The organism is Hymenobacter setariae (assembly GCF_007713685.1).
Classification (GTDB): Bacteria; Bacteroidota; Bacteroidia; order Cytophagales; family Hymenobacteraceae; genus Hymenobacter; species Hymenobacter setariae.
Genome location: NZ_VMRJ01000003.1, coordinates 1 through 57057, shown reverse-complemented (window position 1 = coordinate 57057; position 57057 = coordinate 1). Strand labels below are relative to the sequence as shown.

Below are 57057 nucleotides of genomic sequence, written 5' to 3'. Positions count from 1 at the left end.
GCTCATCTCGGAGCGCGGGTGCATGAAGAACGGGATGCTGTAGCGCGAGGTGTTCATCTTCTCGCGGGGCGGGTTTACCACGCGGTGAATGGTGCTTTTGAGCACGCCGTTGGTGAGGCGCTGGAGCATGTCGCCCACGTTCACCACAATCTGGTCGGGCAGGGCCGTGATGGCAATCCACTGGCCGTCGCGGCGCTTCACTTGCAGGCCGTCGGCGCTGGCGCCCATCAGCAGCGTGATGAGGTTAATGTCGCCGTGCTCGGCGGCGCGCACCGCATCGGTGGGCACCGCGTCGGGGTCCTCGATAGGGAAGTAGTGGATGGGGCGCAGGATGCTGTTGCCGTTTACCACCTTGTCATCGAAGTAATTTTCGGGCAATTCGAGGTACAGCGCGATGGCGCGCAGCACGTCTTTGCCGGCGCTTTCGAGGGTGCGGTAGGCCTTCATGGTGCTTTGCGCGAAGCGGGGCACCTCGTTGGGCCAGATGTTGGCGGGGTACTGGTCTTTTACCGGGTCTTCACCCTCGACCTCTTGGCCGACGTGGAAAAACTCTTTCAGGTCACCAGTATTGCGGCCCTTGGCGTGCTCCTTACCCTTGCTGATGTAGCCGCGCTGGCCAGCTAGCTCGGGCACTTCGTAGGCTTGCTTGGCCTGGTCGGGCAGTTGGAAGAACTCCTGCACGTCGGCGTACAGGGCCTTAGTCTGCTCATCGTTGAGGCCATGGTTTTTGAGGGCAATGAAGCCGATGCTTTGGTAGGCGTCGCCTAGTTCTTTCACGAACTTGGCTTTGCGCTGGGGGTCGCCGGAGCGGAAGTCGGCGAGGTCGAGCGACGGAATATGGTCAGGCAGATTATCAGCCATGATAAGAAAGTAATTGGGTTAAGAATTACTTGCTGATTGGTTCTACAACCAATAACCACTGGTAGCGAATCGACTGACCGGCTGCGCTTGTCAACCAGCCGCCCGCGCCAACCCGCCAGCAGCAAACCAATGGTTACCTACTACAAAGTTACGGCAAAACCTTGAGGCGGGTTAATGCCGTATTGTGCAGATTAATCCTCTCTCTTTCACCGACGCTCTTTCGCCATGAAATCTGCTTTTTCACTCCTGGGCGGCCCGTTGGCCCTGGCCACCGCGCTGGCCCTAGGTAGCTGCAGCGCTTCGCAAACCACCGAAACCGCGACCACCAGCCCCGCCGAACGCCCCACCGCCCTAGGTGCCCAAACGACCGCCAACACGGCGGCCGGCGAAGCCCAGTCTAAAAATGGTATCTCGCTCACGCCCTTCGACGATTCGCCCAAGTTTCCAACTGCCCAGCTGCGCCTGAACCGGCCCATTGCGGGCTCGTCGGTACCCAGCCCGGTCGAGTTCAACTACGACCTCACCAACTTCCAGCTGACCAAAATGACGGGCAGCGACCACGCCCAGCACATGGCCAACTCGATGAAGGGTCAGCACATTCACCTCATCATCGACAACAAGCCCTACATCGCGCAGTACGAAACCAAGTTTGCGCAGCCCATGGAGCCCGGCCAGCACGTGATACTCTCGTTCTTGTCACGCTCGTACCACGAGAGCCTCAAGCACCTAGGAGCCTATGACTTGCGCACCATCACGGTGGGCAATGCTGTGGATACCACCAGCGCTAAAGTGGACCTGAAAGCCCCGCACCTCTTCTACAGCCGCCCCAAAGACACGTATGCGGGTGCTGATGCGAAGAAAATCATGCTGGACTTTTACCTCGTGAACACCACCCTGGCCCCCGACGGCAACAAGGTGCGCGCTACCATCAACGGCACCGAGTTTATGCTCGATAAGTGGTTGCCCTATATGATGGAAGGCCTGCCCGCCGGCCAAGCCACCATCAAGCTGGAGCTGGTGGATAATGGCGGCAAGCTCATCCCCGGGCCATTTAACTCAGTGACGCGGACGATTACGGTACAGCCGTAAGCGTCCAAGCTAAGCATCTACTCAAGCAAGTAAGTCTAAAAAACGGGCTGCAAAAACCGCCTGTCATGCTGAGCTTGCGAAGCATCTTCTCACGCCGGGTTATTCCACCGTGAGAAGATGCTTCGCAAGCTCAGCATGACAGGCGGTTTTTGCAAGCATTTTAGTATGAGCGCACTACTCGTTAATAATTGACTTCACCAGCTCCTGCACTTCCGGCTTGTCGAAGTCTTCTTCGCCTTGAATGTGCGGCATGAGGCGGGCCATGATGGCCTCCTGGCGCTGGCCAGCAGCCCAGGCTTCGGCGTAGGGCGTGTCGGGCGAGAACGTGACGCGGGAGTAAAGCGGTAGCCACTTATCAGGGTATTGGGCGGCGATTTTGGCCTCAATGCGCTTTTGCAGCAAGAAGCGCGGGTCGGCCACACGGTCGCGCATTTCCACGAAATTGTAGAGGGCCAACTCGGCCATGGCGTCGGTGTTGGGCTTGCGCAGGCGCTCAAACTCATCCATAATGTGGCCCCAGTCGCCTTCGCCTAGGTCGTCGAGCAGGCGGTCAAGCACGGTGCAGTCCTCGAAGCCCGCGTTCATGCCCTGGCCGTAGAAGGGCACGATGGCGTGGGCCGCGTCGCCGAGCAGCAGCACCGAATCTTGGTAGCTCCAGGGCCAGCACCGGATGGTGACGAGCGAGCCGGTGGGGTGGTCGAAAAACTCGGTATCGAGCTCGGGCATCAGTGGCACTACATCGGGGAAGACCTCGCCGAAAAAGCGCTCTACCTCCTCGGGCGTGCGCAGGCTGTCAAACGACAACGGCCCTTCGTAGGGAAAGAACAGCGTGGCATTGAACGACCCGTCGAGGTTGGGCAGCGCAATCATTAGGTAATTGCCCCTAGGCCAGATGTGGAGCGCGTTTTTCTCCATCTGCCAAGTGCCATTTGGCCCGGCCGCAATGGTCAATTCCTTGTAGCCATACTCTAGGTACTGCTGCGAGTAGTCGGCCCGGTCGAGGCGCTGCATGGCGCCGCGCACTGCCGACCACGCGCCATCCACGCCAAACAGGCGCTGGTAGGGCACGTCGTACTCGCGGGCGCTGGCCACGTCGCGCAGGTGCAGGCGGCGGGCGGGCAGGTCGAGTTGCGTCAGCTTTTGGCCAAACGTGATTTCGACGCCTGGCTTGGCCTCGGCCAGGTCGAGCAGGGTACGATTAAGACTGTCGCGGCTTACCGAGAAAATGGCCTGGCCTTCCTGCCCGTAGGGCTGGTAGGTGAGCTGCCCGCGCTGGTCGTGCATTACGCGGCGGTACATGGGGATGCCCACCTTGCGGATATCATCAGTAACGCCCACCCCCGCTAGCCCGCGCCAACCCCGGTCACTAAGCGCCAAATTGATGGAGCGCGCCTCGCGCAGGCCCGTTTTGCGTGGGTCGGGCAGGCGCTCGTAGAGGTGCACCGGGTGGCCGCGCCGCGTGAGGTAGAGGGCCAGCAGCGTGCCTACCAGGCCCGCGCCCATGATAACCAGCGGCTCAGTGGCGGCGGGGGAAGCTGCATCGTGCATCGGCTCCATCATAGCGTAAAACAGAAATACGTCAGCTCGCTAGCGCAGGCTGGCTATCGGGTAAATAAAGGCTTGGGAGCTAGTGCTATTGTCGCGCGACAGCAAGTTGTGTTTGAACGTAGCCTGAGCATTCACCACTTGGTAGCGGTCGGGGCTACCTAGGTCGGCCACCAGCAGGCGAGCGAGCTGGCGCATCCGCTGCTTCAGGGTGTCGGGGTGCTGCTCCACGGGGTTCACTACCTCTAGGCTAAGCACGGCTGGCCCCGCTCCGGCCGCCCCGGCGGTGGCCCCCGACACTTTCACTTGCTCGGCTTGCAGTAGTTCTATCTGCCGCTGCACAGCCGCGCCGTTTTGGTACTTCAGGGCCACGTCGGAGGCTACGTCAAATTGCTTGCCGCAGCTAGCAGCCAAGCCACTCAGCAGCGCCAGCGCACAGAATTTCAATGCTTTCATACTACTTAAAACCAAGCACTTGCCATCACCATGAGCTGTTCCAATGCCAGTTTGTCGTCGTGGTCAAAGTCGTTGAGCTTGTCGCTATCTACGTCGAGTACGGCCACTACGGCACCATTTTTCAGCACGGGCACCACGATTTCCGACTTTGAATCGGAGCTGCACGCGATGTGGCCCGGAAACTCCTCTACGTCGGGCACCAATACCGTGCGGGCCTCGGCCCAGCTGGTGCCGCACACCCCGCGCCCCTTGCGAATGCGCGTGCAGGCTATTGGCCCTTGAAAAGGACCTAGGACCAGCTCGTCGCCCTTAACCAGGTAAAAACCGACCCAGAAAAACCCGAATGCCTGCCGCAGTGCAGCAGCCGTGTTGGCAAGGTTGGCGGTGAGGTCGGGCTCGACGTTGGTGAGCGCCTCGATTTGGGGCAGCAGCTCGGCGTAGCGGGCGGCTTTGGTATCGGCGGTGATAAAAAGGTTTTCGGCCATACTATGTAATGCGCAGTTGGTAGTGCTTGGGGCTTGGTTGGTAGCTGCCTCTTAAGCACTATCAACTAGGCATCGAGCACTAATGATTTTCAAACCAAAACAGCTTATCCTCTCCTACGTTTTCAGCCGTGCGCCAGCTGCGCAAGCCTACGCGCGGGGCAGCTATCCCGCGCTCGAGGCGCCTAGGGCTGCGGAAAACGCGCATCTCGTCCCACAAGTCGCTGGCCAGCAGCGCTCCAACAACGGTAGGACCGCCCTCTACCAGTACCGACTCGAGGCCGCGGGCGTGCAGGTCGGCGAGCACAGCGGGCAGCACGTCGGGCGCGGCGGCGATGTCGGGCGGCAGCGTGATGAAGTCAAGATTAGGGCGCGCGTCGCGGTGGCGGTGCGTATACACCAGCGTGGGCTGCGAGCCGTCGAAGAGATGGTGGCTAGGCGGTAAGCTTAGGTTTTTGTCGAGCGTAATGCGCACTGGCTGCGGCCCCGGCCACTCGCGGGCGTTGAGGCGGGGATTGTCGTGCAGGGCGGTGCGAGTGCCCACCAAGATGGCGGCCTCTTCGGTGCGCCACTTGTGGGTGAGTAGGCCCGCCTGCGGCCCGCTTATCTGCACTGGCTGGAAGTGCGGCCCGGCCAAAAACCCGTCGGCCGACTCCGCCCACTTGAGCACCACGTAGGGCCGCTTTTTCTCCTGCATGGTGAAGAAGCGCTTGTTGAGCGCACGGCCTTCGGTGGCAAGTAGGCCAGTACTGACCTTTATGCCCGCGGCGCGCAGCTTGTTCAAGCCCCGGCCGCTCACGAGCGGGTTGGGGTCGTCGTTGCACACAACGACCTCGGGCACCCCCTTCGCTATGAGCAAGTCGGCGCAGGGCGGCGTTTTACCGTGGTGCGAACAAGGCTCTAGGGTCACAAACACGCGGCTCTGGCGCAGTAGGTCTTGGTCTTCGACGCTGGCTAGGGCATTGACTTCGGCGTGAGGGCCGCCGTATTGCTGATGGTAGCCCTCGCCAATAATAGTGCCCGCGGGGCCGACTACCACGCAGCCCACCATGGGGTTAGGGCGCGTAGTGCCTTGGCCTAGGGCGGCTAGGTCGAGGGCGCGGCGCATGAATAGCTCGTCGGTCATGGCAAAAAAGGAGGATAGCAGGCAGCTAGCCGGTAGAACTGGCGCTAAAAATACGCCCGCCCTGGCCGCTTGTACCTTTGACCCGATGACCACCGCCGCCTTCACCGCCCAGCTTGCCACCTCCCTGCAAGGCCCCTACCCCGCCCCCGAGGCCGTTGCCATCGCGGCACTCGTCACCGAGACACTGTTGGGCCTCAACCCCTTGCAGCGCCGCATGCAGGCCACTGTGCCCGTGCCCGCCGAGGTAGCAGCTCGCCTGCCCGAACTGCAGGCCCGCCTGCTGGCGCACGAGCCGGTGCAGTACGTGCTAGGCACGGCGCACTTCGCAGGCATGGACTTAGAAGTATCACCGGCCACCCTCATCCCTCGCCCCGAAACCGAGGAATTGGCCCAGCTCATTGCGCAGGAGCAGGCGGGGCGCGCCGGCCTCACAGTGCTCGACGTGGGCACTGGCTCGGGCTGCCTGGCGCTGGCTGTGGCCCAGGCGCTGCGCCCGGCCCGCACGGTAGCCGTCGATATTTCGGGCGAGGCGCTGGCTGTGGCCCGCCGCAACGCCGCCCGCTACGCACCGGAGGCAGAGTTTCAGCAGCTTGATATTCTGGCCACTACGCCCGACATCGTACCCGGCACGCTCGATGTGCTAGTGAGCAACCCGCCCTACGTGCGCGCCAGCGAGCGCGCCCAGATGCGTGACAACGTGCTGGCCTGGGAGCCCGCCACTGCTCTGTTCGTGCCCGATGCCGACCCGCTTCTTTTTTACAAGCGCTTGGCCGAGCTAGCGCGGGTGCTGCTGCGGCCTGCCGGCACGGTGTATCTCGAAATCAACGAGGCCCTAGGTGCCGAAACGGCGGCGCTGTTCGCGGAAACCGATTTTGCAGCCGTGCGCGTATTAAACGACTTCTTTGGACGAGTGCGATTTGTGCGGGCTACCAGGCTGTAGCTTTTGCATCGGTGCTCCAGAATCGATAGTCGCCGCAGGCCGCGGCACGCTGCAAGCGCGCCACTACCTTATGCTGCGCGGTGCTTGTCGCTGCCTTTTCTACCTCGCAGCAACAAGTCTGCGTGCCAGCTTCTAGGCCTAGGCCGCGGCGCTCAATTATGATGGCACCCTACGAGTCAGCGCGTAAAGCTCGTTTAATGCACGCGTCTTTTGGCCGCACACTACCGCCAACAGGCGGCAGGTCTTCAGCCCCGCCGATACTACCGACACAGGCGATGACTAATGGCAAGATGGCTACGGCTTGCTCGGGGCTGCTAATACTAGCAGCACGGTAGCTGCGGCGGGCTCTATTGGTGAGTACTTCACTCAGGCGGTCACCTCAATACCTACTACATCGCCAAGTGGGAGGGCACCACATGGAGCATCCTAGGCGCCGGGCCAACCAACGGAGTCGGGCCTCGCGGCTTTTTAGAAACGGAGGCAGTTTTAATATCTGGCCACGACGCAGTTGCCAGCAAGTACGTTTAGACGCATTTACTGCAAGTGAGCTAATAAACCTGCGCATAAGCCCTAACTATCGCAAAGCCGAAAATGCTTTCTTGCCAGCTGGAAGTAGTAAATATCATAAGCTAAGTCACTAGGCACCTGCTTATCCAGCATTGCTGATAGTCACTATGTTTGCATTATTCATAGACCAGTTTGACATGCGTGCTAAGTAGCTGATTTTCTTCGTAGCTTGGGGGTAATCTACAGCTTAGCTCCCCGGCATGAACTTCTTTCAGAAATTATTCGCCCGCCCGGCAGCCAAGCCGGTTACTCCTCCCGCGCCCCCAGCGCCCGCGCACAACTGGCTGGAAATAGAAGGGCAATTCGTGGACTTAAATACCCTCACTGCCTCGCAGCTAGCCGAGCTAGAAGCGCGCCTGTTAGCGCGCCGCCAGCAGCGCGAGGCGGCCCTCAACACCTATGTGCACACCCTAGCCGCCGAGCGCGAGCGCTTATTAGAAAACCGCGACGCTCACCTGTGGGTACTCACTCTCCAACTGATGTTTGGGGAAGTGCTGGGGCGGCGGGTAGCCATTCAAGATATCGGCCCGGGCATGCAGTTGCAGCACCTAGTGCTAAGTTTCGGCGAGCCCGACCAAGTGGCCGCGACTACTGATGGCCTAGCCCTACTTTACGGCTGCCCGCCCGCCGTGAGCTACTTCGAGCTCGATGGTGCTACTATCGTCAAGGCCATGATTGGGATGCGGCCAACCCTACCCTTCGGCGCAGCCGCAGAATAGCCTATATCCTTGTACCTATTCCCAGGCAAACCACTAGACCGACCTAGAATCAGCTATTCATGAAAAAAGCCCAAACTACTTAGTAGCCGGGCTTTTCAATGAGTGAGTATGCAAGTACTACCTACTGAGCCGCAGCCTTATAGTGCACAGCGGGCAGTGCCCGCAGGCGCTCGGCAGCCTGCTCGGCTGTGATATCACGCTGAGCGTTAGCCATCAGCTCGTAGCCCACCATGAATTTCTTGACCGTGGCCGAGCGCAGCAGCGGCGGCAAGAAGTGCATATGCAGGTGCCACTCGGGGTACTCGCCACCATCGGTAGGCCGCTGGTGGAAGCCGGCCGAGTATGGGAAGCTGGTTTCGAATAGGTTGTCGTACTTGATGGTGAGCTGCTGCAAGATGTCGGCCAGCCCGTCGCGCTCTTGGTCGTTGAGCTGCGTGAGGTCTTGCACAGCGCGGCGCGGTAGCACCAGCGTCTCGAAGGGCCACACCGCCCAGAAGGGTACTAGGGCTACCCAGGTGTCATTTTCGACCACGAAGCGGGTTTTGCTTTTCTCCTCGATGGCAAGGTAGTCGCTCAGCAGCGTGCGGCCGTGCTTCTCGAAGTAGGCTTTCTGGGTGCGGCTTTCCTTGGCAGGCAGGTCGGGCACAGTGCGCTCGCTCCAGATTTGGCCGTGCGGGTGCGGGTTCGAGGCACCCATGGCCTGGCCTTTGTTCTCGAATATCTGCACGTAATTGATATTCGGGTCGGCGCCTAGGGTGCGAAACTCCTCGGTCCAGGTATCAACCACCTTGCGGATTTCCGCGATGGGCAGCTCGGGCAACGTCAAGTCGTGGCGCGGCGAAAAGCAGATGACGCGGCAGTGGCCGGTTTCGGCATCGGCGCGCAGTAGGCCGCCTTCCTCGTAGGTGCCAGTTTCGCCCTCGGGCAGCAGCGCCGCAAAGTCGTTGTCGAATACGTACTGGTGGTCGTATTTAGGATTCACGATGCCGCTGGTGCGCGTGTTGCCAGGGCACAAGTAGCAAGTGGGGTCGTAGGCGGGTGGCGCGGCGGTAGCCGCTTTTTCCTGCGCGCCCTGCCAGGGGCGCTTGGCACGGTGCGGCGATACGAGAACCCACTCATCGAGCAGCGGGTTGTGGCGGCGGTGGGGTTGCTCTGTGAAATCGAACATGGCGGGGAAAGTTAGCAAAGCCAGAAAGGCCCCAAACTTACTTACGTTCGTGCAACAAGTAGTGCCGTCAATAGCTAGCTATGGTTTCACAAGCTGCGCTCTGGCCTTGCTAATATTATGCTCTAAATCGTATACGCGCTGCTGCCAATAAGCAATAGCATCCATACTATTAACTCCTCCATTCCTACCTACTAGCTGTCGTGGGAAGCGAGTATTGTGAGCCCAATTCTTATTTTTATCATACTCAAATTCTACTTTGGTTGTTGGCTGGCGGCGATTTAGCCAATAGCGCAATTCTTTAACGTAATCGGTTAGCCTCTCCTGTAGGTACGCAACCAATTCCCCCGTCGTAGCTGGAATGTAGCCCGGCCCGCTACATCCGCACGAATGGTAGGTAACACCAACCACATACAGGCTTCGCAAGTGCTGCCACGCTTTAACATCATCTTTTGAAGGCGATTTAAAGTCAAGCCCCATATTCGCAGCGACTTGCGCACAATCAGGGCATTTAGCTGCTACAGATTTGCTTTCATCGCGAGCTACATCGTGCAAGAGCCTTCGCTTAAAAGTCTTGCGGCAGTCAAAGCATGCATAGTGAGCCTTATAGGTAGTCATTGCATAGCGACACATAGCAGTAGGTATAATTAAGCACCGGAGCGAAATACACTATGAACAATTAGTAGATGCAGGCATACTATGCTTCCTCTACCACCGCAAATACCAATGCCAGCGGCTCGAAGCACTCCATAAGTTGGTCGATAAAGCCGGGGTTATTAATGAGTACACTCAGCACGTTATCGGTCCGCTCCTGCAAGCCACCTTCGGGAAAGAGCTTATCCTTGAGCGCAGTGAGCTGCGAGTAGGCGGTCTCGTGCTTGGCTTCGGAGGCTTTAGCGAGGCGCTTTTCGAGGCCAGCGAGGCTGCCAGCGGCTTTTTGGGCTTCAGCGGCTACGGCTTTTACCAGTGTGGGGTCGAGGCGCTGGGCTAGGTCTTGCACTTGCTGGTAGGCAGCGGCAAGGGCTTCTTGCTGAGCGGCTAGAGTTACTTCTTCCTGCCCGAGCTGGGCGCCAACTTGCTTTTTCAGCTCACCTAGGGGTTTAAAAATATCGAGCGTATTCAAACCAAGCTTACGCAGCTTACCGAGGTTAGCGCGGCTCATATACATAGCCGAATTGCGGGGCAGCACGATAGGATAGGGCACGCCAAGCTGCTCAAATATACCTTTGAGCTGAAACCAGTACGCCACCTCGGCTCCGCCGCCGATGTAAGCGAGGTTGGGCATCAGGATTTCTTGGTACACTGGGCGCAGCACCACGTTGGGGCTGAAGCGCTCGGGCTCGCTTTCGGCCAAAGCCAGCAACTCGGCCTGCGAGTGGCAGCGGCTGGTGCCGCGCACTGTCACCTGGGTACAATCGGCGCCAGTTGCGTCGGGCTCCAACCGCTCGCGCTTGCCTTCGTCGGTGAGGAAGAATAGGTTGAGCGGGCGCGAATACACCTGCGGCTTGTAGCCGGCGGCCGTGAGTTGGCCATTGGTGGCCTGCACTGCCTGGTTGGATAGTTGGTTCTGAATTTCCTGTTTTAGCAGTGGCTTCAGCGCTTGCTTCAGCGCGGGGCGGTCGGCATCGAGGCACACGAGGCCGTAGCTACCGAAGAGACTAGTAGCCAGCTTGCGCGTGGCTTCGCTGAGCGTGGCGCTGCTGGTGTAGGCGTCTTTAAACGCGGCTGGCACCTCGGGCGGCAATTGGTTTAGGATTTCTTCGGCCAGCCCATCGAGCGGCAGGCGGCCTACTGGGCCACCTAGGGCGCCTTCGCCCGGCCCAGCCCAACTCAGCGTTTTGCCAAAAAGCTGGAAGTGGTTGATTTCGGCAAAGTCGTGGTCTTCGGTAGCCAGCCAGTACACCGGCACGAAGTCGTACTTTGGGTACTCGGCCTTGAGCTGCTGGCTGAGCTTGATAGCCGTAACTATCTTATAAACAAAGTACAGCGGCCCCGTAAACAGATTGAGCTGGTGCCCCGTCGTGATGGTGAAGGTTGTATCCTTGGCTAGCAAATCGAGGTTAGCGGCCACAGCGGGCAGCACCTCGCCGCCTAGGTCGGTGTACTGCGCCCGCAGGTCGGTCACCAGTCGCTGCCGAGCTTCGGGCGAGTAAGCAGCTTGCTTTTCTTCTAGCTGCGCCCGAAAGGCCACCAGCTCGGGCCGACGATTATAGAAAGGAGCCAAGGCCGGCGAGGCGGCGATGTAGTCAGTGAGGAGACCCGAAAAAGCGCCGGTGGCGGCGTAGGGCAGAGTAATACAATCGGCAGCAGCCATGAGCGCGGAGAAAAAAAGGGCGCGAAATTCTGCCAAGAACCCGGCACGGCCCGAAAAGTTAGGTATGCGGACTTTGTAGCCCGCGAGCGAGTGCAGCGAATATCACTATTAGAACGGCTCAGGCTCAGGATGCTTGCCACGCTCGGTCACAGACTACAAAGCCTGCGCAACTACACCGCCCAGAACCGCATTTCCAACGAGATACGCGTTTCGTCTTCGTTCAAATTCACGGCCCCACCGTGCAATAAATAGGGCGAAAAAAGGAGTACTTCGCCCATCCCCGGATTGGGCCGAATAATATCCAGCGGCTCAGCGCTACCCAGCACGCCGGGCACCGTGAAGCGCACGCCGTTGCTGACGGCCCCGCCAGCCGTGCGTAGGGTGCGGTTTTCGGGCCAGTGGTGCGAACCAGGCACCAGCGTCAGCGACGACTGCGCCGTGCTACCAGCCACGGGCACGTAGATATTCAGGCAGTTGTGGTAATCGGGTATCCACACGTCGCGGTGCAGTGGATTGTTATCCGCTTTGCCAGGCCGAATAATACGCAGGTGAAAAAACCGCTCATTATCCCAGGGATTGAGCGCTTGCACAGGCCGGCCGCACAGCTCGCCTACACGCTTCTCTAATACCGTGGCGGGCAGCGGCAAAAAGGCAGCTTGCTGGTACTCTTTTGTGCGGTTTACCACGGCCAGGTGCAGGTCGCGATTGTCGCCCACCACGCGGTGGTAGTGTGCTACGTCGAAGTCAGCGGGTACCGGGCAGCCCGCGTCGGTCAGGGCTTGGCGCACCAGTTGGGCGAGGCCTTCTTGCAAGGTGGCTTGCTCAGCAGCAGGCAAGAAACTGGCCACGGTGTAACCCTCGGCGGCCCAGGTAGTGCCAGCCGAAAGGTCGTCGTCGGAGGCTAGCAGGACGCGGCCATCCGTTAGGCCAGCTTCGCCCTGCACGTCGTAGGTAAATTCCTGTTGGTTGATGCGTACCTGCATAAGACCTTGGTTTACTTACTTATAAAAAATTTGTCATGCTGACGCAGGAAGCTTCTTATCAGGTTAGAACCCGGTGCAATAAGATGCTTACTTCGTCAGCATGACAAACGTAGGAACAGAAGCGAAAAGCAGTTATGCTATCGCTAGCGCACTACCTCGCCGTACAGGTCGAAGTCCGATGCGCCAGTGATGTGCACGTTGGCGAAGCTGCCCTGTGGGATGTGTAGGTCGTTGGTAGCCAGCACCAGTACTTCGTTGTCAACTTCGGGTGAGTCGAACTCGGTGCGGCCCACGTAGTAGCCGCCTTCGAGGCGGTCGAAGAGCACTTTATACGTCTGGCCCACGCGCGACTCGTTGTAATCCAGCGAAATCTGCTGCTGAATTTCCATGATGCGGTCGGCGCGCTCCTGTTTCACTTCGGCGGGCACATCGTCCACGAGGGTGTGCGAGTGCGTGTTCTCTTCGTGCGAGTAGGTGAAGATACCTAGGCGCTCAAACTTCGACTCCTGCACAAATTCGCACAGCTCCTCGAAATCGGCCTCCGTCTCGCCGGGGTGGCCCGCGATGAGCGTGGTGCGCAGCGCAATACCCGGCACCCGGTCACGGATTTCGCGTACCAGCTCCTTGGTGCGGCGGCTGGTAATGCCGCGGCGCATGGTTTTCAGCATGTTATCCGAAATGTGCTGCAAGGGCATGTCAAGGTAGCGGCAGATATTATCGCGCTCGCGCATCACATCCAGTGCCGCCAGCGGAAACTGCGAGGGGTAGGCGTATTGCAGGCGTATCCAGTCCACGCCGCTCACGTCGGAGAGGCGCTCTAGCAGCTCGGGCAGCTTGCGCTCGCCATAGGCTTGCAGGCCGTAGTAGGTCAGGTCCTGGGCAATCAGAATTAGCTCTTTGGTACCCATGCCTACTAGGCGCTTGGCCTCGGTTACAAGGTCTTCCATGGGGCGGTCTACGTGCTTGCCGCGCATCAGCGGGATAGCGCAGAACGAGCACGGGCGGTTGCAGCCCTCGGCGATTTTGAAGTAGGCGTAGTGCTTGGGCGTGGTCAGTAGGCGCTCGCCCACTAGTTCTTTCTTGTAGTCGGCCTCCAGCACTTTCAGCATCTGGGGCAGCTCTAGGGTGCCGAAATAGGCGTCTACCTGTGGAATTTCTTCCTCCAGCTCGTCTTTGTAACGCTGCGAGAGGCAGCCCGTTACGTAGAGCTTTTCGAGCTTGCCAGCTTCTTTCTCGTCGGCGTAGCGCAGGATGGTGTCGATGCTTTCCTGCTTGGCGTTGTCGATAAAGCCACAGGTATTGATAATGACAATGTTGGCATCCGACTTCTTGGCCTCGTGCGTTACTTGGAAGTCGTTGGCCCGCAGCTGGCCCATGAGCACTTCCGAGTCCACGAGGTTCTTGGAGCAACCTAGGGTGATAACGTTGACCTTGTTTTGTTTAAGCGTTCTAACTTTCATAAAGCACGGAAGTCTGCCCGACTTAGCGCGGGCAACATGGAAATAACTAGCGAAAAGAGCCTGCAAATTTACGACTCCCAAACAGTTAAAGCCTCGAACCAACCACTCTAGGTAGTTAGTTCGAGGCTCTTAGAAAGTAACTATGGACACCTAGGTGCCCTAGAGCGCCTCAAACTGGCGTAGGAAGCGCACGTCGTTCTCGGTGAAGAGGCGCAAATCCTTAATCTGGTACTTGAGCATGGTGATGCGCTCGATGCCCATACCCCAGGCGTAACCGGTGTATTTCTCCGAGTCGATACCGCAGTTTTCGAGCACGTTGGGGTCTACCATGCCGCTGCCGCCGATTTCGACCCAACCGCTGCCTTTGCAGATATTGCAGCCCGCGCCCTTGCAGATGAGGCAGGTAATATCAATTTCGGCGCTGGGCTCGGTGAAGGGGAAGTAACTGGGGCGGAACCGGATGTTAATATCCTCGCCAAACATCTCGCGTACGAAATAATAAATTGTTTGCTTGAGGTCGGCAAAGCTCACGTTCTCATCAATATACAAGCCCTCAATCTGGTGAAAGAGCATGTGCGCCCGCGCCGAAATGGCTTCGTTGCGGTACACGCGGCCGGGCATTACGCGGCGGATGGGCAGGGGCTCGTTTTCCATCACGCGCACCTGCACGGTGCTAGTGTGGGTGCGCAGCAGGTGCGGCTGGGCCACCTCGGCGCCGGGCGCGGGCTCCACGAAAAACGTGTCCTGCATGTCGCGGGCCGGGTGGTTTTCGGGGAAATTGAGGGCCGTAAAGTTGTGCCAATCGTCTTCAATCTCCGGGCCTTCGGCCACTGCAAAGCCGATGCGGGCGAAGATGCGCAGCATCTGCTCGCGCACCAGCATCAGCGGGTGGCGGGTACCTAGGGCGTTGGGCACCGTAGGCAGCGTGTAGTCGAACCCTGCGTCGGCGGGCTGGTTAGCGGTGGCTTCTTCCAGGGCTGCCTGGGCCTCGTCAAAGCGAGCCTGGGCCTGGTGCTTAAGGCCGTTGAGCTGCTGACCCACGGCACGTTTCTGCTCGTTGGGTACGGTTTTGAGCTGGTCGAAGAGGTCGGCCAGGCGGCCCTTGCGGCCTAGGTAGAGAAGGCGAAACTGGTCGAGGGCAGCGGCGCTGCTCACGTCGGCGGCGGCCACCTCGGCGGCCAAGCTCGAAATAGATTCCTGCATGATACCGGCAAAGGTACGGCGACCGGCGCCGGGCTAGGAAGGCTCTATCGGTAATACCAAATTATCCGTATAGCACGTTGGCTGAAAACTGGCATTGCCTTTGCAAAAGGGTAATCAGTTCCCTCCTCCCCACACTTATTTTTCTTTTCACTATGGTACGCCAACTGCTCCTCCCTTTGCTCGGCCTGGCTCTGCTCACCGCCGAAACCGCTGCGGCTCAATCGCAGTCTGTTAAGTCGGCCTCACCGGCATCGGCCGCCAAAACGGCCCGCACTACGCCCCGCGCCGGCCGCACCCTCACGGCCCGCGAGCGCAAGCAGGCCGAGGCCGCTGCTAAAGCTGCCGCCCAAAACCAAGCCGTAGCCATGGCTGCGCCCGCCAAGGACAACTGGAGCGGCTGGAGCAACGACCCGCTGAACCTGCCCGATGATGGCACCCTGTACCACCCCCACACCAACGTTTCGTCGGCACCGGGCATGCCCCTCAACCAAGTAAGCCACGGTGTATCTACCGATTACCACGGCCGCCCACTGCGCCGCCCTACCACTACTTCCTCGGGCACTACGCTGCCCACCGCGCGCTAGTGCACGCTTAGCTAGTAGCAGTTTATAACGGCCACGGACTTCGCCTTCCGTGGCCGCTTTGCGTACACAGGGGGCTAGTCGGCTGGTCGAGCTGGCTTAGAAATCTGTCATAACTCCTCTTGTTTATGCTTCGCTCCTTCTGTTTTGCACTGCTGGGCCTAGGCCTGCTCGCCGCGCCAGCAATGGCCCAAACCACGCCCACCAAGGCCAAAGCCTCAACTTCTAGCTCGGTTAAAACTAAAGCGGCGACTACCGTGCGGCGCACCAACCGGCTGAACGACGCCACCGAAAGTAGCAAAGGCCAGTCGGGCTATGCCGCCCCCGGCGAACCCATCACGCCTCCCGACGCCAACGGCAAGAACACGCCGCCCTACGACGGCCCTGCCGCACCCACCTCCAAGGGAACCACACTGCCCGCTCCAAAATAACCCCTAGGTACGCAAATAGCGGCCGGGCAACTCCTCTACTATGTGCTAGAGGAGTTGCCCGGCCGCTATTTGCGTATCTAGGGCAATTAGAAAGCAACTTCTACGTCTTCCTCTACTTCAACGGACTCGGTAACTGCTGCGCGGTAATAAAGCGTACTGCAATTTTCGGGGCGTAGCACTAGCTCGGCCGCCTGGCGGATGTCGGTCGGCGTCACGGCTTGTAGCAGCGCAGGCTCTTCGTTTACGAGGTTAGCATTGCCAAGCAGCTTGCCTATAGCCAAGGATAGGGCCCGGTTCAACAGCTCTATTTCGCCGAAGACCAGGCCAGTTTCGGCTTGGTTTTTTACTTTATCCAGCTCGGTAGCAGGCACGTCGGCTTGCAGCAGCTCCGCCACCACTGCCTCCACGGCGCGGTCGGCGTCTTCAAGCGCCACGCCGGCATTGAGCTTGCCGCTGATAACGAGCAGCCCAGGGTCGAGAGCGCCCGTGAGCGAGGCCGAAATATTATTGAACAAGGCCTGCTCCTTCACCAGCTTTTGGTGCAGGCGGCTCGACTTGCCGCGCCCTAGGAGGTCGCTCAACAGGTCCACGGCGTGGTAGCGCGAGTCGAGGCGGGCGGGCATATGGTAGGCCTTATACAGGGCCGACAGTGGCACGGCGGCCGTAGTTTCGGCGTGGCGGGCTTCCGTCTGGGTAGGCTCCTGGGGCAGTTGGCGCTCGTAGCGCGGGCCACCCTCGATGGGGCCAAACCACTTCTCGGCCAATTGCTTTACTTCATCAAACGCCACGGCGCCGGCTACTACTAGCACGGCATTTTGCGGAGCGTAGTGCTTGCGGAAGAAAGCACGCACGTCGGCCATTTCGGCTTCTTCGATGTGGCTGATTTCCTTGCCAATAGTGTTCCACTGGTAGGGGTGCGTGCTATAAGCCAGTGGCTTCAGCTTCAGCCATACATCGCCATAGGGCTGGTTGAGGTAGCTCTGCTTAAACTCTTCTACCACCACTTTGCGCTGCACATCGAGGCCATTCTGCGAAAAGGCTAGGTCGAGCATGCGGTCGCTTTCCAGCCAAAAGCCCGTTTCGATGTTGGCGGCCGGCAGTGAGAGGTAATAATTGGTGATGTCCTGCGAGGTAAAGGCGTTGTTTTCGCCGCCCACCTTCTGCAGCGGCTCGTCGTAGCTAGGCACATTTACCGAGCCACTAAACATCAGATGTTCAAACAAGTGAGCAAAGCCTGTGCGACTGGGGTTCTCATCGCGCGAGCCCACATCGTAGAGCACATTGAGCACGGCTAAGGGCGTGGTGAAGTCCTCGTGCACCAAACAGCGCAAGCCGTTGGCTAGAGTAAACTCTTGGTACTGTATCATGAAAAGCGGAGGGGAGTATAATAGCGTAGTAGTAGGCAAACCTAACAAATAGACCGGCAAAATGATGCGCCGGCCAGCGGCCTATAGCGCCAGGCGCACACCAGCCAGCCAAGTGCGCGGCACGGGTACCGCCCCGTAGTCTTGGCCCGCCAGGTTGCCCGAGCTGCCGCCGCTGCTCACGTTGGGGTCGTAACCGCGGTAGCTGCTGAGCACAAATAAGTTTTGTACGCCAACCCACACGCTGAGGTCTTGGCTAGCGAGCTGGCGCAGCCGGTAGGTAGCGGTGAGCGAGGAGAGGCGCACGTGGCTACCGTTTTCCAATTGGCGATTGGAAATCCAAATAAACTCTGTGTTGTAGGAGCTGACGCTGCCGGGCGCAGGCACGGAAGTGCTGAGGTTGGTAGGCGTCCAGTAATTGCGCACGCTGGTGGCACTGTTGGCCAGGCCCGTTGGCGCATCGAGCACAGTTAGCTGATGGTTAAGCACTTTATAGTCAAACTGGCCATCTAGCTGCGCATCCAGCGCGAGCCGACCTAGGCGCACTTGCTGGCTGAGGCTAGCCAGCTGAGCCGGAATACCACTACCTAGGTACCGCTTGTCCTGGTAACCGACCTGGCCATCGCCAGTGAGGTCGCGGTAGCGCACCGAGCCGCTGGCGGTGAGGCCATCTTGCTGGAAGCCATAGAAAGTGCCAAGGGGGTGATTATTGAACTCCTCACTACGCTGCATGGCATAGTCATTGCCCTGCAAGCGGTTGCGGTTGGCGCTGGCGGCCAGGCGTGTAGTGCCCTGCACGCGGCCGGCCTGCCAACTGGTAGCCACCGTTAGCTCCAGGCCCTGGTTGCGCACCATGCCCTCGTCATAATAAACGGTCGAGACGTACCCGCTGGCATTAGGTAGCGCTATAGAAGAGGAAAGCAGCACGTGGTACGAGCGGCGCTCATAGGCCACGAGTTGCGCCATGAAGCGCCCACTTGGCTCACCTAAGCGCAGACCTACCTCTAACTGGTCGGTACGCAAGGGTGCCTGCCTCCTGTACTCCTCATTCGGAAAAGTGCCCCCAGAGGTGAGTAATGCAGGGCCAAACATGTTCAAACCAAAGCCAAACAAACTAGTGCGCGCTACGCCCGCCCACAGCGTAAGGGGCTGGCTAGCACCTGCAACCTGTAAGTGAGGATGCCAACTTAGCTGAGCGCTAGGGTAATACTCGGCTTTATTATCATACCCAAAGCGCGCGTAGCTAAGCCCAACTTCGGCCTCTAGGGTGCTGTCGAGGGCGTAGTGCACGCGCGCCCAGGGCCGGTGCAGGCGCGGCCGAGCACTTATGGATGAAATAGCATAGCTGCCCGTCTTTGGAGTATCGTTGGCTTTGTCATAAAGCCGCAGCATAAGCTCGCTGTCCGAGGAATAGTTGTTTTTCTGATACTGATAGTCGATTTCGGCTCCCAGCCGGTGGTGCTGCCCTAGGCGGCGCTCGTAGTGCACCGCCAGCCGAGCCGCCAGCTGGTTGTTTTGGTAGGCTTGGTTACCCGACTGGTCACTCTGCTCGGGTGGGCCAAAAGAGTTGATGTATTGGCGTGGCGAAAAACTAGGGGCATCAAGTTGCGTAAGCTGCAGGCTCACTGACGCTTGCACCGTCAGGCCCAGCGCGGGCTGGTAGTCGGCCGCTAGCTGGCTCAGCAGCCGGCGCGTGCGCGGAGCACTATAGCTGTATTCGCTAATGGCCAGTGGATTACTAAAATAGCTCGGATACTGATTGTTGTCATTGGCGTAGCCGCTGTAGGCGCCCTGCGTGGTGCGCACCGCGACAGTAGGCAGGGCAAACAGCGCTGCCCGCGTGGCACCTTCGGTTCCCGTTACCAAGGGCAAGTGCTGGTCGGTTTGGCCTAGCGCCACCGTGGCCCGCAGCCCTAGGCGGGCGCTCGGATGCTGGTCGAGGGCCACGCGCAGGCCGTAGCGGCTGAGGTTGGAGTTGCGCAGCACGCCCGCCTGCTGCCGATAGTCGGCGCTGATGAGGTAGCCGGTGCGGGGCGTGCGCCCCTCCAGGCTCAACTGGTGCTGCTGCAAGCCCGCTACCCGGTAGGCAGCAGCTTGCCAGTCGGTGCCTTCTCCTAGCTGCGTGTTTGGAAAGGGTACGCCGCTTGCAGGCCCACCCCGGTTGAGATACGCCTCGTTGGCAATGGCCGCGTACTCGCTGGCACCTAGCAGGTCGTAGCGCTGGCGCACTTGCTGCACCCCTGCGTAGGCTGCGTAGCGCACCCGCAGCGGCTGCGCCGCTGTGCCACTCGCCCGTCGGGTTCGGATGCTGATAACCCCGTTGGCCCCCAGCGGCCCGTAGCGCGCCACGGCGGCCGGACCAGCCAGCACCTCAATGTGCTCGATGGCCTCGGGCGGCAACAGTTGCAGGGGGTTTGCCCCTGTCTCGGCTTGCTGCTGGGCCACTGTGGGCAATGAAGCTTCGCTCCTGACGCTGGGTAAAAACCGGTCGGGCGTCAGCTCGTCATTGAGCGCGGGCAGGCCATCGACGATGTACAGCGGCTGGCCCGACAAGCGCCCCTCGCTAGCCCCCCGAATGCGCACCAATTGGCCGCTGCCGGGGCTGCCATCATAGGGCGTCACTTGCACGCCCGCCACGGTGCGCAACTGGTCTTGCGCCGTGAGAAAAGGCCGCGTGGGTTGGGCCTGGCCCTGCACGCGCCAGGTACCTGGGGGCGCTAGCGAATCGGGCAGGCTACCCCTCAAAAATGAGTGTAGCGTATCGGGCGGCGCTGGGCTGGCAGCAGGGGGTATAACTTGGCTAACGGCCGGAAAACTCGCTTTTAATAGTAGGATGGAAAGGTAATAATTCACCATTCAATGAAATCAAAATGAAGCTTCTCAAAGCTACCTAAAAGCCTTCTTCCGTGCCAATCAGGGGCCTTTTTTGCGGTGCGCCCCTTAGTGAAAATGCTACCGCTACCTTTGTTAGCTCCAAGCCTTCTCTGCCCCTGCCATGACTTTCGACCGCCGCGATTATTCCAACGACGTGCTCAAGCAGCTCTACCGCGAGCTACTGCGGCCCCGCCTCATCGAGGAGAAGATGCTGATACTGCTGCGCCAAGGGCGGGTTAGCAAGTGGTTTTCGGGCATCGGGCAAGAGGCAGTGTCGGTGGGTAGCACGCTGGCACTCAATAGCGAGGAGTACATTTTGCCACTGCACCGCAACCTAGGCGTATTCACGAGCCGCGGGGTGCCCCTAGGTCAGCTGTTTGCGCAGTGGCAGGGCAAAAAGACGGGCTTCACCAAGGGCCGCGACCGCAGCTTTCACTTCGGCAGCCACGCCCACCACATTGTGGGCATGATTTCGCACCTAGGGCCACAGTTGGCCGTGGCCGACGGCATCGCGCTGGCCGACTTGCTCGATGAAAAGCCCCGCGTGACCCTTACTTACTCGGGCGATGGCGGGGCCAGCGAGGGCGACTTTCACGAGGCGCTAAACGTGGCGGCCGTGTGGCAACTGCCCGTCATTTTCCTGGTCGAAAATAACGGTTACGGCCTGAGCACGCCTAGCAGCGAGCAGTTTCGGGTTAAGTCATTCATTGACAAAGGCCCCGCCTACGGCATAGAAGCCGTGCAAGTCGATGGCAACAACGTGCTGGAGGTGTATCACCTCATCAAGACCCTGGCCGAAGACCTACGCCAGCGCCCGCGCCCAGTGCTGGTCGAGGCCCTCACCTTCCGGATGCGCGGCCACGAAGAAGCCAGCGGCACCAAGTACGTGCCCGCCGAGCTACTGCAAGAGTGGGCTCAAAAAGACCCCGTCGAAGCCTACGAAAAGTGGGTTCTGGCCGAGGGTATCGTGAGCGAAACGGCCCGCATACAACTCCGCGAGAGCATCAAGCAAGAAATAGAGGATGCCCTGCAAGAAGCCGACGCCGCCCCGCTGCCCCTCCCCGACCCTGCCGAAGAGCTGGCCGATATGTATGCGCCGTTGGCAACCGACAATGAGCACCTAGCAGATAACAACGCCCAAACGCCTAACGCTGAGCACGACGCATCAAGCTCTGAAGACCAAGCCCCTACGCTACGTTTTATTGATGCTATTTCGGCCGGGCTGCGGCAGAGCATGGAGCGCTACCCCGAGCTAGTGCTCATGGGCCAGGACATTGCCGAGTATGGCGGGGTTTTCAAGATTACCGAAGGCTTTGTGCAGGAGTTTGGCAAAGGCCGCGTGCGCAACACGCCGCTTTGCGAGTCGGCCATTGTGGGGGCGGGCCTAGGGCTCAGCATTCGGGGTAAGAAGGCAATGGTCGAGATGCAGTTTGCCGACTTCGTGACTTGCGGCTTCAACCAGATAGTCAACAATCTAGCTAAGAGCTATTACCGCTGGGGCCAAAATGCTGATGTGGTGGTGCGCCTGCCCACCGGCGCGGGCACCGCGGCAGGGCCTTTCCACTCGCAGAGCACCGAGGCGTGGTTTACGCACGTGCCGGGCCTAAAAGTGGTGTATCCCAGCAACCCGCACGATGCCAAAGGCCTGCTGTGCGCCGCCTTCGAAGACCCAAACCCCGTGCTGTACTTCGAGCACAAGCTACTGTACCGCGGCTTGAGTGGGCCGGTGCCGGCTGCGTATTACACCACGCCCATCGGGCAGGCCGCATTGGTCACGGAGGGGCACGAGCTCAGCGTCATCACCTATGGCCTAGGGGTGCATTGGGCCAAGGCTGCCTGCGACGAGCTCGGCATCATGGCTGACATCTTGGATTTGCGCACGCTGCTGCCCTGGGATACCGAAGCCGTGGCCCGCACCACCCGCAAAACTGGCCGCGTGCTCATCCTACACGAAGACACCCTCACGGGAGGCCTAGGTGGCGAAATAGCGGCCTGGCTGGCCGAGCATTGCTTCAGCAGCCTCGACGCGCCAGTGCGCCGCGTGGCCTCGCTCGATACGGCCGTGCCGTTTGCCCCTATACTGGAAGCCAGCTTCTTGCCGCAGCAGCGGCTGCGCGAGCAGTTACGGGCGCTGCGGGCGTATTAATGTTTAGTTGTTAGTGTTTAGCGGTTAGTTATTAGTGGACAGCTTACCATTAAGCACTACTCACTAGCCACTAACCTCTACCTTTCGTACCTTCCAGCTCACGCAATTTTCTCGTTTCGGTGAAATCTTTTCTACACTCGTTCTTGCCGCTTTTGCTGGCCTTGCTGGCCAGCTGCTCGGTGTACGATAAAGTCTTCCACCCGCGCCGCCTCCCTTCGCCCAGTATGACGGCCGAGGCCAAGGCCAAATACCGGGCGGCCGAAAAAGCGCGCCACAAAGGCCAGGTGCTCAAGATGGAGGAAATCACGACTGGCGCCACCGACCCCAATGCAGCGGGCGCCTCCAAAGACAAGGCCGACAACAAGCTGACGTACAACGAGCTGCCCGAGGGCACGAAGCTCAAGTACGACAAGCAACTGCTGGTCAAAAAGCCCAAACTCAAGCGCCGCCAGTACCACCACTACGATACCAGGCCCCTGAAGCCGCGCGAAGCCAGCCGCGAAAATCGCCGCCTGCGCAAGCATTCCAAGGGCGAGAGCCGCCCACGCGGTGCCAAGAACGACGCCACGCCCCTAGGCCAGCCCACCGACAGCAGCCCCGCCAACGAGCCTACTCCCGCTCCGCCTACTAAAGCGCCGCAGGTGAAGGAAATCAAGGTGAAAGAGCCTAAAGTGAAAGAGGAAAAAGCGCCCAAGGTCAAGGAAGAGAAGGCGCCGAAAGAGAAGAAGGCCAAGAAAGCGCCGGTTCCAAAGCCCGACCCCACGCAGGAACGCCCCGACTACTAAGCCCACTCTTTTTTCCTCCCTGCGATGCTTATTCACCTAGCTTTTGCGCTACTGCTGGCTACGCCGGCCCAAACGACACCTAGCAGCCTCAGCCAGCAGCGCGCTGCCAATCGGCGGGCCCTGCGCGAGGCCCGCGCTACCGATGCTGCCTACAAAGACAGCCACCTGGCCGTGTCGCGCCGCCAGCTCAAGCGGGGCGCGTCGGTGGCACCCGTGCCAGGGGCGGCCGACGAGCCTCGCTTCGACCGCGATGGCACGCCGCACGTAACCGAACCCAAATACCCCGGCTTGCGGTTACGCAAGTCTAAAAAGTAATTTTCTTCGTTTCTAGCTTTAGTTATGGCTACCTCTTGGCTTCCCCTCACGCAACCCGACCAACTAGCTGATATTGTGCGCGAATCGCACGAGCATCCCGTTCTTATCTTCAAGCACAGCACCACCTGCTCCATCAGCGCCACGGCCAAAGCCAAGCTCGAGCGCCAGTGGCCCGACGCTGCCCTGCCCGAGAGCACGACGCTCTACTACCTCGATTTGCTGCGCTTCCGGCCCATCTCGACCCAGATTGCGCAGGAGTTTGGCGTGCAACACGAGTCGCCCCAGCTGCTGCTTATCCAAGATGGCAAGTGCACTTACGATGCCTCGCACATGGGCATCCGCCTCGCCGACGTAGCCGACGCCGTGAGTTAATTATCGGTTATCAATAAGTAATGCGCAATTAGCAGCTGCTCTAGGCAGTTAAGCAGCTGCTAATTGCGCATTGCTTATTGATAGCTAAAGCGAACCTCTTGCCGAATTTCGGGGTTCAGGCTCAGCGCCACGGGGCAGGTGTGGGCCACGCGCTCTAGCAGGGCACGGTCGCTCTCGCTGAGGCTGGCTGGCAGTTGCAGGTCTACATCGAACTGCACAATGCGCCGCGGAGCATCTTGGCTCATTATTTTTTTCACCTGCATGGTGCTGCCTTTCAGGTCAAGCTGATGGCGCTCGGCCACAATGGCCATCGTAGTCAGAATGCAGGTACCTAGGGCCGTGCCGACTAGGTCGGTCGGCGAGAAAGCTTCGCCCCGGCCATGGTTGTCCACGGGCGCGTCGGTTTGAATGCTAGTGCCCGAGGCCACATGCGTGGCTTCGGTGCGAAGTTGCCCTTCGTAGCGGGCAGTGGCGGTAGGAGCGGTCATCATACCGCGAAGCTACTTACCTGCCGCCAACCGCCCGAAAAGTCGCTTTTCTTCTTTTGTTACTTTCAGCTGCTGTACACGCCAACTGTGCTATTTTTGACTTACTTATGAAGAAACTTCTGACTATTGGAGGGCTGGTGGGCCTGGGGGGCTTAGCGGCGGCCCCGGCCTGGGGGCAGGCGGTAGCGCAGCCAGTGCCTACGCCTCAGCCGGTACTGACGGTGGTGCCCTCGGCGGCCCCGTCCGACGAGCAGTCGTACCAGCACGAAACCGTGTTTGGCGTCAACTTTAATACCCAAGGTGGGCTCATTGGGGGGGTCAACGTGCGTTCGGCCCGCACAATGAACAGCAACACCCTCTGGTTTTGGAGCTTGGAGGGTGTCTTTTTTAAGAACCCCAAGGAAGAAAGCGTCATCAGCGACTTTGGGGGCACGTTTACGGCTTACAAAACCAACTACGCTTTTGCCCTGCGGCCATCCATTGGCATTCAGCGCATCTTATTCCACAAAGCTGCTGAGTCGGGCGTGCAAGTAAATGGACTGCTGAGTGCCGGGCCATCGCTAGGGCTGCTGATGCCCTACTACATCAGCTACGACTACACCTATGCCCAAACGGGCCGGCCTAGCGCCAACGATGTCATTGTAAACGAACAGTATGACCCCGGCAAGCACACGGCCCCGCAGGCCATCGTGGACCGGGCGCCATTCTTCGCGGGCATTAGCAAAACGCAGGTGGTGCCGGGCGTGCATTTGCGCGGCGGCCTCAGCTTCGAGTATGGCCGCTACCGCGATGCGGTAGCTGGCGCCGAGGTCGGCTTTTTGCTCGAAGCCTATACCAGGCGCTTGGTTACCCTAGACTCGTCGACGCCCGCCGCACCCGTGTCGCCCGACGTGCTGAACAAGCAGTTCTTCCCGTCGGTTTACCTCACGCTTTACCTGGGCCACCGTAGCTAGCCCCACCTAGGGTAGCCCCTACGCGGAACCAGCACAAAGCCCGGGCACTTTGCCTGGGCTTTGTTGTTAACTTTACACTATGGATACGATGCTGCTTTCCCTGCCTATTATTCAGCCTCAGCCCGAACCCGTGGCTCCGGCTCGCCCACGCAAGCCCGATTGGCTGCGCGTGAAGCTGCCTATTGGCCCCGACTACGCCGCTGTGCGCAAGCTAGTAGATGAGCATAAGCTGCATACCATCTGCGAATCAGGCAATTGTCCCAATATGGGTGAGTGCTGGGGCGCGGGCACGGCCACGTTCATGATACTTGGCAATGTCTGCACCCGCTCGTGCTCGTTTTGCGCCGTGGCTACCGGCCGCCCTTCCGAGCTAGACCTCGATGAGCCCCGCCGCGTGGCCGAGGCCATTAGCCTCATGAAAGTAAAGCACGCCGTTATCACCAGCGTGAACCGCGATGAGCTGAAAGACCGCGGCGCCAGTGTGTGGCGCGACACGGTGGTGTTCACCAAAGAGCTGAGCCCCGAAACGACCATCGAAACGCTGATACCCGACGTGAAAGCCAACTGGGCCGCGCTGGACGTGATGATTTCGGGCGGCCAGGAAGTGATTTCGCACAACATGGAGACTGTGGGCAGCCTCTACCGCCTCGTGCGCCCCCAGGGCAAGTACGACCGCTCGCTGGAGCAGATTCGCCGCACCAAGCTGCAAGGGCACCGCACCAAGTCGGGCATCATGCTGGGCCTTGGCGAAACCGCTGACGAAGTGCACCAGGCTATGGATGACCTCGTGGCTAATGGCCTCGATATCCTGACCCTAGGGCAGTACCTACAACCCACCAAGCGCCACCTCGAAGTAGCCGAGTTCATCCACCCTGATACTTTCGCCCGCTATAAGGAAGAGGGCTTGGCCCGCGGCCTGAAGTACGTGGAAAGCGGCCCGCTAGTACGCTCGTCGTACCACGCCGAGCGCCATGTTAATGTACCTATCTAATCTACTTATTAGCAAGGCATAAATAGTTGCAGCAGTTCAGGCTAGGTTAGTACCTTCGCTTTAATGCTGCATCATTTTTACCCTACCGGCCGAATTAGTCGCTGGCCATACTTCTGGCGTGTACCAGCGCTGTATTTACTAGCATTTATCTGCTACGGCCTACCACGGTTCGCTGAGTATCAACTGAACGATACAGCAGCGCATTGGAGAAATATAGCGTTCGCTGGCATTGTCTTCTGCTTTTACATGGTAGTCGTGCAAGGTGTCAAGCGCCTGCACGACCTAGACTTGCGAGGCTGGTGGCTCTTGTTCATACTTGTACCCCTAGTTAGCATTGGCCTAGGTAGCGCCCTAGCTTTTGTATCGGGCACAGCCGGGCCCAACCGCTTCGGTCCTTCGCCTTCGCAGCCAGCCACCCCGCCCTTCGCATTAGCCTAAAAACAAAAAGCCTCGCCAAATTTGGCGAGGCTTTTTTGTAACTTACCTAATGGTCAGCCAGTCGCTTAGCGATAAGCTTGACGCTGGCGGGTGTCAGTAGGCGGATAGTTGCCGAGTACGCTGTTCACGATGCGGTAGGTTTCTTCTTCCGTAATCGTGTTTTTGTCGAGCTGCGCTTGGCCAGTACCGCGCCATGCTAGCTCCTTGCGCTTAGCATCCACGATATCGATGATAACCGTGCCAGCTTTGTAGTTGTACGAACCACCGTAGGGGTAGCCATAGCCATACCCACCGTAACCGTAGCCATAGGGATAACCATAGCCAAAGGGGCTACCGCCCACCCGTTGCTGCTGGTTTTCGATGCGTACGCTGTAAGCTACAAATACATCGGGGCTAGCATTGCCAGCCACTTCAGTCAGGCCTTTGGCGCCTAGGTCCTTCGTCACGGCATCGCGAATGCGCTGGTCGGTGAAGGACTCGTAGCCACGGGCGGGGCCACCTTCTGTGTCATTGGCTTGCTTAGGGTACCAAGCCCAAGTTTTATAAGCACGGAAGTTGACGGCGTGGTCAAAATCGCTGGTTGAAGCCACGTTGGCCGTGGTGCAGGCGCCTACCCCGAAGGTTAGTGCCAGGCCCGTGACCGCCAGTGCGGCCGGGCGGGCCAGAAAACGAGTGATGCGGTTCATAAGGCTAAAAATTAATAAGATAATCCTGCTTGCGGAGGTACTGACTTAACGCTGCCCACCTGAGCAATGTTCCAAAAAAAGTAGGCAAGCCGACTACTTTTATTAGCTAGGCTAACAACCCAAAACACGCCATACCGAGGGCTTGTGCAAGCTCAGTCTGGCGTGTTTTTGATGATGGCGGACTGCGTAGGTTTAACGCAGAGCGGAGACATTGTATTGCGCTTAAAAATCGTCTGTCATGCTGAGCTTGCGAAGCATCTTATCACGTTAGATTACTGCCTCTGATGTGATAAGATGCTTCGCAAGCTCAGCATGACAGGCTTTTTAAACCTAGTACGACGGGCCTTTGTCAGTCGAAACCAGTTGTTCGGGCTCGTCTGCGTACTCCTCCAATGGCGTGCAGCTGCAAATGAGGTTGCGGTCGCCGTAGGCCGAATCGATGCGGCTCACAGTGGGCCAGAACTTGGCATTGCGCACGTAAGGCAGCGGGTAAACAGCCTGCTCGCGCGAGTAGGGACGCGTCCACTCCTGGGTGAGCACGATGGCAGCGGTGTGCGGGGCGTGCTTAAGCACGTTTTCCTTAGCGTCGGCGCGGCCTTCTTCTACCTCCGTGATTTCCTTACGGATGGCAATCATGGCATCGCAGAAGCGGTCGAGTTCCTCTTTGCTCTCGCTCTCCGTGGGCTCAATCATGAGTGTGCCAGCTACCGGGAAGCTCACCGTAGGCGCATGAAAGCCGTAGTCCATCAAACGCTTAGCAATGTCTTCTACCTCAATGCCAGCCTTTTTGAAGTGGCGGCAGTCGAGAATCATCTCGTGGGCACAACGACCTTGGGCGCCAGTGTAAAGCACGGGGTAGTGCGCCTCGAGACGAGCCTTAATGTAGTTGGCATTCAGAATAGCCAACTCGGTAGCGCGGGTGATGCCTGCGCCGCCCATCATCGAAATGTAGGCGTAAGAGATGGGCAGAATGCTCGCCGAGCCATATGGCGCGGCCGACACGGCACCGCTGTCGCGGCCTTCTACCGGCACCACTACGTGGCCTGGCAGGTAAGGAATCAAATCTTCTACCACGCCGATGGGGCCCACGCCAGGGCCGCCGCCGCCGTGCGGAATGCAGAAGGTTTTGTGCAGGTTGAGGTGGCACACATCGGCCCCGATGCTAGCGGGCGAGGTGAGGCCTACCTGGGCGTTCATGTTGGCGCCGTCCATATACACCCGGCCACCGGCCTGGTGAATGAGCTCGCAGATTTCGATAATCGTTTCCTCGTACACGCCATGCGTGCTGGGGTAGGTCACCATGAGGCACGAGAGGCGGTCGGCGTGCTGCGCGATTTTGGCGCGTAGGTCGTCCATATCCACGTTGCCTTCGTCGGTGCTTTTCACCACTACTACCTGCATGCCAGCCATCACAGCCGAGGCAGGGTTGGTGCCGTGAGCCGAAGCTGGGATGAGGGCCACCGTGCGGTGGTTGTCGCCGCGGCTGAGGTGGTAGCCACGAATGGCTAGCAGGCCGGCATACTCGCCGTTAGCACCCGAGTTGGGTTGGAGGCTGACGGCCGCGAAACCGGTCACCTCGCAGAGCCAAGCTTGCAAGTCGCGGATGATTTGCTGGTAGCCTACCGTTTGGTCGGCCGGGGCGAAGGGGTGCAGCTGGCCGATTTCGGGCCAGGTCACGGGTATCATCTCAGCCGTGGCATTGAGCTTCATGGTGCACGACCCTAAGGGAATCATGCTGTGCGCAAGGCTCAAGTCCTTATTTTCGAGCTGCTTCATGTAGCGCAGCAGCTCATGCTCGGCGTGGTGCGTGTTGAAGACGGGGTGCGTGAGGTACTCACTAGTGCGCTGCAGGCTTTCGGGCCAGGTCAGCGTCAGCTCGGCCTCGGCGGTGGGGGCAGCTGGGGTAGCCACTTCCTTACCTAGGACCTTGGCGAAGATGTCTACGATATCGCGCACATCATCAAACTCCACGTTCTGGTGCAGGCTGATGCCCACCAGCGTGTCCTCATAGTAGCGGAAGTTGATGCCAGCCGCTTCGGCTTCCGTTTTCAGCGCCTGCTGCATCTCGTGGCTTTCGAGGCGCAAGCTCAACGTGTCAAAGTAATTGCTGTTCAACTGCTCTACGCCCAGAGCCTTCAATTCGGCCTCTAGAATCTGAGCAAACAGGTGCGTGTTCACAGCGAACTGGCGGATGCCTTTCGGGCCGTGGTACACGGCAAACATACCAGCCAGCACACTCAATAGCACCTGCGCGGTGCAGATGTTGGAGGTAGCCTTTTCGCGGCGAATGTGCTGCTCGCGGGTTTGCAGCGCCATGCGGTAAGCTTTATTGCCAGCTGCGTCCACGCTTTGGCCGATGATGCGGCCGGGAATAACACGCTTAAACTGGTCTTTGCACGAGAAGAAGCCTGCGTGTGGACCACCAAAGCCCATCGGCACGCCGAAGCGCTGCGACGAGCCTACGCAGATATCGGCACCCAGCTCGCCAGGCGACGTGAGGAGCGTGAGCGCCAGCAGGTCGGCTGCCATTACCACAAACAGGTTGTTGGCGTGGGCGTTATCAATAAATTCTTTGTAGTCGAACACCGTGCCGTTGGCGCCGGGGTACTGCACAATGGCTCCAAACAGCGCCTCATCGGCTAGGTCGGCCGTGCGGTGGTCACCTACCACCAACTCGATACCTAGGGGCGTGGCGCGGGTGCGCAGCACGTCGATAGTTTGGGGCAGCACCTGCTCCGAGACAAAGAACTTAGTGGCGTTTTTCTTCTTGGTTTGCGAGTGCAGCAGGTGCAGCGCCTCGGCGGCGGCGGTAGCCTCGTCGAGCAAGCTGGCGTTGGCGATGGGCAGGCCGGTGAGGTCAATCACCATTGTCTGGTAATTAATGAGCGCCTCGAGACGGCCCTGCGCAATCTCAGCCTGGTAGGGCGTATAGGCGGTGTACCACCCGGGGTTTTCCAGAATGTTGCGCTGGATAACGGGCGGCAACGTCGTGTCGTGATACCCTAGGCCGATATAGCTTTTATAAACCTTATTCTGGCCGGCAATCTGCTTGAAGCGCTTTAAGAACTGGCGCTCAGTGAGTGCCGGCGGCAGGGCCAGCGCCTGGGGCAGGCGGATGGCGGCGGGCACCGTTTCGGCGATGAGCTGAGCCAGGTCGGCGGCGCCCACGGCTTGCAGCATAGCTTGCTGGCTGGCGTGGTCGGGCGCGTTGTGGCGGGTTTCAAACACGTCGGCGGGCTTAAATCGGAACGACATAGGTAGGGATATGAGGCGAGACTAAAAAGCAGCTTTTTACTAAGACAAAGTTACACCCTGAACAGGCCGACTCAGCCGCCGGCATTGGCGTCAAGCTTGCCTTAGTACAGGCACAAGTGTAGCCCTAGGTACCGTGTACTGCTAGCGCAAACACGGCACCTAGGGCTACTGTGCGTACCCGTAACTAGTACATTCCCTTTGCTACTTAGCGAGTAACTGCGTCGAAAACCGCTTCCAGTACAAATAAGGACTAACCTTCAGTATCAGCAGAAACAAGGGTAAGCGTTTATCAACACCATTTCCTATTTTCAGAATATTAGAAAACTTTATATAGCTGCTGTATTTATCCAACAGTTGCTTTACTGCTTCATAGGGCATATTAGCCGAGGTGATAGTCAGCGTCAAATTTCTAATCCAAGTATAGAGAAACAAGACCATATTAACTCGCATTTCCTGGCTAGCCTGTGTATCCTGCGCAAAAGCGTCTTCTATTGCTTGGCAGCAGTCCGGAATACCTAGGTATTTATTCAAATCGCCTAATCTGGTTGTGATTGACCCAGCTCGTTCGTAATAATTATAAAGAGGTTTGGGATAGAAATACAGTTGACGGGCCTTTTTCCATAATAACGGCTTAATAAGCATATCCTCATAATAAATATTATCAACAAACTTAATATTATCAAACAATGACTTGCGATAGAGATTATTCCAGATATAAGATGTTTCCTTAAAACGCAGCATGGCATCAATCGCCGTGGCCCCATCTACTAAGCCAGTAAGACTAGCTTTCCATACTTCGGGCTTTTGGGGTTCGCTGGTGCGAACTCGAAACGTATCACAAACCACAATGTCAACGTCGTGCTCAGTTGCAATAGCTGCCATTTCGGCCAGCATAGTAGGCACTATGGTATCGTCACTGTCAACGAATAGTACGTAATCACCCGTCGCAATTGCTAGTCCATTATTACGGGAAACAGATACGCCGCTATTGAAAGCATTTTCAAGGATTCTAAATTTCGTGTAGCTATTTTTAGCAAACACTCCTTTTGCCAAAGCAATGGAAGCATCTGGTGATTTATCATCAACTACTATTACTTCTATATCCTGATACGTTTGGTCTATAATTGATTGTATGCAAGCTTCAATATGAGCTTCTACTTTAAAAACCGGAACAATAACGCTTACCTTCATAAGGAAATAACAGTTAAATAGTTAATAACAAGTTATCTTATGACAGCTTGCATTAGCTCACTTAGTGGCCAGTCAAAAATAGGGTTAGTTTTATATAAAAACGTAAATTAACCTAAAACTTCTGCCTTGTCAGGCTCCCCAATACCGGAGGCAAGCACTTGCCCGTATCAGGAGGCAAAAAAGAACTTACCGCGCTCGCGCGCTCTTCTCATGCCTGCCCCTCCTGCTCTTTCCGGCCTCTACCGCCCCTCGCTCGCCCTGCTCACCGACCTCTACCAGCTTACGATGGCCTATGGCTACTGGAAGCAGGGCCTGCATGAACGCGAAGCTGTGTTTCACCTCTACTTCCGCCGCGCACCGTTTGAAGGCGGCTATGCGGTAGCGGCCGGACTGGCACTGGCAGTCGATTATTTGGAAAATCTGCGTTTTACACAGGAGGACATCGCTTACCTCGCCAGCCTGCAAGGCAGCAAAAACGGCCGCCTTTTTCCCGACGACTTCTTGGCCTACCTGCGGGACTTAACATTCACTTGCGACGTGGACGCCGTGGCTGAAGGCACCGTAGTATTTGGCAATGAACCTCTGATGCGCGTGCAAGGCCCACTGCTACAAGCCCAACTCGTTGAAACCGCGCTACTCACCGTCATCAACTTCCAGACACTCATCGCCACTAAAGCTGCCCGCGTGCGCGACGCGGCCGGCCCCGACGCTACGGTGCTAGAGTTTGGCCTGCGCCGCGCCCAGGGCCCCGACGGTGGCCTCGAAGCCACCCGCGCCGCCTACCTAGGTGGGGCCGATGGTACCAGCAACGTGCTAGCCGGTCGGCTCTATGGCATCCCGGTGCGCGGCACGCACGCCCACAGCTGGGTGCAGGCTTTTGGCGACGAAAAGCAGGCTTTTGCTGCCTACGCTGATGCTTTTCCCGACGATTCTACTTTCCTGGTCGATACCTATGACACCCTCGATGGTGTGCGCCACGCCATTGAGGTGGCCCTCGACATGCGCCAAAATGGCCACGAGCTAGGCGGCATTCGCCTCGACTCGGGCGACCTAGCCTACCTCTCCAAGGCCGCCCGCGAGTTGCTCGACGCCGCCGGCCTGCCGAACGTGCGTATCGTGGCCAGCAACGACTTAGAGGAAAACCTCATCACCAGCCTGCGGCAGCAGGGCGCGCGCATCGATATCTGGGCCGTGGGCACGCAGCTCGTCACAGCTTACAATCAGCCCGCCCTAGGTGGTGTGTATAAGCTGGCCGCCCTACGCACTGCCGATGGCCAAGACTGGGACTTCACCCTCAAGCTTTCCGAGCAGCAGGCCAAAACCAGTATTCCCGGCATCTTGCAGGTGCGCCGCTACCTAGGCGACCACGGTCAGCCCCGCGCCGACATGATTTACAACGTAGCCGCGCCCGCCTCGCTGCCCGAAGCGCCCATTATTATCGACCCCGCCGACCTCACTCGCCGCCGGCCCGTGCATCCTGGCGCCCCCTTCCGCGACCTACTGGCCCCAGTGCTGCGGGCAGGCCAGCTAGTGCAGCCACTACCAACATTAGAGGAGAGCCGAGAGCTGGCTCGCCAGGAAGTCACGAGCCTCGACCCCAGCATCCGCCGCTTCCTTAACCCACACGTGTATCCAGTAGGCCTAGAGCAGCCGCTGCACGAGTTTCGCACACAGCTTATGCTAAAGAAGCGACCGGTGCGGCCGGCGTAAGTATTCTTACAGAGCGTAAATTGGTCAGGAATTGCAAAAACACGTTGCCTAGGTTGATTTACTTGAAAGCTTTTTGCTACCGCACGCATGGCTTCCTTTTATGCTGAATTACACGTTGAGGGCAGCTCCTACCGGGTGGTACACTGTAACTACAGTTGCTATCAGAACATTGACGCCCGGGGTCGTGTAAACGGTAAGACACGGCACCACCCGCTAGAGCTAGCGCTGGACGTACCAACCGACGACGGGTTGATAAGCTGGGCTACCGCTACGCGTAAGCCGCTCGCTGGAGAAATCATTTTCTACGACATAGCCAGTCGGGTAGCGCACGAAACTATTGCCTTCACCGCTGGCGAATGCGTGCAGTACCGCGAACAATTTGCTAGCGGTGCCACGGGCGATGGTGCCTATGTGTGCCACCTTACCATCGTAGCCAGCGATTTTGAGCTGCGGGCGGGCGGCCCAACAACGGCCCTCGCTATCGCTACCAAGCTAGCTGCGCCGAGCAAGGCTACTGAAACACTCGCTGCCATAGTCCTCCATGAAACCAGCTCCGCTAGTGCACCAATATCGCCAAACTTAATAGCCCGCACAGATAAAGCGCCGACTCTAAGCCCACCCTTGGCGGCTATGCTGCGTTCTACCATCTTGGTAGCAGCCACGGCTGGCCCCGGTGGACCCGCCAACTTCGAGAATGCTGTGCACACTGACTTGCAAGCTCTTTATGATACCCCCACCGGTAAGCAGTTGCTCGACTCGCTCCACGCTTCAGGTCAGAAGATATACATCCACTACGCGCCCGAAAACTCTATCGAGCTCAACCGCCATAACTGGGAGAAAGGTTTTTACGCCCTTGACGGCGTAACGCCCGGCGCGGGCCTAGGAGTTGGGGTCAATTACAACCCGACCCTAGCCAAGGCCGGTGAACTGCCGTGGAATACTAGGCCCCCAGGCATTGGATTAGCCCACGAGCTTATTCATGCCGAGCAGGCTGCCTACGGCCGCATGCGACGCGGTGACACCACCAACCCTGGCGGCCCCGACGCCCGCAATCCCAAAAAACCACCCCAAGTGCCTCACTACGAACTGGAAGCCATTGGGGTGCATCCCGAGCATTCGTACGCCTACACCGAAAATAAGCTCAGGGCTGAGTGGAATCCACCGCAGGGCCAGCGCGAATACTACTAAGCAGTTCTTTTACTTCTTATGACTGAAACCCTAGCTATTCGCAATGCTGACTGCCTACTAACGGTGACGGCTACTCAACAAGCGCCGGGCCAGCTCGACCTACGCTACCAGGTGCACAACCACGGCCAGCTGCCTCTGTACCTCTGCAACCAGCTCTACGAGCTACCGGCTAGCAACCCTGATTCTATTCCACAGCTGTTGCCTGACCTCGTGCACATTCAGGTAGAGCCAGAAGGTGTGCACCTAGATAAAGCGCTAATGGACCTGTCCTTTCGCGAAGGAATTCGGGTGTTAGATATTCCCTACCTCACCCAAGTACTACCGGACCACTCGTATGAACAGGCGCTTCGCTTGGCCCTACCCTTGCGTCCCTACCGCGTGCACGGTAATCAACCTAGTCAGGCACCGCCAGCACTCCTACCTCTACGGTTTTCGCTAGGTTACTTCAAAGGCCAACAGGGCATAACCGCTTATGAAGTAGCAGATGGCCCGCCCACCGATACGTATCAGGTGGCACCCTCTCGTAACAAGGAACAGCAGTTGCTCACCGTAGGGCCATTCAAAGAGGTAGTGCCCGTCGCAGATACTCTTCTAAATACCACACCAGCCCAAGCTGCTAGCGCCGAGCAATGGACGCCGTGGGGCTAGTTCCACTGGCACCCGCCGCTTTCTGAACCTAAATATGTACCTAGCGCTCTGGGAGTAAGGTCTGCACGAGTTCTGCACGCAACTGATGCTGAATACGTGACCGATAACGCCGATGTAAGAATGAGTCAATTAAATTTTGACCACAGCCTAGGTAGAAGTGCAGGTAGTTGCTCTTCCGTCCAGTCTTCGTCTTTCGTTTCGGTTGAACCGTCGTAGTCTAGCCCCTGCTCATAGGCGATATTTCTGGGAAATGATTCATCTTCTTCCATGCCCGTAAGTACAGCAAAGGCTTTGTCAGCAACATAAAGCAACGGTTCAAAATCAGTATTCCCTTGCGTCGCAGCCAACTCAGCCAGAGCATCTGGATTACGTAATGCTTCGAAGAACACCTGTTCTCCCTGACTGATAAGCCAGCACCGGGAGTACAAGTACGAATCGTCGGATACCCACCCTTGTATGATTTTTTGCGCTGCTATAATGCCAAAATCGTCTGCGGCTAGAATATACTGCCGAAACAGACGCTCGAAATCAACGATATCATCTAGCGAATGCTGAGCAAGCGCTTCAATCAATTTGGTTTCTTGACTATCTAGGCTACCCACCGCTGCTTGATGTGTCGCATCGATAAGCTGCCAAAACTCTGTCTGATTCATCTTTTTTCTATAGAGAAATTAGATAATGATATAAAACAAACGCTCTTGGGCACGAGTGTCTCCACCCGAACCCAAGAGCGTTTCACTCTTAGTAATTATTTGTTTAGCAAGCCCTTTCTACTCATATTTCAACTCGCCCGCCGCTACGCGTAGCGTCACGCCTGCTTCGGCGGTGAGGTAGCCGGCTAGCTGGGCCTGGTAGCCGCTTTGGGCGAGTTGCTGTACGAGAGCTTCGGCGGCTTCGGGGGCCGTAACGAGCAGCATGCCGTTGCCCATGTTCCAGTAGAGATAGGCAGTTTCGGGGCTGATGCCGCCAATTTCGCAGAGGCGCTGCATGGCGGGCAGGGGCGCGAAGAGGTTATCAAGTACCGCACCGAGGCCGTTTTTGAGCACGCGCTTAAAATTGTCGGCCACGCCGCCGCCCGTGATGTGGGCTGCGCCGCGCAGGGGCAGGCCAGCATCGAGCACCGCTGTGAGGGCGGGCGCGTAGATGAGCGAAGGCGCAAGCAGGGCCTCGCCCCAGGTAGCGTACTGGTCGGCGTCGGTGCCGTCGTAGGGCGCCGTGTGCCAGTTGTCGCCAAAGAGGCGCTGCAACGTCTTGCGGGCCAGCGAGTAGCCATTGGAGCGGAACGAGGGCGAGCGCAGGGCCACTACGGCATCGCCAGCCTGGGCAGTGGCGCCGCTCAGGGGCTTATCGAGGCTGGGGTGCAGCACGCCGATGGCCGTAGAGCACCAGTTGAAGTTCATGCGGGCGCCAGGAAAGCCGCCAATGCGGTTGCCTAGCTCAGCAATCTCGCCGCCAGTAATGGCGATTTTTGAGAACTGGCAGGCGTCGTGCAAGCCACGCATCATCTCGTCTACCACGTCGTAGTCGAGGGTGTTCACGTCGATGATGTTCGACAGGTTAGTGGGCACGAAGCCAGCCGCAATGAGGTCGTCGGCGGTCATGGCTACTAGGTCGTAGCCTAGGGTGTCGTATTTATCTAGGCGCTCGCCTAGCTCAATTTTGGTCCCGATACCGTCCGAACTGATACCTAGGCGCTCTTGACCAAAACGAATTTCGTTGCTAAAGCCCCCGTCTAGGTCGCGGGCAGGCTCACCAGGCAAACCTGCGCGGGTCGCGAAAGTCTTTTTCGACCAGTTGTAGGCGTTTTTAGAAGCGGCATTGCCGAGGTCGATAGAGTAACCTGCGTCGGGAGTTTGAGCGTTGTTCATACGGAAGGCCACGCCTTTGGACCTGAGCTCGTTCCAGAGATACTACTTCCAGAAAGGCTGAATACCAAAGCAGCGCAGAATTTTTACGGTTCAGGGTTTGCTAATAGATATCGGCAACTTCTTATATATTAACTACAATGCGACTTATTATTTACTAAACAATAGCAACTTGCTTTACAAATATTATTTAAACCGATGCTAGCCTACAGCTACTTTATTCTTAAGAATTCCTCTTTTCAAGGAAAAGAATGAAATAGCTAATAACAATTTTACACCATTAAATGACAGAATTTTATGCCTATGCCAGCTACTAAAGTATATCTCCATTGCTCGCTTATAGTCTTTTAATCGAACCGCATTTACAATAGCGGCGGGAGCCTTAGACACTAGCCATTCTTGCTTATATTTAGAAGATTCAGTCGGCACGTTCAATGAACTCACCGCATTGAAAGCATAAATACTAGCATTGTTATCGTCCTTCGTACCAACGCTACTTGCAGAGATGCGATAGCAATTAGTATAACTATTCACAAAGAACATTTTATAGTTTCCTAGGCCTAGCTGCAAGCCAAAATCGAAGTCGCAGGCATCGCCCGTGCCTTCATCATACTGAATATTTTTAACTATATGAGATTTAATCATATAGCCATCATTGGGAAACTGCTGCAGAAAGCCTGCTTCTAATGGCGAAAGTTTTAAGCCTTCATAAGTCGCTGTTCTATAAAAAGCCTTATTGAGCTCTTCCGAATCCTCTTTATTTATTACGCCTTCATTGGACATTATATATTGCTTACCAAAAGCAATATCAATTTCCGGATGCTGTTGAAAGCAATTATAAAGCGTTTCCAGCGCCGTAGGCATTAGCGCATCATCATCGTGCAGCAACACGGTTAAATCCCCAGTTGCACTTCTGAACAAGCTATTAACATTACGTGCCTGCCGCAGAGAAGGAGAATTATGAAAATACTTGATTTTCACATCTGTGTCTGGCAAGTTCGCTTTCACCCACTCCTCAGTGTCGTTCAATGATGAATCATCGCCTATCAGGATTTCATACGGACGCCGTGTTTGATTCAAGCAAGAGGCTACCGCCTGCTGCAATACATCGAGCCGGTTGTAGGTTGGAATACAGATGGAAACATTCATAGCGCTATAATATTCGACGAATTGCAGAGTGTTGTGGCTAGTTAAGAAGCGCAAATATAGCCATTTGCTATAGCTCTAGAAGAACTCGCAGGCGTTCATTCGCAGGCCATTATGCTTAGCAAACCCATTGCCCTAGGTACTTAACCTAGAGGAAATATCCCTTAATCCATCAAGAATCTTTCGCTCCTAAATATCTGCTAAGCAGCCACGACCGTATTACAAAAGATAGCCAACCAACTGGTTAGTGCTCCGTTGGCAATGGCGCTTTTGCGCTCACCGAGGGCACCTTGTCTACGATGCGATGGCTCTGGCGCTCTTCTTGGATGTGGCGCAGGTAACGCGTTACATCGCCGGTCGGATACTTGCCAGTGAAGCACGCAAAGCACGAGCCGCCGTGGCCACGCTCTTCCGCAAATAAGTCCTGCAAGTCGCTCAAATCCTGATAAATAACCTTATCAGCCTCAATAAACTGACAGATTTCCTCTTCTGTGTAATTGGCCGCAATCAGCTCGGTGCTCATGGCCATATCGATGCCATAGATACAAGGCGACACAATGGGCGGCGCGCTCGAAATGAAATACACCTCGCTGGCGCCCGCCTCGCGTAGTAGCCGCACGATGCGGCGCGACGTGGTGCCGCGCACAATGCTATCGTCCACCACGGCCACCTTTTTGCCTTCGACAAAGGCGCGAATGGGGTTCAGCTTCTTCTTCACCACGTCCTCGCGGCCAGCCTGAGTCGGCACGATGAAGGAGCGGCCCATATGATTGTTTTTCACCATGGCGCGGCGGTAGGGCACGCCAATGGCTTCGGCCAAGCCCGAGGCTGAGAAGTAGCCCGACGAAGGCACATCAATCACCATATCGGGCTTAAGGCCGGCATCGACCACCTTGCGGGCGATAATCTTACCTAGGCGCACGCGCTCGCGGGCCACTAAGCGGCCGTGAATGGTCGAGTCCTCACGGGCGAAGTAAATCTGCTCAAACACACAGAACGCCTTAGGCACGGTGTTCTGGTTTTTGTAGTGAACCTGAAAGTTGTTGTCAATGAAAATCGCCTGGCCCGGGCCGACGTTCTCCACAAATTCAAAGTCGAGGTAGTCGAAGCAGGTGCTTTCCGAGGCAAAGGCGTATACTGGTCCCTCAGGCGTGTCGCGGCGGCCCATCACCAGTGGACGGATACCTAAGGGGTCCGTAAAGGCTAGCAGGCCGTGCCCAGCAATGATGGTAACCGTGGCATACGCGCCCTTCACCAGCTCCTGAGTCGTTTCTACGGCGTCGAAAATATCGACCACCGAAATTCGGTCTAGGTCCTTCACCCGCAGCTCCGAGGCGAAGGTGTACATAATGAGCTCCAAGTCGTTAGTCGTCTTGGGCAGCACATGGTACTTGTCGTGCAGCAGCTTGGCCACGTCCCGGAAGTTGATAACGTTGCCGTTGTGCACCATCGCCAGCCCGAAGGGGTAGCTCGTGGTGAAGGGCTGCGCCAGGTCCGAATCATTGGCGCCTTGCGTGGTGTAGCGCACGTGCCCGATGCCGGTATTGCCGGTTAGCTTCTTAGTATGCTTGGGTTTAAAAACGTCGTTGACCAAGCCCTGCCCCTTGTGCAGGTGAAAGGCGTCGCCATCAAACGTTGCAATGCCGGCGGCATCCTGCCCCCGGTGCTGCAAGGCGGTAAGGCCGATAATCATATCGCCCACCACGCGCTCGGGGCCGTGAAAACCTACGATGCCACACATAATCAGTTAATTATGAGTTAGAAATTATGAGTTAGTAATCTTGGGAAGGATGGGTGGGGTAGCAAGAGCGACAACCTAGCACTGGCTAGGTAGCGAGCGCAGACTTTGTAATCAGCGCGGCGAGCGTTTCGGCATATAAGACGTGCTCCACGGCCAAGCCCCGACGCTGCACCTCAGCCAAGCTGTCCGCTCCTACCAAATTTACAACACGTTGGGCCAGAATAGGGCCCGTGTCCAGGCCTTCGTCAACCAAATGCACAGTGATTTTGGTTTCCGTCAAGTGGTTATCAAATGCCCACTCGTAGGCGTGTAAGCCTTGGTGCTGGTGCGTATCGGCAGGGTGAATGTTAACGATGCGGCCTGCAAAGGCGCGCACAAACGTGGGCGAGAGCACCCGCATGTAGCCAGCCAGTGCCACGTAGTCGGGCCGGTATTCTTGCAGAATGGCCACTACCTCGCGGTCAAATTCCTCACGCTTGCGGCCTTTCGAACTCAGGCTATCGGTGGGTAGCCCTAGGGCAGCAGCTGAGTCAATGCCAGGCGCGGCCAGGTCGTTGCTGAACACCACTACTATTTCGGCCAGGCCTTGCAGCACACCCGTTTGCACGGCTTCGGCCAGGGCGAGCATGTTGGAGCCGCGGCCAGAAAGCAGGATGGCAAGACGGGCAGGTCGTTGGTCGTTCATCTAGTAAGCGCTCGTTTCGAGCAGCGGCGCAGGGCGCTGCCCAATGTCGGGACGCACGTATTTATCTTGAAAATAAACCTTCTCTGTCTCCGTGTAAGCCAGTTGAATGGCGGTGGGCAGGTCGGGGCCGTGGGCCACCACTACCGCCACGCGGCCGCCATTAGTGAGCAATTCGCCGGGCTGTTCGCCCGCCTTCACGCCGCCCACAAAGACTTGGGTATCTTGCCCTTGGTTACCAATGCCGTGGATGGGGAAGCCCGTCGGGAACTGCGCCGCCGGGTAGCCACCCGAGGCCAGCACCACGCCCACAAAGGCACCCGGCCGCTGCCGCGTAATAGTCTGAGCCAGGTTACCGTCGAGGGTCGCCTCAATCAGTTCGAGCAGGCTGCTTTCCAACGCGGGCAGGATTACCTCGGCCTCGGGGTCACCTAGGCGCACGTTGTATTCGAGCAGTTTCGGGCCGCTCGGCGTCAGCATCACCCCAAAGTAGAGGAAGCCCACAAAGTCGAACGGCTCGCTTTGGAGGCCGCGCAGCGTGGGGTCGATGATATCAGTCCGAATGGCGGCCAACGAGTTGTCATCCAAAAACGGCACTGGGCAATACGCGCCCATACCACCCGTGTTGGGGCCTTCGTCGTTGGCAAGCAGCTGCTTGTGGTCTTGGGCCGGAGCCAGCAGCCGGATGCGGTTGCCATCGGTGAGGCCGATGAGGCTCACCTCGGGGCCGGTCAGCTTTTCTTCTAGCAGGAAGCTAAACCAGCCTTCGTGCAGTTCACGCAGTTCGGTGAGGGCGGCCGTGGCCTCTGCTACCGAGCTGCACACGTACACGCCCTTGCCAGCGGCTAGGCCATCATACTTAATAACTACATGCCCAGCCAGTTCCTCAGCTTGCGCCTGCGCCTCGGCAAACTGGTCGCTGCGGTAGCTCCAGGCGCGGGCAGTGGCAATGCCGTGGCGGCGCATAAAGTCCTTGCTCCACACCTTCGAGCTTTCCAGAGTAGCCGCCTGCCGCCGCGGGCCAAATACGCGGATGTCCGTCTCCAGGAAGTAATCGGCCACGCCTGCCGCCAGCGGTGCCTCCGGCCCCACCACAATCAGCTTGATGCCATGCTCCTGGCAGAAGCTTTGGATGGCCGGAAAATCAGTGGCGCTGATGCCAGCCACGCTGCCGGGGATGCCGGCGTTGCCGGGCAGCACGTGCACGGTCGCGCCATCCTGGCGAAGCTTGGTAGCTAGGGCGTGCTCACGGGCACCGGAGCCGAGGAGGACGAGTTGTTTCGTGTTACCGCTCACGTTACGAGAGAAAGTTCTTTAACTAAAATCTTGAATGAAAGCAATTAGTCCGTCGCGAAAGGAGAAGACCGAGCGACCAGAGAATTGCAACGTAGTACCTGCTTTTACCCCATTGGGCAAGTCGGTAGCCGTAATGGCGAAGTAGTCAATGGCTGCTTCTGCCTGCTCATCGTGCCAGCGAAATGCGGTGACCTGCTGCGTGCGCTCCGTAAACCAGGCGGCTGCTCGGGTCGCCTGGGCTTCGAAAGCGTCTTTACCTTCCAAGTGCACCGTCACATCGCCATTGGTCGAGTGCTCGAACTGCACGTCAGTATGCAGGCAAGCCAACATGCCGGGTACGTCGAAGCCGTTATAGGCTTCGATGTACTTGTCTACCAGCATTTCGGCTTGCGTTGCATCCATTGTAGCGGGTCTATTTACAGCGCTTTCCGCATTACTACTTTAATAAGCCAGCCTTCACTAGGTTGCGGGTCAGGCGCTCGGTTACGTCCTCGTTATCACCGGCCGTGGCCAGGGGCTGGCCCACGACGCGCTGGTAGATATCGAGGTAGCGATTGACGGCCTCCTGCGTTACCTCGGGGGTGAGGGCGCGGGGGTAGGCCCCATCCTTCTTATTGGCAATGAGCCACTGACGGATGTACTCCTTGTCCATCTGCTCGGCGCCCTCGGGGTTCTGGGCGTAGTCGGCGGCGCTCCAGAAGCGCGACGAGTCGGGCGTGTGGATTTCATCAATCAGAATCAACTCGCCGTTCAGCAAGCCGAATTCGTACTTGGTATCGACCAAAATGATGCCCTGCGCAGCCAGCAAGTCGGAGCCGACTTTGAACAGCTCCAGCGCCTTTTCGGACATCTTATCGTACAGCTCCTGGCTTACCCAGCCCTCGCTCACGAGGTTTTCGGGGGTGATTTCGCGGTCCGACTCCTCCTTAGTGGTCGGCGTCACGATGGGCGTCGGAAACTGCTGGTGCTTGGTGAGGCCGTCGGGCACGGTCACGCCCGAGAACGTGCGCTGGCCGCTCTGGTAACCGCGCAACATCGAGCCGGTGAGGTAGTTGCGCACTACCATCTCTACCTTAATGGGCTGCGCTTCCTTCACCAGCATGGCGTTAGCGTCCACCATGCCCTTCACGTGGTTGGGGATGATGTGGGCCGTTTTCTCGAACCAGAAGTTGGCTAGCCCGTTCAGCACCGCGCCCTTGTTGGGGATGGCCGTTTCGAGCACCGAGTCGAAGGCCGAGAGGCGGTCCGACACCACGATGAGGCGGGTGCTGTCGTCGATGCGGAAGCTGTCGCGGACTTTGCCGCGGTGCAACAGCTGGAGCTGGGGGGTGGCGAATTGCGGGAGCGTGTTCATACCGAATAACTTACGCGTGGGTAGCAGGCGCGCTAGCTTCCTGGGTCCGGCGGGTGAGGTGCGTGACAATGTTCTTGAAAATCGCTAGCCCCTCCCCTTCTTCCTTCAGCTCGCCGCGGCGCTTTTTCATACCCCAGTCGGGGTGGTTGCAGCCGGCCAGGTAAGCCTCGGGATGCGGCATGAGGCCAAAAATGTGGCCCGTGGGGTCGGTGAGGCCGGCGCAGTTGAGGTCGGCGCCGTTGGGGTTGAGCGGGTAAGTGCCGGTCTCCTGGTCGTCGTGGCCGGCGTAGGTCAGGCAGTTAAGCCCTAGGTCGGTGATGCGGTCGCGGGTGGCCGCGTCGGGTACTACTAGGCGGCCTTCGCCGTGGCGCACGGGCACTTCAAAGGAACTCAGCTCGCTTAGGAAGGGCGTGGGCGTTTTCGTCTGGGCATTCACCTTAAGGCGCACCCAGCGGTTTTCGTAGCGGCCCGACGCATTGTGCGTCAGCGTCACTTCAGGCTGAAAATCGCCACCTAGGTTGGGCAGCAGCCCGAGTTTTACCAGCACCTGAAAGCCGTTGCAGATGCCGAGCACAAACTTGCCCGCGGCCACAAACTCGCGGATGTCGCTGAGCAGTGTGCGGCCCGCGTCGCCGGTTTGGCGGTAGCGCAGCTTGTTGGCCAGCACCACGCCCGAGCCCAGGTCGTCGCCGAACGAAAACCCGCCCGGAAAATTCAGAATATCAAAATCGTGGATGCTCACCCGGCCGTGCAACACCTCGTTGAGGTGCACGATGGTGGCCTCGCCGCCTGCCAGGCGGTAGGCGGCGGCCATTTCCTCTTCGCAATTGATGCCGAAGCCGGTTAGGATGAGAGCTTTGGGGGCCTGGGCTAGGTCTGCCATGTTAATAGTTGTCACGTGGTCCTTGCTCACTGCTCGTTAGTGCTGGATGGCCGCGGCGGGCTCTAAGCCAATGGTTTGGTTTATGGGCCCGTTGGTCCAGGCGGCGCGGAGGTCGTGGGTCGAAGCGTTTAGCAGCTCCTGTGTCCCGTGCACTACGCGCAGCTGGCCATCGGCCGTTACGCGGCCCAGGCGCGTAGCCCGCTGACCTAGGATGCCTTCGAAGGCCGTCACGTCTTCCGGCGCGATGCTTACCACGAAGCGCGAATGCGACTCACTGAACAACAGCGCCGTAGGCGACAAGTCGCCCGCTAGGCCACCTAGGTCGAGGTCAGCGCCCAGGCCGTCGCGGCCGAAGGTGCTCTCGGCTAGTGCCACAGCGAGGCCGCCATCGCTCAAGTCGTGGCTGCTCTGGATGAGGCCTTTCGCGTTGGCTTCGCCCACCAGGGTGTAGAGCGCCTTAGCTTCTTCGAAACGCACGCGGGGCACGTTGGCCCCCAGCTCGTTGTAGAGCTGGTAGAACTCTGAGCCGCCTAGCTCGTCGTATGTTTCACCGAGCAGGTAGATGACATCGTCGGCCTGCTTGAAGTCGGAGGTCACGACCTGGCGCACGTCTTCGACCTTGGCTGTCATCGAGTAAAGGACCGTCGGTGGCACCGAGATTTTTACCCCGTCGGCCTTGAAGTCATTCTTCATCGAGTCCTTGCCCGAGGTGAGCGGGATGCAGTAGGCCGCGCAGGCGTCGCGCAGGGCCTGGCACATCTGCACCAGCTTGGCGAGTTTTTGCTTGCCGTCGGGGTTGATAGCGGGGTCGTAGACCGAATCGGGAACGCAGAAATTGTCGTTCACCGACCAGAAGATATTGTCGCCCGGCGTGAGGTTGGGCAGCTTACCGCCCACCGAGATAATCTGCCGCACGGCCTCGTCAAACGAGCCGGCCGACATGTGGTAAGCGTCTAGGTCGCCCATGCGGGGCAAAATGCCGTTGCTCACGGCCACGCCTTCCCAGCTCCCAAAATTGAAGCGCACCACGGCGGCATCTTGCGGGGCCTGGCCGGTGGCGCCCATTAGGGGCTTCACTACCGTGCGACCCTTCACCTCGTGGTCGTACTGCCGGATAACCGACTCACGCGAGCAGATATTGAGCGAGCCCATGAGCTTGAGCAGTGCCTCGTTGTAGTCTACTTCGGCGGGAAGCGCGGGCTCCTGGGCAGCGGGCTTTACGTACTCGGCTAGCAGGGTTTTGCGCGGCACGCCGTTGTGCAAAAACTCTAGCGAGAGGCCGGCAATAGGCTGGTCATCAAACTTCACGTCGAGGTGACCCTCGGCGTTGAAGAAGCCGATATCGGTCAGCTCGACCTCCATTTCGCGACCTAGGGCCAGCAGCTCGTCCATCTTCTCAGGCGCCACGGCTAGGGTGAAACGCTCCTGCGATTCGCTCAGGAAAATCTCCCAGGGCTTGAGGCCGGGGTATTTCAGGGGCACTTTTTCCAGCTCCACCACCGCGCCGCCGGGGATAAGCGCCAGCTCGCCGATGCTCGACGAGAGGCCGCCCGCGCCGTTGTCGGTGCTGCACCGGATAAGGCCGCGGCGCGTGGCGAGGATGAGGAAGTCCATCGCCAGCTTTTGGGTGATGGGCGAGCCGATTTGCACGGCCGTGGCGGGCGCGGCTTCGTCCAGCTCGATGCTGCTGAAGGTTGCGCCGTGGATGCCGTCCTTGCCTACCCGGCCGCCGGCCATGATGATGCGGTCGCCGGGCAGAATCACTTTTTCCCAGCTGTCCTGGCCGGCTAGCTGCATCGGCATCACGGCGCCGGTGCCGCAGTACACGAGCGGCTTGCCGCGGTAGCGGTCATCGAAGATGATGGCGCCGTTCACGGTCGGCACGCCCGACTTATTGCCGCCGTCCTCAATGCCCTTGCGCACGCCTTCGAAAATGCGGCGCGGATGCAGTTGGCCAGTCAGCAATTCCCCGTCGTAATCGGGGTTACCGAAGCACAAGACGTTGGTATTGAACAGCAAGCGCGCGCCACCGATGCCAGTAGCCAGCGGGTCGCGGTTGTTGCCTAGGATGCCCGTGATGGCTCCGCCGTAGGGGTCGATGGCCGAGGGCGAGTTGTGCGTCTCGACCTTCCACACGAACAGCGACTCGGGGTTGATGCGCACTGCGCCGGCGTTGTCCGAAAACACCTTGATGAGCCAATCGTTGCCGTTGGCGCGCAGCTGGCGGTCTACCTCGCTGGTTGCGCCCTTGATGAAGGTTTTGAACAGGCCGTCAATCTCTTCCTCCGCGCCCGTTTCCAGGTTCTTGTACTTGATAACGGCGCTGAATTCCTTGTGCTTGCAGTGCTCCGACCAGGTTTGGGCCAGAATCTCCATCTCGCAGTCGGTGGGGTCGGCGGGCAGCCCTAGGCCGAGGCGCTGCTCGCGCACGCTGCCTTGGTCGAAGTAGTCGCGGATGGCCTGCATTTCGGGCAGGTTGAGCGCGTACACGTTGTCCTTACTCAGCTGAAGCAGTTGCTCGTCGCGGAGGCCCGTCAGGTTGATGGTTTCGGTGCGGGCGTCGGCGCCACCGCCGGGGCGCGGCGTGTAGTCGCGGATACCATCGGCCACGGCGCCCACCTCAAAGCGGTTGATGAGCTTGTTGCCCAGCAGCTCTTCGGCGAGCCGGCGCAGGTCGGCGGCGGGCAGCTCGTTTTCTACGAAAAACAGGCGCTTCGAGAAAATATGCTGCGTGCGGGTGTCGATGGGCTCGTTGAGGAAGTCGCTGAGCGCATTCTGGGCCGAGGTGCCTTCGTCATCCGTCACGCCAGGGCCTTTGGCCACCAAAATGTAGCTTTTGAAGCCTGCGGGTGCGGCCACCTCATCGATGGCGGCGGTGTGCAGCACGGGGTCTTGCAGGCAGGCGGCGGCAAAGTCGGCGACTTGCGCGGCGCTCAGGCCGGGGTAGCGCACGGCGTAGAACGCTGCACTGCGCACCTGGCCGGTGGCTAGGCCCAGGTGGCGGGCCGCGTCGGCGGCCACGCGCTGGCCGTCGCCGTCGTGCCGGCCGGGTTGGAGGGTAAGGAGGATGGAATGCTGGTTGGTTTCCAAATTAACTTTTGTCATGCTGACGAAGGAAGCATCTTATCACTGCTGCTTTCGTCAGGTTTACTAATCACCGTATTGCGAACGTGATAAGGTCCTTCGCAAGCTCAGGATGACAGGTGGTAATGGATTATTTTGCATCCGGCCGACTGCCGGGCTTCACGGCCGGAATCCCGGCCAGGTGTTCCGGCACCGCATCGGCCGCAAACACGGCCGCCTGCACCGGCAACAGGGCAAAGTTCGGAAAGGGAAGGCCAGCTTTCCCACTAGTGCGGTCAATTAAAGAGGCCACAGCCAACACTTCGACCCCCATTTCGGTCAAAACCCGCGCTACTTCGAGAGTGCTTTTACCAGTCGTAACTACGTCTTCGGCAATTACTACCCGCTCGCCGGGGGCCAACGTAAAGCCGCGCCGCAAAATCATTTCGCCAGTTGCATCGCGCTCCGTAAAAAGCGACGGCACGCCCAACTGCCGGGCCAATTCGTAGCTCACCACCACGCCGCCCATTGCCGGGCCGACCACTGTATCGGGCACTAAGCCCGCATCACGCAGGCGCTGGGCAAGCACGGCCATTGCGGGCGCGGCCAGCTCAGGCTTACGTAAAAAGCGGGCACACTGCACATACGTATCAGAATGCAGCCCCGACGAGAGCTTGAAATGCCCGTTCAATAACGCATCCTCTGCACGCAATTGCGCTTCGAGAATGGTGGCGACTTCGGCGGCGGGGAGGTCGGGGGTGAGTTGCTTATTCATTAATTCAAAAAACGGCTGTCATGCTGAGCTTGCGAAGCATCTTATCACGTTCGCACTGCTTAGACAACTAGTAGCTTTTGGCAAAACAACTGTGATAAGATGCTTTACAAGCTCAGCATGACGGCTAATAAAAATTAAGCTGTTACGGAGCGGTACTCGTTTATCTCGTTCATCAACTCCCGCGCCGCTGCAGCCGAATCCTCGGCCTGCCAGATGCTGCGTGAGGCATTAATCAGCAGCCCGCCGCCATCGGCTAGCAGGCCGGCTTTCATCACGGCCGCTAGGTCGCCGCCTTGCGCGCCGATGCCGGGTACCAGAAACCACTGCGTCGGGCACAGTTGCCGTAGCCGACTTAGGGCCGCCGCATCGGTAGCGCCAGCCACGAGGCCGATGTTGCCATGGGTGGCGTCGAGGTCGGCGAGCAGCTTGGCCGTGAACTCGCTCACGGGCTCGCCGCTGGCTAGTTCAGCTTCCTGGATGGGCGAGTGGTTCGAGGTTTTGGCCAGGGCAAAGACAAACTTGCCGGGGCGAGCGAAGGGCACCACCGCATCGGCGCCCATGTAGGGGTTCACCGTCACGGCATCGACCCCCACCACATCATAGGCAAACTGTGCGTAGTGCATGGCCGTGTTGGCGATGTCGCCAAACTTGCCATCCAGAATAACCGGGATGCCATCAGGCACGGCGGCCACCACTTGGCGCAAGAGCTGCGTGCCATTGCCCCGGCTCAGGAAGAAGGCCAGGTTGGGCTTGAAGGCGGCGGCGTAGGGCGCGGTTTCGGCGATGACTTGCGGCAGGCGGCGCGTCACGTCTTCGTCGGAGCCGGTGGGGTCGAGGCCCACACAGAGCAGCGTATTGGCTTGGGCAACGCGAGTGAGGAGCTTTTGCATAGTGTTGCGCGGACTTTGCAGTCCGCGTTTGGCTAGGGGGGCGCGGACTACAAAGTCCGCGCAACTTGAAACCAGATAAAACAAAAGCGCCCGGCAGGGCCGGGCGCTTCGCAGTCAATTACTTAAACAATCTTTTCGTATTGCATCAGGGCAGCGTTTTCGCAAGCGGTGACTACACCTACGATAGTACGCGCGCCAACCGGGCACAAAAAAACCGCCTCAACCAAATGGGGCGGCACTCGAACAAACGAATCGCAAAACGCAACGGAAACGGCGGCAACAGCCTGCCAGTCTTTTCGCAGAGCCGCCGGTTGGGCCGCGCCGCGCATCATCCACTGGTGGTTACGTGCGTTCACGGTGCAAAATTACGACTTCCTTTTTTCGGTGCCATAACTTCCTTGTAAAAAACATTTTTGCGGGAGTTTTCGCAGTAAAGGTTTCGGTCTCAAAACCCGTCAATACCACGCGCTTTACCGCTTTTCCAGGCGGTTAAAAAAAAGCTGTGATTTTTCGACCACTTGCCCACCAAGCGGCAGTCACCGTAACTTTGGCTGTTTATTCCGCTAATGTATTGGTAACGTAGCTCCTGGCTTTTATCTGCTTAGCGCCCAAAAAGGCCCGCCGCTTCGAGTTGAAGCGGCGGGCCTTTTTCGTGTAGCGCTGACTTTCTGTTTGGGCGTAGTGAGTCGGGCAGGCTACCCTAGGGCGCGTTGATTGCCCGTAAGCCGAACTCCTGCGCTTCGCTATTTAAACGCCTCGTTCAGTACCGCCGCTAGCCGGATGCCTGCTTGCTGGATGCGGTGCTTCATTAGGTCAGCGTGAGCGGGGTAATAGCGGTAGTCGGGATTGGCATTTTGAGCTGCCTCGGCGTAAAGCTGAGTGGCGGCAGTGTACGATTCGAATAGCCACTCGGCGGGGTCCTGAACGGACTGCCAGGTTTTGGCTAGGGCGGCGGGCACGGCTGCATCATATTGCTGGCCCATCTCGGTGTATGTGAGGCCCTGGTAGTCGAGCAGGCCACTATCCCAGAGGCTGTGCAGGTTTGTATCCTTGCCGCGGTAGGTCAGCTTGATGTCGTTGCCACCCTTGTCTTCGGCGCGGCCAGTGTGCATGGGCTGGTGCATGTCGCCCACGATGTGCACTACAAAAATGAGCGCCTCGGCCCGCTGCGCTTGGGTCTTGGCAGGGTCGCGCATCTCTTTCATTTTAGCCACCAGCACGTTGTAGGCGTTGGGGTTAGTTTGGCCTTTCACGGCTTGCAGGTACTGGTCGTGCCCTAGGCCTAGCGCGGTGTTCACATAGTGCCACGGCGCGGTTTCCTTGAACTCAGGTAGGTAGCGCATCTCGTCGGGCTGGGTGCTTACGAGAGCCAGGGTTTGGGTGCCAAGTAAGGCTGTCACTTGGCGGCGCGCCTTATCGGTGAGGTGGCGGTCGGCAATGAGCCCTACAGCCCGGTGGCCATCTACGCCCCAAGCCCAGCTGCTCAGCGGCAGCGCGGCCCACACGGCCAGCGCAAACAAAAACTTCTTCATTGACCTAGGAAATAAAAAGACCGGCAAGGACACCCTGCCGGTCGATGGGTTGCAAAAATAAAGCAAGCGCGGGCGCTGAATCGGCTCGATAAGCTGTAATACCCACTAGGATACCTGCCTTTCTAAAACTCGACGTGTACCCGCAGCGCTACTACGTGTATTGGCCCCGACACCCGACTAGTATTATAACCAGGGTTGAAAATAATCTGATAGTCAGGACTCAGCGCAGCGTGATAACGCGGAAAATCGATACTGTAGTATACCTCCCCGATATACTCCAGCCCATAATCGAGCCGCCCATCGCCGAGGATGAAGCCCGAGCCCCCCGTCGCTAGGTAGGCACGATGCTCGGGGGAAAGGCCGTTGGCCACGGCCGCGATACCTAGGCGGTCGGTGGGGCGCCGCCAGCGGGTGCCCGCACTCGTGACGCCTAGGCTCAGGCTGTGGTCGATTTCAGTGAAGGCCCAGGTTTCATTGTGCCCATCGTTGTAGCTAAGGCGTCCAAAAATGCCCACGTTGGGCGTTATTTCTTGCTCGGCATTCAGCACTGCCCCGTACTTAGTGCGGCGCTCGGCACGCACAGCCGTGATGTCGGGACCAGCCAAGCCGGCCGTGCGCACAGCGAGGTTATAGTTGCCCATCGCGGCTTGGTTGCGGAAGCCCAGCAGGCGTACCGTGCCGGGGTGGCCGCCCAGCGTATAGGGCTTAGTGACTTCTAGGGTAATAGCCTGGGCCTTGCCGTAGTGAAAGTCTAGCACGGGGCCATTGGCATCGGTAGGCATGGCCGAGAGGCCGCCGCGTAGCGCAAAAGCCGGCGCCACGTATTCGAGCACTGCCCCCACGGTGTAGCCGCGGGTGTTGGCGGGGTAATCCCAGCCGCCGGCACTCATCAGGCTCCAGTTGAAAAACTGCGTGCGCGGGTCGTGCGAATAGTTGTTCTGGTCGAAGTAGTCAGCAATGCTGAATTTGCCCACATTCAGGGCCAAGTAACGTTTGGGACGCGGGCCAGCTACTTGGTTGTTATCGTCCTCAAACTGCTCGGTTTCTTGGCTCAAGGCCCATAGCTGGCGCAGATACAGGCGCGCTAGGTACACCTGTGGGGCAGGGTCGCCTATGCGGAAGGTTTCGCCGTTGGGCGCGCCCCCAATACCGGTGGCCCCGCTTAGGCCGCTGCCACCCGCTACTTCAGGGTTGAAGTACACCGCCGCGCCCTTCCATAGCTTGCGCCCAATAAAGGCAGTGGTAGTAAGCGAGAGTTTCGCTTGCTCACGCGCCTGCAAGCTAAAATCACCCGCGTAGCGCGGCGTGAAGTTATTGTGCCACTGCTGAATAACAGTTTGCTGAAAATGGACGCTCCATTTCTGCGAAGCATCGTGGTCGTAGTGCACGGGCTGCTGGGCCGAGGCCGCCGCCGGCTGCCGGGCAGGAAAGGTGCTGGCGGGTGGCGTCACGCCGCCCTGGGCCACGGCGCGGCCCGCTCCACTTACTAACCCCGCTACAGTGAGCGCCCGCAAAAGGTAAAGAGACATCAATCGGAAAACAAAAGCGACCGTACGCCCGGCAAAAGTAAGCCCGGCGCGCAGGCTGGGCTTACATTCATCTGGTTTTCATTCTACTATGATGCTCATTTTTCAGCTTTAAGCGCTACCATATTTTCACCCGCGCCGAGTCTGGGATATAAAGTTTCTGGCCCGGCTTCACGCCAAAGGCCTCGTAGAAGGCGGGCACGTCGGCCATTGGGCCGTTCACGCGGTACTGAGCCGGCGAGTGCACATCAGTGAGCAGCTGCGAGGCAAGGCTCTCGTCGCGCACGTGCATTTGCCACCCTAGGGCGTAGCCCAGGAAGTAGCGTTGTACCGGCGTCAGGCCGTTTATTTTCTTGCCCTCTTTATACTGCTTCGTCTTCTTAAAGGCATCTAACCCAATGACAATGCCCCCTAGGTCGGCAATATTCTCACCGGCCGTGGCCTTGCCATTGATATGCAGCGAGTCGAGCAGCGTGTAGCCGTTGAATTGCTTCACGATAACGGCCACTCGTTCATTGAAGCGCTTGCGGTCTTCCTTGCTCCACCACTCGTGCAGGTTGCCCTTAGCGTCAAACTGGCTGCCTTCGTCATCAAAGCCGTGAGTGAGTTCGTGGCCGATGGTGCTGGCGCCAGCGTAGCCATACACCAGCGCATCGTCGGCATCGGCATCGAGCAGTGTGGGTACGGCAAAGGCGGCGGCGGGCAGCACAATCTCGTTGTTGCTGGGGTTGTAGTAGGCGTTGTAGGTCTGGGGCGTCATGCCCCACTCGGTGCGGTCTACGGGCTTGCCTAGCTTGTTTAGTTGGTAGTTGTACTGCCACTGGTTGGCACGCATTACGTTGGCCGTGAGCGAGCTGCGGTCGATGGTCAGGTTAGAGTAATCTTTCCACTTGTTGGGGTAGCCCACCTTGGGCGTGATTTTGTGGAGCTTGTCCAGCGCCACTACTTTGGTGGGCGCGCTCATCCAATCCACGTTTTGAATGTGCTGCGCAAACGATGATACCACGTTCTTAACCAAGGTATCGTAGCGCGCCTTCGCCTCGGGCTTGAAGTATTCCTTCACAAAAAGCTGACCTAGGGCATCACCCAGGGCATCTTCCTCCATGTCGAGCACGCGCTTCCAGCGGGGGCGCATGGCCTTGGCACCGCGCAACGTGGTGCCATAAAAGCGGAAGCTCTCATCCACAAACGGCTGGCTGAGTGTGGGCGCAAACTCGCGGGTAACCTGCCAGGTGAGGTAGGCCTTCCAGTCGTCCACAGGCTTCGTCTTGAGCAACTGCCCCACCATCTGGTAAAACTCGGGCTGACCCACAATTACGCTATCGACGTTGGTGGCGCCCATCTGGGCAAACCACGTTTTCCAGTCGAGGCCGGGCGTCAGCTTGTCGAGCTGTGCCAGGGTCATCTTGTTGTAGTTTTTGTACGGGTCGCGCAGGGCCTCCAGCTTGCGCGACGACCTAGCCAGGGCAGTTTCCAGGGCCATCACCCGCGCCGCGTTGGCATTGGCCGTGGTCGAATCTTGACCTAGGAGCTTGAAGGTATTTGCCACGTGCCGCACGTAGGACCGGCGAATGTTCTTGGTGCGCGTATCGGTATTAAAGTAATAATCACGGTTAGGCAGACCTAGGCCGCTCTGGTGCAGGTACAGCGCCATTTTATCGCTGTTTTTATCATCCTGCCCCACCCGCGGGCCGATGAGTGCACGCACACCCAGCGGAATCTCGTGGGCAATGACACCCGGCACGTCGGCCGCCGTCTTCATAGCCGCGATGCGGTCAAGCTCCGGCTTTATAGGAGCGATACCCAATTTATCGGCTTTCAGCGAATCAATACCCACAGCCCAGAAATCGCCTATTTTCTGTTGGTTGCTGCCAGCAGCGGCGTTGGCCTTAGCCGCATCGATGCTCGTTTGGCGCAAGCGGCCATATACCTCTTTCTGCACCTCGATGCCGATACCCGAATTACTTTCCGAAGCCGGAATCGGATGGTTCTTAATCCAAGTACCGTTGGCGTAACTAAAAAAGTCGTCGCCCGGCGCTACCGTCGTGTCGAGGGCCGCATATAGTAAATCGGGCTTACCATCGGCGCCTGCTGTATTAGTCGAAGTAGAATTGCAGGCCGTAGCTAGGGCGGCCAGCAGCGGCAGCGCCCACAAGTTTTTGTTCATGAATAAAAGTAGTGTAAGCCTTCGCCAGCAAACAAGTGAATACCCTGCTAAAACTAGGCTTAGCAGGGCTCTTTACCTAACAGGCGGCACTTTGCGTAGGACAGTTGCACCACTCCATTTCTCGGACGCCCCGTATGCCATTCTCGCACTTGCTTCTGCTCAACTTTGCGGTGGCAGCTTACCTCACCGGAGTCATTTGGGTAGTACAACTCGTCACCTATCCGGCCCTGACCCTCGTTGGTAAAAACGAATTTGCCCGGTACCACGCAGCACATACTCGTGGCATGGGCTGGGTGGTGGGTGCCCCCATGGTAGCTGAGCTAGCACTGGCCAGCTGGCTGGCCTGGGCAGCTTACTCCCTTTGGGGCGCGGGCACGGCCCTAGGGCAGCTAGCCCTGGTGCTGGTAGTGTGGGGCGTTACTTTTTTGGTCTCCGTCCCCTTTCACAATCGCCTCGCAGCTGGTGGCTACGATTACGTCGCTCTTGATGGCCTCGTGCGCACCAACTGGCTGCGCACATCAGCCTGGACCGCCCGCGCCAGTTGGCTCGGCTGGCTACTAAGTAAAGGACTATGAGCCCGCTACCCTAGGCGTCCTGCACGATGCACTACCATATCCAAACCGCTGCTGCTACGTAGTTCTCTCCTGCATTAGGCTTCGGCCTGCGTAACTTGCAGCCTTAATTCCGGCTTTCTTTCATGATGACGAAACGTTTCCTGCCCGCGCTGCTCGCTTCGGCGGTTCTTCTGCTGACTATGCCCGCTTGCGGCCCCTCGACAAACGATGGCGACGATGATGTGGCCACCACGCCGCTCCCCCCCCTGCCCGCTGCCCCCGACACAACCAAGGGTGCCAAAGCTGCTGCACCAGCCGCCAACGACCCTACGCGCGAGCTAACGGCCCCCAACGCCACCGAAGACATCAAGAAAATGCAGCCGCAGATGTAATCGGCCCAGCCTTGCTACACACAGTGAGCAATGGGCAGGCGCGCCAGTTCCTCCACCAGGGGGCAACCTAGGCGCCTGCTCATTGCTCATTTTTATTAAAGTCATTAGCTATCCTTTCTCTACCTTGGCACCCACTCCTCACATCTTGCGCCGGGGGCGCGAAGAAGATTTATCCCGCGTGTTAGCACTCATTCAGGAACTCGCTGTCTATGAGCGCGCGCCCGATGCCGTCACGAATACCTTAGAAATGATGCGCCAAGATGGCTTTGGGCCATCGCCCATCTTTGGGTTCTTCGTCCTCGAAAACGGCTCCGACCTTGTCGGCCTAGCTCTCTATTACACCGCCTACTCTACTTGGAAGGGCCGCATGCTTTACCTCGAAGACTTGGTAGTGACGGAGGCGGCCCGCCGTGGTGGCTACGGCCGGCTACTCTTCGATGCCGTAGTAGCCGAGGCGCGCCGCACTGGTGCCCAGCGCCTCAAGTGGCAGGTACTCGATTGGAATGAGCCCGCCATTGCATTCTACAAAAAGCTAGGTGCCGAACTCGACGCCGAATGGCTCAATGGCAACCTATCGGCTGAGCAGTTGGCAACCTATTCCCTAAATCCTCTCGCAGCGGCCCTATAGGGCAACAGCTCACCTTCTTTATGGGTGATTGCGTACTAGTCAAAATACTTGGCAAAGTACTTGTTACTAAGCGCTGCCGTGCGTTGCTTAGTGGTCGCTTCTATCACCGCAACCTACTCAACATTCCCACCTATTTAGCTAGTATCTCTTGTCGATGAAATACTCCTTCCTCCTACCACTGGCCTGCTCTCTGCTGCTGCAAGTTATTTCGGCCTCAGCCCAAACCACTCAGCCCATTGCGGCGGGCCAAGCGCCTACCGGCCCGGTGCCAGTGCAGCTATCCTGCCGTTCATTTAGTGGGCACGTAAAGTCTGACGCCGGCACCCCACTGGTTGGCGCTACCGTTATGGTCAAAGGCACTTACGTAGCCCGTACTACCAACGACGAAGGCTATTTCACATTCGACCTACCTTCAGTGCCCACCCAGGCTCCCCACCTGATGGTAAGCTCAGCCGGTTTTGGTCCACAAGAATTTCTGATTACAACATGCGAACCTCTAGCTATCGAGTTACAGATGCTAGAAGGTACTCGTATCAAGAAGCGCGGCAAGCACAAGGGATTCATTAAACAAGCCGGCAAAGGCTAAGTCGACAGCTATATAATGCCGGACCTTTCCGCTCCCTTTGTAGTAGAATATAGCGTTCGGCTACCCGGCCTAGGGCTACTCGTAGTACCAGCGGCACCCATACCTAACTGGCTCGCAACATATAGCTTGCACACAGCACTGGCGGTTATGCTTCCCGAGTCCCCTCACACTGTGATTGGTACCGTTGAGGAGCTTTCGCAAAATGGTCACTTAGAGCAGCGCGCTCTTCTATTAGATTTTGACCCCAATCCTCCCCTAGCCCCTGGTACTTACTTACAAGTCAGCGAAGCCTCCCTAGACTTGCTTTAAGCTACTGCTCAATAAAAAAGCCCACTATCTTATTGACAAGATAGTGGGCTTTTTTATTGAGCAGTAGCTTAAAATATATAACGCTCGACAATTAACTAAATGAGCATACTCCACGAAATCTACTGAAAGTAAGACTGTTTAGTAAAGCAATACATATGCAAAAAACAATCAATCTCGTAGTAGGGCTAAATGACAAGAGCCCCCTGCCGAGCGCTGATGAAAGCGCAGGGGCAGGGGGCTCGTTGTTGTAAAGTTGGCGGCGACCGACTCTCCCACCGGTGAAGGCAGTACCATAGGCGCACCGGGGCTTAACGACTCTGTTCGGAATGGGAAGAGGTGAAC

At 58.2% G+C, this 57057-nt stretch carries 51 protein-coding genes and 1 rRNA gene (1 of these 52 only partly in view); 20 read left to right on the top strand and 32 right to left on the bottom strand.

Annotated elements, in window-relative coordinates; translation table 11 throughout:
- Positions 1 to 861: the 5' portion of an isopenicillin N synthase family dioxygenase gene (locus tag FNT36_RS11300; protein WP_144847621.1), read on the bottom strand. The gene continues 114 nt to the left of window position 1, outside the view; the window shows 861 of its 975 coding nt (coding positions 1-861); its start codon is at positions 859 to 861; its stop codon lies beyond the left edge, outside the window.
- 225 nt (positions 862 to 1086) lie between these two features.
- Between FNT36_RS11300 and FNT36_RS11295 the strand changes: the two genes are divergently transcribed.
- Entirely contained in the window at positions 1087 to 1950 is an 864-nt protein-coding gene (locus FNT36_RS11295; protein WP_144847618.1) for a hypothetical protein, read from the top strand.
- 174 nt (positions 1951 to 2124) lie between these two features.
- Here the strand turns inward: FNT36_RS11295 and FNT36_RS11290 are convergent, their stop codons facing one another.
- From FNT36_RS11290 to ribD, 4 genes are all read right to left on the bottom strand, one after another.
- Complete coding sequence (locus FNT36_RS11290) at positions 2125 to 3510, bottom strand: FAD-dependent oxidoreductase (protein WP_233635846.1); 1386 nt, start codon at positions 3508 to 3510, stop codon at positions 2125 to 2127.
- 27 nt (positions 3511 to 3537) lie between these two features.
- Positions 3538 to 3951: a hypothetical protein gene (locus FNT36_RS11285; RefSeq protein WP_144847616.1), complete on the bottom strand. Its 414-nt coding sequence runs from the start codon at positions 3949 to 3951 to the stop codon at positions 3538 to 3540.
- 5 nt (positions 3952 to 3956) lie between these two features.
- Positions 3957 to 4436, bottom strand: a complete 480-nt coding sequence (locus FNT36_RS11280; protein WP_144847615.1) for a GAF domain-containing protein — start codon at positions 4434 to 4436, stop codon at positions 3957 to 3959.
- A 79-nt stretch (positions 4437 to 4515) separates the two neighbouring features.
- Positions 4516 to 5559, bottom strand: a complete 1044-nt coding sequence (ribD, locus tag FNT36_RS11275; RefSeq protein WP_144847613.1) for a bifunctional diaminohydroxyphosphoribosylaminopyrimidine deaminase/5-amino-6-(5-phosphoribosylamino)uracil reductase RibD — start codon at positions 5557 to 5559, stop codon at positions 4516 to 4518.
- Between the two features lie 85 nt (positions 5560 to 5644).
- Between ribD and prmC the strand changes: the two genes are divergently transcribed.
- Positions 5645 to 6499, top strand: a complete 855-nt coding sequence (gene prmC / locus FNT36_RS11270) for a peptide chain release factor N(5)-glutamine methyltransferase (protein ID WP_233635845.1) — start codon at positions 5645 to 5647, stop codon at positions 6497 to 6499.
- Between the two features lie 767 nt (positions 6500 to 7266).
- Positions 7267 to 7785, top strand: coding sequence for a hypothetical protein (locus FNT36_RS11265; protein ID WP_144847609.1), 519 nt, complete (start codon positions 7267 to 7269; stop codon positions 7783 to 7785).
- Between the two features lie 121 nt (positions 7786 to 7906).
- On the opposite strand, the gene FNT36_RS11260 is transcribed toward FNT36_RS11265, so the two are convergent.
- The 5 genes from FNT36_RS11260 to pheS form a co-directional block, all read right to left on the bottom strand.
- Positions 7907 to 8953 carry a UDP-glucose--hexose-1-phosphate uridylyltransferase gene (locus tag FNT36_RS11260; protein ID WP_144847607.1) on the bottom strand — a complete coding sequence of 349 codons (1047 nt, stop codon included), beginning with the start codon at positions 8951 to 8953 and terminating at the stop codon, positions 7907 to 7909.
- 694 nt (positions 8954 to 9647) lie between these two features.
- A complete protein-coding gene (bshC, locus tag FNT36_RS11250; protein WP_144847603.1) occupies positions 9648 to 11264 on the bottom strand; it encodes a bacillithiol biosynthesis cysteine-adding enzyme BshC in 1617 nt (538 codons plus the stop codon).
- Positions 11265 to 11434: 170 nt separating this feature from the next.
- Positions 11435 to 12247 (bottom strand): phytanoyl-CoA dioxygenase family protein, encoded by an 813-nt coding sequence (locus FNT36_RS11245; protein ID WP_144847600.1) that lies wholly within the window; start codon positions 12245 to 12247, stop codon positions 11435 to 11437.
- A gap of 143 nt (positions 12248 to 12390) precedes the next feature.
- Positions 12391 to 13707 (bottom strand): 30S ribosomal protein S12 methylthiotransferase RimO, encoded by a 1317-nt coding sequence (rimO, locus tag FNT36_RS11240; RefSeq protein WP_144847598.1) that lies wholly within the window; start codon positions 13705 to 13707, stop codon positions 12391 to 12393.
- Positions 13708 to 13866: 159 nt separating this feature from the next.
- Complete coding sequence (gene pheS, locus FNT36_RS11235) at positions 13867 to 14910, bottom strand: phenylalanine--tRNA ligase subunit alpha (protein WP_144847596.1); 1044 nt, start codon at positions 14908 to 14910, stop codon at positions 13867 to 13869.
- 152 nt (positions 14911 to 15062) lie between these two features.
- On the opposite strand from pheS, the gene FNT36_RS11230 reads away from it, so the two are divergent.
- Together FNT36_RS11230 and FNT36_RS11225 are read left to right on the top strand one after the other, a co-directional pair.
- On the top strand, positions 15063 to 15494 hold the full coding sequence (locus FNT36_RS11230) for a hypothetical protein (RefSeq protein WP_144847594.1): 432 nt from the start codon (positions 15063 to 15065) through the stop codon (positions 15492 to 15494).
- A gap of 125 nt (positions 15495 to 15619) precedes the next feature.
- The gene (locus FNT36_RS11225) at positions 15620 to 15922 is read left to right on the top strand and encodes a hypothetical protein (protein WP_144847592.1); all 303 of its coding nucleotides are present in this window, start codon (positions 15620 to 15622) and stop codon (positions 15920 to 15922) included.
- An 86-nt stretch (positions 15923 to 16008) separates the two neighbouring features.
- Here the strand turns inward: FNT36_RS11225 and FNT36_RS11220 are convergent, their stop codons facing one another.
- Positions 16009 to 17289 carry a M16 family metallopeptidase gene (locus FNT36_RS11220; protein WP_144847589.1) on the bottom strand — a complete coding sequence of 427 codons (1281 nt, stop codon included), beginning with the start codon at positions 17287 to 17289 and terminating at the stop codon, positions 16009 to 16011.
- Between the two features lie 81 nt (positions 17290 to 17370).
- Positions 17371 to 20031, bottom strand: coding sequence for a TonB-dependent receptor plug domain-containing protein (locus FNT36_RS11215; RefSeq protein WP_233635844.1), 2661 nt, complete (start codon positions 20029 to 20031; stop codon positions 17371 to 17373).
- Positions 20032 to 20281: 250 nt separating this feature from the next.
- Between FNT36_RS11215 and FNT36_RS11210 the strand changes: the two genes are divergently transcribed.
- From FNT36_RS11210 to ytxJ, 4 genes are all read left to right on the top strand, one after another.
- Positions 20282 to 22306: an alpha-ketoacid dehydrogenase subunit alpha/beta gene (locus FNT36_RS11210; RefSeq protein WP_144847585.1), complete on the top strand. Its 2025-nt coding sequence runs from the start codon at positions 20282 to 20284 to the stop codon at positions 22304 to 22306.
- A gap of 119 nt (positions 22307 to 22425) precedes the next feature.
- A complete protein-coding gene (locus FNT36_RS11205) occupies positions 22426 to 23091 on the top strand; it encodes a hypothetical protein (RefSeq protein ID WP_144847583.1) in 666 nt (221 codons plus the stop codon).
- A 24-nt stretch (positions 23092 to 23115) separates the two neighbouring features.
- Positions 23116 to 23406 (top strand): hypothetical protein, encoded by a 291-nt coding sequence (locus tag FNT36_RS11200; RefSeq protein ID WP_144847581.1) that lies wholly within the window; start codon positions 23116 to 23118, stop codon positions 23404 to 23406.
- 24 nt (positions 23407 to 23430) lie between these two features.
- The gene (ytxJ, locus tag FNT36_RS11195) at positions 23431 to 23778 is read left to right on the top strand and encodes a bacillithiol system redox-active protein YtxJ (protein ID WP_144847579.1); all 348 of its coding nucleotides are present in this window, start codon (positions 23431 to 23433) and stop codon (positions 23776 to 23778) included.
- 74 nt (positions 23779 to 23852) lie between these two features.
- On the opposite strand, the gene FNT36_RS11190 is transcribed toward ytxJ, so the two are convergent.
- Positions 23853 to 24269: an OsmC family protein gene (locus FNT36_RS11190; RefSeq protein WP_233635843.1), complete on the bottom strand. Its 417-nt coding sequence runs from the start codon at positions 24267 to 24269 to the stop codon at positions 23853 to 23855.
- A gap of 104 nt (positions 24270 to 24373) precedes the next feature.
- On the opposite strand from FNT36_RS11190, the gene FNT36_RS11185 reads away from it, so the two are divergent.
- From FNT36_RS11185 to FNT36_RS11175, 3 genes are all read left to right on the top strand, one after another.
- Positions 24374 to 25219, top strand: coding sequence for a hypothetical protein (locus FNT36_RS11185; RefSeq protein ID WP_144847577.1), 846 nt, complete (start codon positions 24374 to 24376; stop codon positions 25217 to 25219).
- A gap of 91 nt (positions 25220 to 25310) precedes the next feature.
- A complete protein-coding gene (lipA, locus tag FNT36_RS11180; protein WP_394348943.1) occupies positions 25311 to 26210 on the top strand; it encodes a lipoyl synthase in 900 nt (299 codons plus the stop codon).
- Between the two features lie 63 nt (positions 26211 to 26273).
- Positions 26274 to 26648 carry a DUF805 domain-containing protein gene (locus FNT36_RS11175; protein WP_144847575.1) on the top strand — a complete coding sequence of 125 codons (375 nt, stop codon included), beginning with the start codon at positions 26274 to 26276 and terminating at the stop codon, positions 26646 to 26648.
- Between the two features lie 65 nt (positions 26649 to 26713).
- Here FNT36_RS11175 and FNT36_RS11170 read toward each other — a convergent pair whose 3' ends face one another.
- The 3 genes from FNT36_RS11170 to FNT36_RS11160 form a co-directional block, all read right to left on the bottom strand.
- Entirely contained in the window at positions 26714 to 27334 is a 621-nt protein-coding gene (locus FNT36_RS11170) for a DUF4136 domain-containing protein (protein WP_144847573.1), read from the bottom strand.
- A 330-nt stretch (positions 27335 to 27664) separates the two neighbouring features.
- Positions 27665 to 30589 (bottom strand): aminomethyl-transferring glycine dehydrogenase, encoded by a 2925-nt coding sequence (gene gcvP, locus FNT36_RS11165; RefSeq protein WP_144847571.1) that lies wholly within the window; start codon positions 30587 to 30589, stop codon positions 27665 to 27667.
- Between the two features lie 201 nt (positions 30590 to 30790).
- The gene (locus FNT36_RS11160) at positions 30791 to 31780 is read right to left on the bottom strand and encodes a glycosyltransferase family 2 protein (protein WP_144847569.1); all 990 of its coding nucleotides are present in this window, start codon (positions 31778 to 31780) and stop codon (positions 30791 to 30793) included.
- Between the two features lie 210 nt (positions 31781 to 31990).
- Between FNT36_RS11160 and FNT36_RS11155 the strand changes: the two genes are divergently transcribed.
- From FNT36_RS11155 to FNT36_RS11145, 3 genes are all read left to right on the top strand, one after another.
- Entirely contained in the window at positions 31991 to 33490 is a 1500-nt protein-coding gene (locus tag FNT36_RS11155; protein ID WP_144847567.1) for a nicotinate phosphoribosyltransferase, read from the top strand.
- Positions 33491 to 33577: 87 nt separating this feature from the next.
- A complete protein-coding gene (gene tssD / locus FNT36_RS11150; RefSeq protein WP_144847565.1) occupies positions 33578 to 34678 on the top strand; it encodes a type VI secretion system tube protein TssD in 1101 nt (366 codons plus the stop codon).
- An 18-nt stretch (positions 34679 to 34696) separates the two neighbouring features.
- Complete coding sequence (locus FNT36_RS11145) at positions 34697 to 35326, top strand: hypothetical protein (protein WP_144847563.1); 630 nt, start codon at positions 34697 to 34699, stop codon at positions 35324 to 35326.
- A 125-nt stretch (positions 35327 to 35451) separates the two neighbouring features.
- Here FNT36_RS11145 and FNT36_RS11140 read toward each other — a convergent pair whose 3' ends face one another.
- The 12 genes from FNT36_RS11140 to pyrF all read right to left on the bottom strand — a co-directional run bounded on the left by FNT36_RS11140 (position 35452) and on the right by pyrF (position 49021).
- Positions 35452 to 35979 (bottom strand): DUF4240 domain-containing protein, encoded by a 528-nt coding sequence (locus FNT36_RS11140; RefSeq protein WP_144847561.1) that lies wholly within the window; start codon positions 35977 to 35979, stop codon positions 35452 to 35454.
- Positions 35980 to 36096: 117 nt separating this feature from the next.
- Positions 36097 to 37194, bottom strand: a complete 1098-nt coding sequence (locus FNT36_RS11135) for an AIR synthase-related protein (RefSeq protein ID WP_144847559.1) — start codon at positions 37192 to 37194, stop codon at positions 36097 to 36099.
- Positions 37195 to 37392: 198 nt separating this feature from the next.
- Positions 37393 to 38340: a glycosyltransferase family 2 protein gene (locus tag FNT36_RS11130; RefSeq protein ID WP_144847557.1), complete on the bottom strand. Its 948-nt coding sequence runs from the start codon at positions 38338 to 38340 to the stop codon at positions 37393 to 37395.
- Between the two features lie 241 nt (positions 38341 to 38581).
- On the bottom strand, positions 38582 to 40078 hold the full coding sequence (purF, locus tag FNT36_RS11125; protein ID WP_144847555.1) for an amidophosphoribosyltransferase: 1497 nt from the start codon (positions 40076 to 40078) through the stop codon (positions 38582 to 38584).
- An 85-nt stretch (positions 40079 to 40163) separates the two neighbouring features.
- Positions 40164 to 40763, bottom strand: coding sequence for a phosphoribosylglycinamide formyltransferase (purN, locus tag FNT36_RS11120; RefSeq protein WP_144847553.1), 600 nt, complete (start codon positions 40761 to 40763; stop codon positions 40164 to 40166).
- Positions 40764 to 42056 (bottom strand): phosphoribosylamine--glycine ligase, encoded by a 1293-nt coding sequence (purD, locus tag FNT36_RS11115; protein WP_144847551.1) that lies wholly within the window; start codon positions 42054 to 42056, stop codon positions 40764 to 40766.
- Positions 42057 to 42074: 18 nt separating this feature from the next.
- Entirely contained in the window at positions 42075 to 42458 is a 384-nt protein-coding gene (locus tag FNT36_RS11110) for a nuclear transport factor 2 family protein (protein WP_144847549.1), read from the bottom strand.
- Positions 42459 to 42492: 34 nt separating this feature from the next.
- Positions 42493 to 43410 (bottom strand): phosphoribosylaminoimidazolesuccinocarboxamide synthase, encoded by a 918-nt coding sequence (locus tag FNT36_RS11105; protein ID WP_144847547.1) that lies wholly within the window; start codon positions 43408 to 43410, stop codon positions 42493 to 42495.
- Between the two features lie 10 nt (positions 43411 to 43420).
- On the bottom strand, positions 43421 to 44293 hold the full coding sequence (locus tag FNT36_RS11100; RefSeq protein ID WP_144847545.1) for a phosphoribosylformylglycinamidine synthase subunit PurQ: 873 nt from the start codon (positions 44291 to 44293) through the stop codon (positions 43421 to 43423).
- Positions 44294 to 44329: 36 nt separating this feature from the next.
- Positions 44330 to 47398, bottom strand: a complete 3069-nt coding sequence (locus FNT36_RS11095; protein WP_233635842.1) for a phosphoribosylformylglycinamidine synthase subunit PurL — start codon at positions 47396 to 47398, stop codon at positions 44330 to 44332.
- Between the two features lie 109 nt (positions 47399 to 47507).
- Positions 47508 to 48131, bottom strand: a complete 624-nt coding sequence (gene pyrE, locus FNT36_RS11090) for an orotate phosphoribosyltransferase (RefSeq protein ID WP_144847543.1) — start codon at positions 48129 to 48131, stop codon at positions 47508 to 47510.
- Positions 48132 to 48265: 134 nt separating this feature from the next.
- Positions 48266 to 49021: an orotidine-5'-phosphate decarboxylase gene (gene pyrF / locus FNT36_RS11085; protein ID WP_144847541.1), complete on the bottom strand. Its 756-nt coding sequence runs from the start codon at positions 49019 to 49021 to the stop codon at positions 48266 to 48268.
- Between the two features lie 65 nt (positions 49022 to 49086).
- Between pyrF and FNT36_RS11080 the strand changes: the two genes are divergently transcribed.
- Complete coding sequence (locus FNT36_RS11080) at positions 49087 to 49425, top strand: hypothetical protein (RefSeq protein WP_144847540.1); 339 nt, start codon at positions 49087 to 49089, stop codon at positions 49423 to 49425.
- Positions 49426 to 49764: 339 nt separating this feature from the next.
- On the opposite strand, the gene FNT36_RS11075 is transcribed toward FNT36_RS11080, so the two are convergent.
- From FNT36_RS11075 to FNT36_RS11065, 3 genes are all read right to left on the bottom strand, one after another.
- Positions 49765 to 50553 carry a S1/P1 nuclease gene (locus tag FNT36_RS11075; protein WP_144847538.1) on the bottom strand — a complete coding sequence of 263 codons (789 nt, stop codon included), beginning with the start codon at positions 50551 to 50553 and terminating at the stop codon, positions 49765 to 49767.
- A 122-nt stretch (positions 50554 to 50675) separates the two neighbouring features.
- Positions 50676 to 52082 carry a carbohydrate porin gene (locus FNT36_RS11070; RefSeq protein ID WP_144847536.1) on the bottom strand — a complete coding sequence of 469 codons (1407 nt, stop codon included), beginning with the start codon at positions 52080 to 52082 and terminating at the stop codon, positions 50676 to 50678.
- Between the two features lie 115 nt (positions 52083 to 52197).
- On the bottom strand, positions 52198 to 54246 hold the full coding sequence (locus FNT36_RS11065; RefSeq protein WP_144847534.1) for a M13 family metallopeptidase: 2049 nt from the start codon (positions 54244 to 54246) through the stop codon (positions 52198 to 52200).
- 134 nt (positions 54247 to 54380) lie between these two features.
- Here FNT36_RS11065 and FNT36_RS11060 point away from each other — a divergent pair, with 134 nt between their 5' ends.
- The 4 genes from FNT36_RS11060 (at position 54381) to FNT36_RS11045 (ending at position 56406) form a co-directional block, all read left to right on the top strand.
- On the top strand, positions 54381 to 54821 hold the full coding sequence (locus FNT36_RS11060; protein ID WP_144847532.1) for a hypothetical protein: 441 nt from the start codon (positions 54381 to 54383) through the stop codon (positions 54819 to 54821).
- Positions 54822 to 54943: 122 nt separating this feature from the next.
- Positions 54944 to 55192, top strand: a complete 249-nt coding sequence (locus FNT36_RS11055) for a hypothetical protein (protein ID WP_144847530.1) — start codon at positions 54944 to 54946, stop codon at positions 55190 to 55192.
- A gap of 124 nt (positions 55193 to 55316) precedes the next feature.
- On the top strand, positions 55317 to 55820 hold the full coding sequence (locus FNT36_RS11050; protein ID WP_144847528.1) for a GNAT family N-acetyltransferase: 504 nt from the start codon (positions 55317 to 55319) through the stop codon (positions 55818 to 55820).
- Positions 55821 to 55974: 154 nt separating this feature from the next.
- Positions 55975 to 56406 (top strand): carboxypeptidase-like regulatory domain-containing protein, encoded by a 432-nt coding sequence (locus tag FNT36_RS11045; protein WP_144847526.1) that lies wholly within the window; start codon positions 55975 to 55977, stop codon positions 56404 to 56406.
- 560 nt (positions 56407 to 56966) lie between these two features.
- Here the strand turns inward: FNT36_RS11045 and rrf are convergent.
- Positions 56967 to 57057 (bottom strand): 5S ribosomal RNA (rrf, locus tag FNT36_RS26090); the annotation flags it as partial.

Coding starts and splice junctions, on each gene's coding strand:
- FNT36_RS11295 (WP_144847618.1), top strand. CDS start 1,087: ATGAAATCTGCTTTTTCACTCCTGGGCGGCCCGTTGGCCCTGGCCACC.
- FNT36_RS11290 (WP_233635846.1), bottom strand. CDS start 3,510: ATGATGGAGCCGATGCACGATGCAGCTTCCCCCGCCGCCACTGAGCCG.
- FNT36_RS11285 (WP_144847616.1), bottom strand. CDS start 3,951: ATGAAAGCATTGAAATTCTGTGCGCTGGCGCTGCTGAGTGGCTTGGCT.
- FNT36_RS11280 (WP_144847615.1), bottom strand. CDS start 4,436: ATGGCCGAAAACCTTTTTATCACCGCCGATACCAAAGCCGCCCGCTAC.
- ribD (WP_144847613.1), bottom strand. CDS start 5,559: ATGACCGACGAGCTATTCATGCGCCGCGCCCTCGACCTAGCCGCCCTA.
- prmC (WP_233635845.1), top strand. CDS start 5,645: ATGACCACCGCCGCCTTCACCGCCCAGCTTGCCACCTCCCTGCAAGGC.
- FNT36_RS11265 (WP_144847609.1), top strand. CDS start 7,267: ATGAACTTCTTTCAGAAATTATTCGCCCGCCCGGCAGCCAAGCCGGTT.
- FNT36_RS11260 (WP_144847607.1), bottom strand. CDS start 8,953: ATGTTCGATTTCACAGAGCAACCCCACCGCCGCCACAACCCGCTGCTC.
- bshC (WP_144847603.1), bottom strand. CDS start 11,264: ATGGCTGCTGCCGATTGTATTACTCTGCCCTACGCCGCCACCGGCGCT.
- FNT36_RS11245 (WP_144847600.1), bottom strand. CDS start 12,247: ATGCAGGTACGCATCAACCAACAGGAATTTACCTACGACGTGCAGGGC.
- rimO (WP_144847598.1), bottom strand. CDS start 13,707: ATGAAAGTTAGAACGCTTAAACAAAACAAGGTCAACGTTATCACCCTA.
- pheS (WP_144847596.1), bottom strand. CDS start 14,910: ATGCAGGAATCTATTTCGAGCTTGGCCGCCGAGGTGGCCGCCGCCGAC.
- FNT36_RS11230 (WP_144847594.1), top strand. CDS start 15,063: ATGGTACGCCAACTGCTCCTCCCTTTGCTCGGCCTGGCTCTGCTCACC.
- FNT36_RS11225 (WP_144847592.1), top strand. CDS start 15,620: ATGCTTCGCTCCTTCTGTTTTGCACTGCTGGGCCTAGGCCTGCTCGCC.
- FNT36_RS11220 (WP_144847589.1), bottom strand. CDS start 17,289: ATGATACAGTACCAAGAGTTTACTCTAGCCAACGGCTTGCGCTGTTTG.
- FNT36_RS11210 (WP_144847585.1), top strand. CDS start 20,282: ATGACTTTCGACCGCCGCGATTATTCCAACGACGTGCTCAAGCAGCTC.
- FNT36_RS11200 (WP_144847581.1), top strand. CDS start 23,116: ATGCTTATTCACCTAGCTTTTGCGCTACTGCTGGCTACGCCGGCCCAA.
- ytxJ (WP_144847579.1), top strand. CDS start 23,431: ATGGCTACCTCTTGGCTTCCCCTCACGCAACCCGACCAACTAGCTGAT.
- FNT36_RS11190 (WP_233635843.1), bottom strand. CDS start 24,269: ATGATGACCGCTCCTACCGCCACTGCCCGCTACGAAGGGCAACTTCGC.
- FNT36_RS11185 (WP_144847577.1), top strand. CDS start 24,374: ATGAAGAAACTTCTGACTATTGGAGGGCTGGTGGGCCTGGGGGGCTTA.
- FNT36_RS11175 (WP_144847575.1), top strand. CDS start 26,274: ATGCTGCATCATTTTTACCCTACCGGCCGAATTAGTCGCTGGCCATAC.
- FNT36_RS11170 (WP_144847573.1), bottom strand. CDS start 27,334: ATGAACCGCATCACTCGTTTTCTGGCCCGCCCGGCCGCACTGGCGGTC.
- gcvP (WP_144847571.1), bottom strand. CDS start 30,589: ATGTCGTTCCGATTTAAGCCCGCCGACGTGTTTGAAACCCGCCACAAC.
- FNT36_RS11160 (WP_144847569.1), bottom strand. CDS start 31,780: ATGAAGGTAAGCGTTATTGTTCCGGTTTTTAAAGTAGAAGCTCATATT.
- FNT36_RS11155 (WP_144847567.1), top strand. CDS start 31,991: ATGCCTGCCCCTCCTGCTCTTTCCGGCCTCTACCGCCCCTCGCTCGCC.
- tssD (WP_144847565.1), top strand. CDS start 33,578: ATGGCTTCCTTTTATGCTGAATTACACGTTGAGGGCAGCTCCTACCGG.
- FNT36_RS11145 (WP_144847563.1), top strand. CDS start 34,697: ATGACTGAAACCCTAGCTATTCGCAATGCTGACTGCCTACTAACGGTG.
- FNT36_RS11140 (WP_144847561.1), bottom strand. CDS start 35,979: ATGAATCAGACAGAGTTTTGGCAGCTTATCGATGCGACACATCAAGCA.
- FNT36_RS11135 (WP_144847559.1), bottom strand. CDS start 37,194: ATGAACAACGCTCAAACTCCCGACGCAGGTTACTCTATCGACCTCGGC.
- FNT36_RS11130 (WP_144847557.1), bottom strand. CDS start 38,340: ATGAATGTTTCCATCTGTATTCCAACCTACAACCGGCTCGATGTATTG.
- purF (WP_144847555.1), bottom strand. CDS start 40,078: ATGTGTGGCATCGTAGGTTTTCACGGCCCCGAGCGCGTGGTGGGCGAT.
- purN (WP_144847553.1), bottom strand. CDS start 40,763: ATGAACGACCAACGACCTGCCCGTCTTGCCATCCTGCTTTCTGGCCGC.
- FNT36_RS11110 (WP_144847549.1), bottom strand. CDS start 42,458: ATGGATGCAACGCAAGCCGAAATGCTGGTAGACAAGTACATCGAAGCC.
- FNT36_RS11105 (WP_144847547.1), bottom strand. CDS start 43,410: ATGAACACGCTCCCGCAATTCGCCACCCCCCAGCTCCAGCTGTTGCAC.
- FNT36_RS11100 (WP_144847545.1), bottom strand. CDS start 44,293: ATGGCAGACCTAGCCCAGGCCCCCAAAGCTCTCATCCTAACCGGCTTC.
- FNT36_RS11095 (WP_233635842.1), bottom strand. CDS start 47,398: ATGACAAAAGTTAATTTGGAAACCAACCAGCATTCCATCCTCCTTACC.
- pyrE (WP_144847543.1), bottom strand. CDS start 48,131: ATGAATAAGCAACTCACCCCCGACCTCCCCGCCGCCGAAGTCGCCACC.
- pyrF (WP_144847541.1), bottom strand. CDS start 49,021: ATGCAAAAGCTCCTCACTCGCGTTGCCCAAGCCAATACGCTGCTCTGT.
- FNT36_RS11075 (WP_144847538.1), bottom strand. CDS start 50,553: ATGAAGAAGTTTTTGTTTGCGCTGGCCGTGTGGGCCGCGCTGCCGCTG.
- FNT36_RS11070 (WP_144847536.1), bottom strand. CDS start 52,082: ATGTCTCTTTACCTTTTGCGGGCGCTCACTGTAGCGGGGTTAGTAAGT.
- FNT36_RS11065 (WP_144847534.1), bottom strand. CDS start 54,246: ATGAACAAAAACTTGTGGGCGCTGCCGCTGCTGGCCGCCCTAGCTACG.
- FNT36_RS11060 (WP_144847532.1), top strand. CDS start 54,381: ATGCCATTCTCGCACTTGCTTCTGCTCAACTTTGCGGTGGCAGCTTAC.
- FNT36_RS11055 (WP_144847530.1), top strand. CDS start 54,944: ATGATGACGAAACGTTTCCTGCCCGCGCTGCTCGCTTCGGCGGTTCTT.
- FNT36_RS11045 (WP_144847526.1), top strand. CDS start 55,975: ATGAAATACTCCTTCCTCCTACCACTGGCCTGCTCTCTGCTGCTGCAA.